This window comes from Dinghuibacter sp., assembly GCF_035492835.1.
Classification (GTDB): domain Bacteria; phylum Bacteroidota; class Bacteroidia; order Chitinophagales; family Chitinophagaceae; genus Dinghuibacter.
In genome coordinates this window covers 1-50,912 of the sequence record NZ_DATJIY010000081.1, presented here as the reverse complement: position 1 = coordinate 50,912, position 50,912 = coordinate 1, and the positions used below count along the sequence as shown (strand labels likewise).

Here is a 50,912-nt window from a genome sequence, read left to right as displayed (position 1 = left end):
ACTGGACCCCGGTACCGCCGGAGGAACTGACGGTCAGGCTGTTGTTGAATACCGTGCCCGTCGAGTACCAGCTCACATAAATGCCGTTGTTGGTGGTCGGGTTGTTGTTGAAGGTGACGGGTCCGTTAAACACGTTGCCGGTGCTGTTCCAGGCTATATCGAGGTTGTTCCCGCCGTTGTTGTTGAAGGTGGCCGCGGCGTTGTACTGGTCGGGGTTGCCGTTGCCGAGGTATAGGACGCCCGCGCCGTTGTTGGTGACCGTCAGTGCGCCGTTGAAAACGTTGTTGCCGGCGCTGGCGTCATTGGTGGGGCCGGTTTTGGTCAGGCTCGTCACGCCCTGGAACGTCGTGTTTTTCAACGTGATCGCGGCCGAGGTCACGGTGACGGCGCAGTTCATGGTGACCGCACCGCCCCCAAAGACGGTGGTGGTGGCGCCGGCAACGACCAGCGTACCGTTCAGGGCGGAGCCGCCGGTAAAGCTGGCGTTCGTGCCGCCCGCCGTCAGGGTGTAGCCGCCCAGGTTGAGCGTGCCGCTCGTCAGCGTGATGTTGTTGATGCTGGTGTTAGCAGCCAGTATGCAGTTGTTGCCGCCCGTGACGATCGTCACGTTGTCTGCCGCGGCGGGCACGCCGCCGGGGGTCCAGTTGGCCGGGGTGTTCCAGGCAGTGGACACCGATCCGTTCCAGGTATAGGAAGTCTGGGCACGGACGGATTGTAAGAGACAGAAGTAAGCAGCGTAAAGAACCAGGGTTCTCACGGTATGGATTTGCGACCAAGATAGAGATTAAAAATCCCAATACGTTGTTAACAACGCTTAAGCAGGTTAAATACTCTTAGTATTTAACCATTTAGCTAGTGGATTACTATCCAGTCACCGATCGTGTACCCTGCACCGTTACCGGAAACCGAGCCTCGCCCGTTTTGCCAGCGGAGAACCGTTTTCTCAAACGCGCGTTTTTCATAGTCGAACGTATATCCGTCGTCCCCGAACAGCTCGCCGCGGGCTTCCCCGTCGCCAAATACATAACAGGTGACGTCGAACCGGAAGCCGCGGGGGATGTACGGCAGCGGCCGGGCCAGCGGCAGGACCGTTCCCGCCTTTACGAACAGCGGCAGCTCGTCCAACCCCGGACGGATAACGTATGTTCGTCCGCCTTCGTAGCGTTCGTGGGTATTGAAGTCGTACCAGGCGCCTTCCGGCAGGTACACCGATCGGACGGTATCCGCCGCCGTTAGCGGCGCGGCCAGGAGACCGGTCCCGATCAGGTACTCGTTGGATACGTCGAAGACGTTCTTGTCCGTGGGATAGTCCAGCACGAGCGCCCGGAACGGGGGTATGCCCTTGAAGTGGTAGTCCGCAAAGGCGTTATAGAGATAGGGGACCAGGCTCATCCTCAGGTCCAGGAGCTTGCGGATCACACCTTCCACGTAACGGGCGCTGTCCATCAGCTCGTTGCGGTTGTTCTTTTCTTTGTCGATCTGGAGCCACGGCGGGTGTTGCAAATACCAGGAGTTGAACAGCGTTTGCGCCGAAAGGACGGCGGTCTGGGTTCGCCGGAGCAGGTCGGTAACGGAGCGCGATTCGCGCACCTCGGGCGACCAAAGCATGCCCGCAAAACCCGAGTTCACCGTCAACCGGATGTACTCGTCATGATCATAGGTGTCGCTGTAAAGGGAAGCCGGATAGGAAGCCGCGAAGTCGCCGGAGGCGCGCGCGTCGAGATAGGTGCGCCGGTTCAACCGGTGGTAGATGTCGTAGATCGTTTTTTGGTAGAGCAGCCCGAACACCTGGTGCATTTGTTCGCCGGACAGCCCCGACGGGAAACGGCTCAGCTCCGGAAAGCTCCAGGTGGAGCCGCCCTCCCCCAGGTTCGAGTTGTCGCATTCGTCGAGCTTGAAACCGGAAATGCCGTGTTCCGCGAATGTCCGCCGGTGGTAATCGGCAAAGATCCGCCGGGCGGCCGAGTCCGCGAAGTCGGGCACCAGCCCGCCCCAAACGGGGTAGTCGCCCGCTTTATCCTTCAGGGCGTCGTATATCGGCGCCTTGGGGTTGGTGAAGGCGTGCTCCCACAGGTTGAGGTGAAACCCCAGCTTACCGAGACTGTCGATAAAAAGGTCGTGCGTCGGAAAACGCTGTTCGTCCCAGACATAGGAGCACGAATACGCGGCCGTCTGCCACCTGGGCTCGAGCCCCAATACGTCGCAGGGGATGTCATGGGCGCGGAAATACGCCGCCATCGTGTCCACCTGGCTTTGGTCGAAGTCGGCCTTGACGCGGTATTTCACCCCCAGCCCCCAGATCGCGGGCAGCGCGCCGCCTCCCGAGAACAGGATATACCGCCGCATGGCGGTCAGCATGTCCGGTCCGTCAAAGACAAAGAGATCGATGCCGCGGGCGCCGGGGATGTCGACCGTGACATAACCCGGTCTCGGGGCGCCGCAATAAAACGTCGTATACCGCGCCGTATTGATCAATATCCCGTATCCCTTGTTCGACAGGTAAAACGTCGTCGGCCCGTGCGTGTACCCCAGGTTGTTGAGCGGGTTGTCGTTGACGATGGGACGCTTCTTCAGCCCCCGCTGATCGAAGGACCCGAACTGCAACCCAAAACCATACAAATGCTCGGACGCGTCCAGCGGTATCTCGACTACCGTTCCCCGCGCATTGACGCGGATATGGATGTCCTTCAGGTCGAAGGGTGCCGAACCGACCGGCAGGTCGGCGGTCATGGGTTTGGCGGCGCAAAGCGAATAAGGGGTGAGCTTGTCGGGCGCGCCAAAAGAGACGTGCTGAATGCCGTTCTGGGCGAAGAGGCGCGGACAAAGGAGCAGCAGGAGGAAGAGCATGTCAGGGCTTTAATGCATTCTTGAGCTCCTTCAGGTATCCCTCCACCGTTATGGGCGCGCAGCCCATGCTTACAAAGCTCTTTATATCCGCCATCTGCCAGATCGCGCCGCCGTTCAAACCGGGATATTCCTTTTTGAAATCGCCCATCATGGCCCGGATGCTGTCCACGGGCTCGCTGCCGTGCGAGGCGCCGCAGGTGGAGAACGCCCCGCGGCAGAGGAAGATGGGGTATACCGGCGTCCCGAGCTGTTGCGCCCATGGACCGGGGGTATTGCCGGTGCCCCCGTCATAACACTGGAGATAGACGCCATCGACAAGACCGGGGGCGGAGCCGTCCAGTATGGCCTTCCAGTACGCCTCGTTGGTGAACGGGCAAAGGGTCATGTGCATCCCCAGCTGGCCGATCACCGTACCCAGGCGGATGATGGAGGGGCTGTCGTATACCGATTCGTCGTCGATACAAAGGGCATCGGCGCCGAGGTCTTCCTTAAAAACCTTGCAGATGTTATACAGGGTATCGGTCGTGGAGGAATCGGCCCAGTGCCGGATAAAATCGAAGGTGTTGGGGGGCTGGTGGTACCACCGGCCCTCCAGGAGGAATTCGACGCGGGCGCTCTTTTTGAGCATCGCGATCCGGCGCAACCACTCCCTGTCGCCCACATAGCGACCGTCATGGATGATCGGGGACCGGCTGTCGCCGGAATAGACGTCGCCGTTGGCGCGTATATAAAAGCTGGATAGAACGACGGTGGTGAAACCGGAGTTCGCGATTTGCGTGTAGGTGCTGTCGTCGCCGGGATAGGTTCCCCGCCCGAAGAGGATCAGGTGTGAGAGTAGAAAGATCAGGTGCATGCTACAAGGTAGCGAAAAACGGCTTTCGGCGAATGGGCGGCCGTTAATTGAAACTTTGCCGGAACGCCAGCGGCGACAAGCCGGTCTTTGCCTTGAACAAGCGGCTGAACGACTGCGGGTGCTCGAAGCCGAGCGCAAAGGAGATTTCGCTCACCGACAGCGACGTGGTCGCGATTTCCAGCTTGGCCTTTTCGATCATCCTGTCCAGGATATGCTGCTGGGTATTGCGTCCGGTCAGCACCTTCAGCAGGCTGGCCAGGTAGTTGGGCGACAGGTGGAGCTCGCCGGCGACGTACTGGACGCTGGGCAGCCCCCGTTCCAGCAAGGGACCGTCGAACCAGGCGTCAAGCACGGCTTCGAGCCGCGCCAGCACCTCGTGGTTCTCCTTTTTCCGTGTCAGGAACTGGCGGTGATAGAACCGGTCGGCATAGTTCAGCAATACCCCGATCAGCGAGACGATGATGTCCTGGCTGAAGTTATCCTGGTTGGCCAGGTACTCCTGTTGTATCTGGCGCATCACTCCTATGGTCGTCGTCTCCTCCTGTTCGGTCAGCCAAAGGGCTTCGTGGACCGAATAGCCGAAGTAGCCGTAGCGGCGTATCCCGCGCGCCAGCGGCGTGTTCCAAAAGAAGTCCGGGTGGACGTACAGCGCCCACCCGGACAAGGGGCCGGCATGGCGACCCGGCGGCGGGCCAAAGACCTGGCCGGGCGCCATAAAGAACATGACGCCCTCATGGAAGTCGTAGCTTTCCTGCCCGTATCGGAATCCAGCGCCCTGGCAATTCCGTTTGAGCGCGATGGAGTAAAAGTCGAGCACGACGCTGTCCGGGCGCTCCTCCGGGAGGGCGCCGAGCGTATCGAGCTCGATCACGCTGATCAGCGGGTGCGCCGGCCGGGGGAGACCCCGGAGGCGATGGAACTCGCTGATGCTGTCGATCCGGTATGGTTCGCTGCCAGGCATACTACAAGGTACTTATTGCCGATGATAGGCCGCTGCAAATTCCGGGGCGAATGCGGCGAGCTTGGTTTTTCCGAGCGTCGGGTGGTGCCGGTAATAGTCTTCGTACAGACCCTGGCGCGCGTACATCTCCACGTAACCCTCGGCTATATCCGGTTTCATGCCCGCCGCCAGCAGACCCTGGAGCATCTGGTCGTCGGAGATTTTTATCCACGTCAGGCCGGGTTTGCCGATGGCCGCGCCGAGGATGCGCGCGACCTCGTTGCACGAGAGCTCGTCGCTGGCGACATAGCGGAAAGAACGGTTCGCCACGGTCGGGTTGTCGATCTCCTCCGCGATGGCCGTGGCGATGTCGGCGGGCGCGACCCACGACGCCACGTCGTCACCGCCGTAGTTGGCGGCGATCATGCCCTGGCTTTTGATCAGGGGGATAAAGCCCAGGAGGTTGTAAAAGAAACCCGTCGGCCGCATAAAGGTCAGGTGTACGTCGTCCGGCAATTCCTTCAGGATGGTTTCGGCAATAAAGTGCAGCCGGAGCAGGCCGTTGCCCTTATCGGTGTGCGCGCCGATACTGCTGAGGTGGATGACCCGTTTGACGCCGGCGTCCGCCAGCGCCTGCCGGTAGGTGTTCATCAGGGCGCCCACGCGTTCATAGACGTCATAATCCTGGTTCCTGAAGTCACCGGGCGGTATCATGGTATACGCCAGGTCGGCGCCGGTGAAAACGCCTTTCAGGAATTCCGCGTCCTCCACCGAACCGATGGCGGCCCTGGCGCCCAGCGCTTCGATCTCCGCCACGCGGTCGGGTTTGCTGCTGACTACCGTGACTTCGTGTCCTTTTTTAACCAGGATCTCCGTAAGGGGTCGGCCGATGTGACCCAGGGAGCCCGTAACGACAATGGTCATATGTTTTACTGGTTTTATACCCGCAAAGCTCCATCGATTGCGCAAAATCGGGGTAACACTATCTCAGGGAGTCGTAACACAATCTATCTTTATGCCATGCGCCTGTCTCCTTTCCTATACCTCATCGTTTTGCTGCCCGCGGCTTCGCCCAGGGCGCAAACCCGCCCCAACATCGTTTTTATCTATAGCGACGACCTGGGCTATGGAGACGTCGGCTGCTATGGCGCGACGGCCGTCCGGACGCCCAACGTCGACCGGCTGGCGGCGGAAGGGCTGCGTTTTACCAACGGGCACAGCGAGGCGGCGACCTGTACGCCTTCCCGGTTTTCCTTTGTCACAGGTCTGTATTCCTGGCGGAAAAAAAATACGGGTATCGCCCGGGGGAACGCGGGGCTCATCATACCGGAGGGTACGACGACGGTGGCGTCCGTACTTACGCACGCCGGCTACCGGACGGGTATCGTGGGGAAGTGGCACCTGGGGCTGGGCGGCCCCGATGGACCCGACTGGAACGGTAACGTCGGGCCGGGGCCGCTGGAGCTCGGTTTTGCGTACAGCTATATCATCCCGGCCACGCTCGACCGCGTGCCGACCGTCTATGTCGACGGGAGGCGCGTCGCGGGGCTCGACCCGAAGGACCCGCTCTTCGTAAGCTACGACCACCCGGTCGGGGACGAGCCCACGGGAAAAGACTACCCGGAGCTGCTGCGGTATCCGGCTTCTCACGGTCACGATCAGACGATCGTCAACGGGATCGGGCGGATCGGTTATATGGCGGGCGGGCGCTCGGCGCGGTGGGTGGACGAGACCGTGGCCCAGGTGCTGGCGCGGAAGGCCGTCGACTTTATCGCGGCCTCCCGCGCCGGCGGGGAGCCGTTTTTCCTGTACTATGCGCTCACCGACATCCACGTACCGCACTGGCCGAACCGGGACTTTGTCAACACGAGCGGACTCGGGCTGCGGGGCGACGCCATCGTCCAGATGGACTGGTGCGTGGGACAGGTCCTCCACGCGCTGGACAGCCTGGGACTGGCGGACAACACCCTCGTCATCTTCAGCAGCGATAACGGGCCGGTGGTCGACGACGGCTATGCCGACGGATCGGTGGAACACCTCGGCGGACACCGGCCCGCGGGCGTGCTGCGGGGCGGTAAATACAGCCGTTTCGAAGGAGGTACGCGGGTGCCGTTTATCGTCCGCTGGCCCGGCCAGGTCAAGCCGGGGGTCTCCGATGCGTTGGTTTGCCAGATAGACTTCCTTCGGTCGTTCGCGCGGCTAACGGGGCAACCGCTGGGTGCGACCGACGGGCCGGACAGCTTCGACGTGCTGGATGCGCTGCTGGGGCGTTCTTCTACCGGGAGACCCTATTTGCCGGAGGATGCGGATGGGCCCAGCGTTTTACGTGGTCGCTGGAAATATATTCCCCCCTACCCCGGCGGGCCGTTGATCTCCTCCGTCCATATCGAGACGGGGAATTTGATGCAGCCGCAGTTGTACGATCTGTCGAACGACCTTGGCGAACGTCACAACGTGGCGGCGGAGCACCCGGAGGTGGTGCGGGAATTGGACGCGCTGCTGAGGGCCGTGACCGGCCCGGCACCGCCTGTTAAATGACGGTCCTTACGACGCTGGCGTGGGAAACCTTGCGATCATCTGGTCCAGGCCGATCTTGGCGAAGGCGGCGATCGTGCCAAAGTCGGCCGATTCTTCTATGGTCATTTCGGTACGGTCGTTTCCAAGAGCCCTGAATTTGACGATGGTTTGGACGTCTTTGGGAAAATCAGCCGGCAGGCCATATTGGGTCGGGTCGGCCGGGCTGCCGTCGGGATTGACCAGGTTCTGGATAAACTCAATGAGCTCGTGTGGTACGATGCGGGTGTACGTCCAGCTGGTAAAGTGCTCCATCCCCGCCATGAACTGCGCTGACTTCATACTGACCAGCGAGGTCCCGCCTTCGCGGAAGTCGATGCGCGCCAGCGGGCAGGTGAAGAAGTCCGGGCCCCACCACTGTTTTACGAGCTCGGCGTCCGTCCACAGGGCCCATACTTTTTCGACGGGGGCGTCGAAGGTCCGGGTGGCATCGATGTGTTTGACCATGGGATCAGGCGTTTAAAAGGGCCTCGATGTCGAATTTACGCATTTTCATAAAGGCCTGGGTGACGCGCGCGGCGCGGGCGGGATCGCTCATCAATTCCCCCAGTTGCGCGGGGACGACCTGCCAGGAAAGCCCGAACTTGTCTTTGCACCAGCCGCACATGCTTTCCGCGCCGCCGTCGGCGGTGAGCTTGTCCCAATAGTAGTCGATCTCTTTTTGATCTTTACAAGGGATCACAAAAGATATGGCTTCGTTGAAATGGAATTTCGGGCCGCCGTTCAGCCCCATAAAGAGCTGACCATTCAGTTCGAAATTCACGACCAGACCATTGTCGTTTTTGATCGTCGAATCCGGGAAAATGCCGCAGTAGAATTCCGCGGCGGCCCGTGCCTGGTTGTCGAACCAGAGACAGGGATAGAGGGGCTTCATCATGACTTATCGTTTTTGAGTAATTTATCCATGGCGGCCAGCCGGCCGTCCCACAACCTCCGGTAGGGGTCGAGCCAGTCGGATACTTCTTTCATCTTCCGGGGGTTGACTTGGTAATACACTTCCCGGCCCGTCTGGGTTTGTTTTAACAGCTCGCATTCGTGCAGTATCTGGAGGTGCTTGGAGATCGTTTGTCTCGAGCTGCCGAAGTTGTCGGCGATGGCGCCGGCGGTCATGGCCTGGAAAGCCACCAGGGCGAGGATGGCCCGGCGCGTGGGGTCGGCTATGGCCTGGAAGACGTCTCTGCGGAGGTTCATTTATGCAGCTATTTGACTGCGAATATACGAGCAGTTATTTGGCTGCGCAAATTTATTTTCGCGCGGGGCTCTGCGGCCGCCGCGGCATTGTCAAAAACCGCAACTCAAATATCAAATAGCGCCAGCCGGTGCGGGCGCGGCTTTTTAGATTTGATGACCATATGAATCACGAACTATCCGCGCAGGAAATCGCGCAATACAGGCAAGACGGTTTTATTATAAAGGAAAACTTCCTCACACCGGAAGAACTGTCGGCATGGCGCGACGCGGTGGAGAAAGCCGTGGCCAAGCGCAACGGTCACAAGATGCCGGACCGCAAGGAAGTGTACGGCAAGGGGGACGACGCCGACAAGGAGTATTATGACAACGTCTTTGACCAGCTGCTCAACCTCTGGCAGGACAACGAGGGCGTGCGGAATATCATGCTCGACGAGCGCCTCGGGAAAATGGCGGCGCAGCTGTCCGGCGCGGACGGCATCCGGATCTGGCACGACCAGGCGTTGATCAAAAAGCCCTGGTCCAACCCCACGTCGTGGCACCTGGACACGCCGTACTGGTCGTTCAGCGACCGGCGTGCGCTCTCGATCTGGGTGGCGCTCGACGACGCCACCTACGAGAACGGCTGTTTATTTTTTATCCCCGGCTCCTACCACCAGACTACCTTTGAGAACCCCGGTATCGGGAAGAACATGGGAGCGATCTTCAATACCTACCCGGCGTTCCGGCAGACGAAGTCCGTGGCCGCGCCGATGAAAGCGGGAAGCTGCTCGTTCCACAACGGGCTGACGATCCACGGGGCGAACCCGAACATGACCCCGGGATACCGCCGCGCCATGACGTGCGCGTATATGCCCGACGGCAATACCTATAACGGGATACAAAACATCCTGAGTGACGAGTATGTGGCGCGGTTGCAGGTGGGCGACCCGCTGAATGACGAGGCGCAAAATCCATTGATATATAGCCGATGAGGGTACATCTTGCTTGCTTATTGTTTTTTCTGGCGACCGGGGGAGTCGCGCAGCGCGTGCACACGGCGACGCTGGACCTGACATTGGCAACCGACCACCGAGCTGCGATTACGTCGCTGACAGTCAATGGCCAAAAGGTAATCGACAACCCCGAAGGCATAAGCACGAGCCTTACGGTGAACGGCGTAACCTACTCCTCCGCGCAGGCGAGCGCATCGCCATCGGTAAAACGGACCGCGGGCGCGCTGGTCGTAGACGGCATCGTCTACGGCCCGGTGCGCGAGCGCTGGGTCTTCACCACCGCGGGCGACGCCGTGCGGTGGACGATACAACGAACGCTATCCCACCCCGTTAGCGCGGAGCAGGAGGACGCGCCGCTTTTTCGCTTCGATCAAATGAGCACGTGGGACGGGGCGTACCAGGGGTATGGCGGCGTGGCCTGGTTTTATCTTTTCGAAGAAAAGAACTGCACCTACGGGGTGCATACCACTACGACGAATTTCTGGAACAGTCATACCAACGTGGGCCTGACGGTGGACGTCGACGCCGGGGGCAAAAAGGTGGCCATGCGCTATACGCGTACGGCCGACGATCATTTGGCATATGGTATCACGGTCTCCGCTAACGACGCCCTGCCGAGGCTGGACAGCGGCACGCACCGGCGGCGTTTTATACGCGGGAGCGACCGGGTTTGGGCGCCGATGACCGCCGAAACGGGAACGACGACGGTCACGCTAAGATATTATAACGTCGAAGACCGCTACGGCCGCGGAAAATTCCAGGGGATCGACGGCGCCCGCGTGAGCGCGGTGCTGAGCACGATCGCGCGGATGGGTGTCATCGACTCCCTCCACTTCGGGGGGAACAGCTGGCATACGCCCTACGGCCCGATCTGTCTCCACGAGCAGTACATAGGGCTGCTGGGGCTGGCGATCGACGATACGGATTACCTCAAGGGATATAAAAGCTGTCTCGACTTTTACCGCGACCACGCGATCAAACCCGACGGTCGCGTATACCCGCGCTGGGCGTACAGCGACGAGGACATGATGCCCGGCCAGGGCAACAAGGAAGGCTTTTATGAAGCGCAGTGGGGCTACCTGATCGACTCCAACCCCGACCTCGTCACCAACGTGTCCGACTGTTATAACCTGACCGGTGACAAGGCATGGGTCCGCCGTCACCAGCGGTCCAACGAAAAGGCGCTGGACTGGCTGCTGCACCGGGACGACAACGGCAACGGACTCGTAGAGGTGATGACCGACAGCGAAAAGCAAAAGCGGGGCAGCGACTGGATCGACATCGTGTGGGCGTCGTACGAGAACGCGTTTATCAACGCCAAGCTATACCACGCCCTGGTGGAATGGGCGCCTATCGAGGCCCGGCTGGGCGACGCCGGACACGCCGCGACCTACGCGGAGGCCGCTGCCAGGCTGAAGGCCAGCTTTAACAAACCGATCGGCCAGGGCGGTTTCTGGGACGAGGAAAACGGGTGCTACGTCCACTGGCTCGACAAGGACGGCAGCGCGCACGGGCGGAATATGGTAACGCCGGTGAATTTCATGGCGATCGCCTATGGGCTGTGCGACGAGCCTGCGCGGCAAAAACGGATACTCGACGGGATCGAGGCCGGTATGCGCAAGGAACAGCTTTTCTTCTGGCCGCTGGTGATGACCAGCTACGCGCCCGGGGAAGCAAAGAGGTCCCAATACCCCTTCCCTTCCTACGAAAACGGCGACATCTTCCTTTCCTGGGGATCGATCGCCCTACAGGCCTATGCGGCGTACGACCCCGCCCTGGCGGTACGGTACGTCCGGAACGTCCTGGAGCAGTATGGCAAGGACGGGCTGGCCTATCAACGGTATGGCCGGGCGCGCCAGGAAGGCGAGGGTGACGACATCCTGTCGGGCAACAGCCTTACGGTGGTGGGGTTGTATCAATCGATCTATGGCATCCAGCCGGTGTACAACCGGCTGTACCTGGAACCGCACATAACGGGAGAATTGTCTGGGACGTCGCTCCTCTACCGCTTCCGCGGAGACAAGCTGACGATCGACCTGGATACCGGGCGCTACGCCATCACCGATCGGGGGCGGCAAATCAGCAGTCAACGACCATTTGGTTTTTACTATAGCCATGGCAAACTGTGTTTCTTCGAAGGGAACGCGGACAAACCGTCGCTCGAGGCTACGACCGGCGGCGCCATAACGATGGCCATTGGCCGATGGGATGCGCAAGCGAAAGAATGGACCTCCTCGGCGCCAGCGGCGTTTAGCGTGACCGGGCTACAAGCGGAAAGGACATACGAGGTGACGATGGATGGAAAGAACCGCAAAATGACCACAGACGCAAAGGGCGTCCTTCACCTCGAAGGCTTAGCCAAAAACTATACCGTTGCAGATCAGATACTGTAGCCCCTGGTGGGGACACGAGCACGTGCCGATGAAAGACTTCCTGCGGACCATCGCGGCAGCGGGGTATGACGGCATCGACACGTGGATACCTCCGCACGCGGAAGACCAAAAAGCGCTCCGCGACGCGGACATCACCTTGGTGCTGCACCAGCACGAAGCCAGCGATCCCGCGGATTACCGGCGGCGGCTGGAAACATGCGCGTCCTGGCGACCGCTGCTGATCAATTCGCATACGGGCAGGGATTGGTTCACGCTGGAGCAGCAGCTGGCCCTGATCGACATCGCCCAGGAGGTCGCCGACAAGACGGGCACTCCCATCGTACATGAGACCCATCGGGGCCGCATGGGGTATTCGCCGCAAACGGCGGCCATCCTGTTCGACCAGCGGCCGAACCTAAGGATCACCGCCGACTTTTCGCACTGGACCTGCGTCACCGAAAGCCTGCTCGACAATTTCGGCGACACCCTCGCCGTCGCGTGCCGGCGCGCCCGCCACATCCACGCGCGGGTGGGCTTTGAACAAGGTCCGCAGGTCAGGGACCCGGCCGACCCGGCGTTCGACTACGCCGTCCGGAAATTCCTGGGCTGGTGGGACGCCATCGTGGAGCACAACCTTTTTATCGGCACGCCGGTCCTGACGATGACCACCGAGTTCGGCCCCCCACCCTATATGCCCTGTAACGACGATCAATTCCGACAAAACCGCTACATGCTCGAACTGCTTAAAACCCGCTACGGACAAGAAATATCAAAAAGCGCAACAGATATATCACATACTTAATTTTCATATAAAGGATTCCTAATTCTCGCATGAAAGCGCAGGACAGTTCTGCTAATTCGATTAACTACCTTCATTCTATTCCTTACATCAAAAATTGATTGCTATGCCAAAAACGTCATGGCTTTTCCTGCCGCCCGGCAGGAGAGTACTGCTTTTGCTATGCCTTATCCTTATCACCACTTCCGGATGGGCCCAACGGGCCATCAGTATCAAAGGCTCTGTCACCAACGAAAAAAACGCCCCGCTGGCGGGCGTATCCATCAACATCAAGGGAACGACCAAGGGAACGACCACCGATAACGCGGGTAAGTTCGCGTTATCCGCCCCGGAAGGGTCGGTGTTGTCCGTGACCTTCGTGGGCTACCGCGGACAGGAGATCGCCGTCACCGGTGAAAAACAAATCACGGTCCAGCTGATCCCGAACACCTCCGACCTCGGCGAGGTCCTGGTGGTCAGCTATGGTACGCAGAAAAAACGGGACATCACCGGCGCCGTCAGCCAGCTCAACGCCGACGAGGTAAAGGACATGCCCGTCACCAACATCGGCCAGAAGATGCAGGACAAGTTCGCCGGCGTACAGATCAACCAGAACGACGGCACGCCCGGGGTGGACATGACCATCCGTATCCGCGGCGCGGCGTCGATCAACGCGGGGAACGGGCCCCTCATCGTCATAGACGGCTTCCCCACCGAAAGCGGTCTCAGCACGCTGGCGCCCGATGACATCGAATCCATCACCGTCCTCAAGGACGCGGCCGCCGGCGCGCTCTATGGCTCGCGCGCCGCCAACGGGGTGATCCTGGTAACGACCAAACAAGCCAGGAACGGCCAGAAGAGCATCCAGTTCAGCGCCTACTACGGCACCCAGAAGGTGGCCAAGCACGGGCGTCCGGACCTGATGAACGCCCAGCAGTTCGCCGAGTTTAAAAAGGAATACTACGAGGACGCGGCCACGTACGAAGGCTATACCGGCGGCGTCCCGGCGCAATACCAGGACCCCACCCAATATGGCCCCGGCTCGGGCACCAACTGGTTCGACGTGCTCCTGCGCAACGCCCCGACCCAGAACTACGACATGACGATCACCAACGGCACCCACGACATCAAGTCGGTGTGGAACGTCGACTATACCCGCCAGGACGGCGTCATGATCAACAACTGGTTCCAGCGCTTCAACGCCAGCTCCAACAACATCTACAACGTCACGGACCGGCTCACGATCGCGGGTAACCTCGGTATCACCTACAAAAAGAGCAACATCACCCCTAATCTCGGCGACGGGCGCAACGTCATCCAGGTCGCCTACCTGACCGATCCCACGTTGAACTACCGGAACGCGGACGGCACCTACCCCGTCGGTTTCGCCTCCCCCGGGATGTTCAACGAGACAAACCCCTACCTGACCCTGATGGAGACCCAGAACCCGAACAACGACTTCACGCTGCTGGCTAACGGCTACGCGCAGTACCGGATCATCGACGGGTTGAGCTTCAAGACCTCGATCAACATCAACAACGATTACGACCTCAACCGGTACTTCGCGCCCTCCACCATCCTGGGCGGTGTCACACCGGCGGCGTCGGCCTCGGGTAGCTACAACACCAGCACCTTCCTGTCCTGGCTTTGGGAGAACAGCCTGACGTATAAGAAATCCTTCGGCCAGCACAACATCGAGGCCTTTGCCGGGTATTCCGCGCAGAAGGTCCACTACGAGAACAGCGGTATCAACGGCGGTCAATTCCCCGATGATAACATTTCCTGGCTCAACGTGGCCGCCACCCGGATCGGGAACGTCGGCGCGAGCGACTTTTCGCTCTTGTCGTACGAGGGCCGCGTGAACTACGACTTCGAGCACCGCTACCTGCTCTCGCTCAACTTCCGGAGCGACGGTTCCTCGCGCTTTGGCACGGAGCGGAAGTACGGGAACTTCCCGTCGGTGTCAGCGGGCTGGGTCGTGTCCGATGAAAGCTTCATGAAGAACATGAAGAACATCAGCTTCCTGAAGCTGCGCGGCAGCTACGGTTCGCTCGGGAACGACAACATCGGGAACTATACCTACCTGGCGGGCGTACAGCAAACCAACTACGTCTATAACAATACGCTGGCGGCGGGCTCGTCGCTCAACGGCATCGGCAACAACCAGCTGACCTGGGAAACCACGACGGGGTATGACCTCGGGGTGGACCTCAGCCTCTTCAAGGGCCGCCTGTCCGTGACCTACGACTACTACTGGAAGAAAACGGACGGTCTGCTCTATGCCATCAACATCCCGGTACAGTCCGGCTTCAGCTCGATCAACGCCAACGTCGGCCGGTTCGACTTCTGGGGTCACGAGATCTCGGTCGAATCCAAGAACATGGTGGGTAAATTCACCTGGAGCACCCAGGCTAACATCTCCATCGACCGGAACATCGTCAAGCAGCTCGGTACGAGCAACGCGCCTATCGGCGGCTACCAGGACTACTGGGACGACAACCGCACCGCGGTGGGTCACCCGATCGGGCTTTTCTACGGCTATATCAACACGGGCGTCTATATGACCCAGCAGGAGTTCAACACCGAACCACACGACGCCACCGCCATGGTCGGCACCGCGCGCTTCAAGGACATCAGCGGCCCCAATGGCAAACCCGACGGGATCATCGACGAGAACGACCGTACCTGGATCGGCAACCCCAACCCCAAGTTCACCTACGGCATGACCAATACCCTGGGTTATAAGAACTTTGACTTTACGCTGGCGATCGGCGGCTCCGTCGGGAACGACATCGCGGACGACGCCTTCCAGTCCACCGAAAACCTCGACGGCGTGTTCAACGTCCGCCGCGGCGTCGCGGGCCGGTGGCGGTCCGAGACCGACCCCGGCCAGGGCATCTACCCCCGCACGCGCTCGGGCACCACGGCCGACTTCCGGAACTTCACGACCCGCCAGGTGTTCAGCGGGACCTACCTGTCCGCGCGGAACATCACGCTCGGCTACACCTTCAACGTCCGCTCCAGCAAGATCGTCCGCAGCGCCCGTCTCTACGTGAGCGCGCAGAACGCCTTCCTGCTGACGAAGTACGAGGGCATGAACCCCGAAATCAGCATGTACGGGCTCAACGGCCTGAACCAGGGCCGCGACTTCACCCAATTCCCGATCGCAAAAATCTACACTGCCGGCGTGAACGTCGGGTTTTAAAACGATGGCTATGAAAAGATATATCCTTATAGCGTTGCTCTTTACGTCTTGCAGCAAGGGCTTCCTGAACCTGAATCCGCCTACTTCCCTCACGTCCGCGTCCTATTACAAAAACGCGACCGAGTTCGAGCAGGCGCTCAACGGCGCGTATACGCCGCTCCGCACGATCGTCTATACCGGCATCTACCAGGACGAGATGCGGTCCGACAATACGTTTTTTACGATCTACCAGGCCAACCGCGGTCTCGTTTGCCGGGAAGACTACCCGGAATTCCTGGACGACCCCACCACCAGCGCCATCCCGAATTCGCCGGGGGACCGTTTTACCGGGGACTATAGCGGGATCTCGATGATCAATACCATCCTGGGGCAGCTCAAGGGCAACTCCGCCATCAGCCAGGGCGCGACGGACACGATCACCGGGCAGGCGCTGTTCCTGCGGGCGTTTTATTATAACGACCTCGTGACCCACTTTGGCGGCGTGCCCCTGCAGCTGACCGAGATCACGGGTACCGATGGCGCCTTCCTCCCCCGGAGCAGTGTGGACTCGGTTTATGGTCAGATCGTCGCCGACCTGACCGCCGCCATCCCGCTGTTGCCGGTGGTGACGAGCTTCCCGCAATCCGGCGCCGCCAGCCAGGGTGCGGCCAAGATGCTCCTGGCCTATGTCGACATGACCATGCCTACCAAGAACTACGCGGACGCGGAGCAGCAGCTGACCGACATCACGCACATGAATTATGCGTTATTGCCGAACTACGCCTCCGTTTTCGATCCCAACAACAAGAACAACCAGGAATCGATCTTCGAAGTGCAGTATATGTCGGACCTGGTGAGCGGCCAGCAAAGCGACTTCGCCTGGCAGTTCATGCCCAAGTGCACCAACCCGCAGTTCCTGATGGGGTACAACGGCGGATCGATGAACATCTTCAGCGGCTGGAACGTACCCACCCAGGAAATGGTGTCGTCCTATGAAGCCGGCGACACCCGGCTCGACGCCTCCATCGCCGTCGTGGAGGGCACGATCAGCGGCGTGGAAGACTTCACCGCCACCGCGCTGAAAAGCGTGGTCGGGTACACGCCCAACCCGAATGTCGACTACCGGTACATGATCAAGAAATACTTCCACCCGCCGTACATCGCCGGTTTCAACACCCCGGACGACTTCCCGGTCTACCGGTACTCCGGGTGCCTGCTATTGCTCGCGGAATGCCTGGTGGACGAAGGCAAGGCCGCCCAGGCGCTCCCCTACCTGAACCAGGTCCGCGCCCGCGCCGGTCTGACAGCGCTGACCACGGCAACCATCGACAACATCGCCACCGAAAAACGGCACGAGGAAGCCTTCGAAAACCACCGCTGGCTCGACCTCGTCCGTATCAACGAGTTTATCCCCGTGTGCACCGCCAAGGGCGTGGCGCTCAAAGCCCTCTACGGCTGGCTGCTGCCGCAGAGCTTTACCGTGACGCAGGACCGGGCCATCTACCCGATCCCGACCCGCGAGATGCAGATCAATACGAACCTGGTGCAGAACCCGGGGTATTAAGATTCTTCAGCAGTTGGTTCTCTTGGGGCCTCCCGGTTTGGGGGGCCCCTTTTTTGGGGGCGTCCGCCGCGGGGGAGCCCGATGCGGGGAGCCCCTTTTGTTGGAATAAACGCTACATTAGGTTTATGGAAAGACGCACCTTCTTACGGGCAGGGCTGCTGCCCTTCATGGCTTCATCATTCCTTCGCCCGGCGGCGAGCCCAGCGAAGTCCCTTCCGGAAGGGCGGGAATTCTTTTACCGCCCCGAGGGCGCCTGGGCCGCGGACTTCATCCCCTTGTATACCGACGGCCGCTTCGAGCTCTTCTACCTCCATGACTGGCGCGATGGCGCGGGGCACGGCGAAGGCGTGCCCTGGTACCGCATTTCCACCACCGACTTCGTGCACTTTACCGAACACGGGCAGATGCTGGCGCGGGGCACGGCGGCGGAGCAGGACCTATACGTCTTCACCGGGTCGGCGATCAGGGCGGAGGGGCGGTTCCATATTTTCTATACCGGGCACAACTATCACCTGGCGGAGCAGGGCAAGCCCGCGCAGGGCATCATGCACGCGACCAGCGACGACCTCACCCACTGGCAAAAACATCCGTCGGAAACCTTTTTCGCGCCGGCCGACCGGTACGAGAAGGACGACTGGCGCGACGCCTTTGTTTTCTTTGATCCATCGTCGGCCAGATATTTTATGCTGGTGGCCGCGCGGAACAAAAACGGCATACCCCGCCGGCGCGGCCTCACCGCGTGCTGCAGCTCGACGGACCTCACGCATTGGACGGTCGAAGAGCCGCTCTACGACCCCGGGCTTTACTTTACCCACGAATGCCCCGACCTGTTCCAATGGGGCGATTGGTGGTACCTCGTTTTCTCCGAATTCACCGACAAGGTCAGGACGCGTTACCGGATGAGCCGGTCCTGGAAAGGCCCCTGGCTCATCCCCGAACACGACGACTTCGACGGTCACGCTTTCTACGCCGCGAAAACGGCAGCCGACGGTCACCGGCGCTTCCTCTTCGGCTGGAACCCCACGAGGGATGGTTCAAAGGACACCGGCGGCTGGCAATGGGGCGGCAATCTCGTCGTACACGAGTTGTGGCAGCAACCGGGCGGGGAGCTGGGCGTCCGGATGCCGGCGTCGGTTTTTGACGCCTTTTCTACCGGCGGGCCTGCGTCCTTTGCTACGGGCGCGGGTTCCTGGAAGGCCGATGGCTCCGACGTCACCCTGAAAGGCCGTGGTTCGTACGCCGTGGCGTCGGCAGGCACGCTGCCCTCGCCGTGTCTGATAACGGCCACGCTGACACCGCCATCGGCGGGTCAGGGCGACTTTGGTTTGTGGTTCTACGGGGATATGGCCTTTGACCAGGCCTACTATATCCGCTTCGAGCCGTCCCGCGGCCGCATGGTGTTCGACAAATGGCCGAGGGAACGGTCGGAGGTGCCGCAGATGGCGGAGCTCGAGCGGGTTTTACCATTCCCGCCGGGCGACAGCATGCACATACGATGTATTATCGATGGCACCCTTGGCGTGATGTATGTGAATGATACGGTGGCCATGAACTTCAGGGCGTATGACTTCAGCCGGCGTGGATGGGGGTTTTTCGCGGGGGATGCGGATGTGCGAATTACCGATGTGGAGGTCAGGGTCCGTCCATAACGCTCCGTTGTCTCCGCTTTAAAGCTCCCCATCCCACTCCGGGACTTCAGCCAGCCGGGCGCTCAGCCCCTCCGGCAGGAACGGCCTCCCGCCGGTGGCCTTCACGCAGGTGCCGGAGAAGACGGCCTTGACGACGACCTTGTTGTTGAGGAGGATGGTCTGGCGGAAGTGGAGCACGGCCTTGTTGGTCTTGTCACGCAGGGGGTCGCAGGTGACCTGGAAGACGTCACCGCTCTTCAGGGAACGGATGAATTTTAAACGATATTCCGATAGTACCATATTGACACCGGCGCGGGCCTCGGCTTCGAAGTCAAAGCCGAGGGCTTCGCGGATAAAGTCATGACGGCACCATTCCAGGTAGAACGGGTAGTAAAGGCCGTCCATGATGTTCTGGACGTCGATGTGCTCGTCTTTGACGGTATAGGTCTTGGTGTATGCCATGGGGCGGCAAGATACGACTAAGGCAATGTAATCCGTACGGTGCGCGGGTCGGTCTTGGTGCCGGCGACCACCTCGAATTTTATGCCGTTGATGTCGAGGACGCCCTGGGGCGCTTCGCCGATCATCAGCTCCCCGAGGCTGAGGTAGCGGCTTTCGTAGTCCCGCAGCCAGGCCAGGCCGAGGTCGTGGCGGATGCGCTGGAGGTGGATGAAACCCTCGGCGATCCAGACCTTGTCCGATTGTTTGTAGATGTAGGCTTTGTAGTCCTCGTATTCAGGCAGGTCGCCGAACACGCCTTCCATGATGTCCTGCATGGCCACGATCCCCAGGAACTCGTTCGGGGCGCCGACGACGATGCCGAAATCGACCCTGCTCTCCTTGAAGATCGTGAAGATGTCCTTCGCAGCCATGTCGGACGGTATCAGGCAGTTGGGTTTCAGATTGTCCAGCCAGTGGTCGGTGGAATTCAGGAACAAGTCCTTGGTCCGGACAGCCCCGACTATGCGGCCGGTATCGTCGCCTTTATAGACCGGGAAATAAGAGTACGGCCGCCGCCGGATCGTCTCGAACACCTTTTCCCACGGCCACGCGTCGGACAGGGAAACCACGATCCGCGCCGGCTTCATGATGCTCCGGGCCTTGAGGTCGTCAAAGGCAAAGACGTTCTCGTGCAGCCAGTACTCCTGCTTGCCCAAAACACCTTGTTTGTAGGCCGCCCCCAGCATGCCTTTCAGGTCCTTCTCGGTGATCTTCCGGTTGTCGGCGGTCTTGATCGAAAAGAGCGACAGGATGTACCGGGTACCTACCGTCAACAGCTTTATAAAGGGGTATATTATTTTGGAAAAAACGAGCAGCGACGGCGCAATCGCCAATGACATCGTCATCGGCATCTGGAGGGCCAGGGACTTGGGCACCAGCTCGCCCAGCACGATGGTCAGGTAGGTGATGGCGCCGATGCCGATCACGAGGGCCGACGCATGCGACCAGAAGGGCCCCATCCCCCAGTGCGCAAACCAGTGCTGGAGCTGGGTCGCGACCAGGCCGCCCCCATAGATACCCTCCAGGAGGCCGACCAGCGTGGTACCCACCTGGACCGCGCTCAGGAACTCCTCCGGGTCCTTGATGAGCTGCAGGACGTCGAAGGCGGTCTTGTTGTTCTTGCTTTGCTCGCCGATCAAGGCTGTGTTGCTCACGGAGATGAGGGCGACTTCCGCGAGGGAGAAGTATCCGTTGAGGATGATCAGCAGGAGGATGATGACGAAGGCCATTTACGAATGTACGAATTTCCCCGTGGGGCGCGGCACGGCGCGGCGCGCGGGGCGGCGCGACTCGTGGGGCGCGGCACGGCGCGGCGCGGCTTGTGGGGCGCGGCGCGCGGGGCGGCCGGGTGATATTCGGGTCGGTTTTGGCACTTGTTAAAAAAAACGCATGAACTTCCACGCACTCTATGCCGGCTTCAACGCCCGCGACATCGACGCCGTACTGGCCTGTTTGCATCCCAACGTGCGGTGGCCCAATGGCTGGGAGGGCGGCACGATCGACGGCCGGGACGCGGTCCGGGCGTACTGGACCCGGCAATGGCTGGCGATCGATCCGACGGTTACGCCCGAAAGGATCGAAGAGCTACCCGACGGCAGGGTACGGGTCACGGTGCGGCAGCACATAAAGGACCTGGAGGGGCGGACGCTGGCCGACGACGTGGTGACCCACCTCTATACCGTACGGGACGGTTTGGTAACCGAAATGGAGATTGCGCCATAGCAAAAATGGCGTTACCTTTCCATTCCCTTAAAACCTCCTGATATGAAGACACTGATCCTCTGCAGCCTGCTGGCGCTCACGCACATCGCCCACGCCCAAAACGACAGCCTCCTGACAGCCGTGCCCCAGTCGCAGGAAGGCTTTACCGCGAGCGAACCCGCGGTCATCCGCACCGTCGGCTGGCTGGAGACGACACCCATCAACGATCGCTGGCGGGCGAAGGCCAAGCTGCTGTTGTCCTGGTCCACCTATTCGCCTGCGGTGACCGTAGCCATGGACGACCGTACGACCACCTTTACCCACAAGAACCCCGACCTCGGCGCGGCCTTTATCGGTGGATGGATCCGCTATAGCGTCGAGCACGGGTATACCAAGGACCAGGTCGAGTGCACGGTTGCCGGTATCCAATCCGCGGAAAAGGTCTACGCCGCCAACGGTAGGACCCTGCGCAAGGACAAGGACTTCGAGCAGCTGGCCGCGATGGATGGCGCGTCGCTGGAGAAATGGGTGAAGACGCAGCTGGGGGTGCGGTAAGCCGCTCATCCATAACATAGTAGCATCCGCCGCGGAAAAAAATTATATTAGTGGATGCACAGACGTTCCTTCCTCAAAACCGGGTCGCTGGCGGGGCTTGCCCTGGCCGCGTGCCAGACGCCGGCGCCGGCGCCCATCACTCCAACGCCCGCCGCGGACCAAACCGGCGCGGGTAGCTTCGATCTTGCCGAAGCCACGATCGATCAACTCCAGCAAAAGATGCAGCAGGGCACGGCGACGGCGCGTTCGCTGGCGGAGGCCTACCTGAAGCGCATCGATCAACACGACAAAAAGGGAGCCGGGCTCAACGCGGTGATCGAGCTCAACCCGGACGCGCTGGCGATCGCGGACGACCTCGATAAGGAAAGAAAAGCGGGGAAGGTCCGCGGTCCGCTCCACGGGATCCCGATGCTGATCAAGGACAACATCGATACGGGGGACAAGATGATGACGACCGCGGGGGCTCTCGCGCTGACAGGCAATGTGGCCGCGCAGGATGCGTTCATCGTGGGTAAGCTGCGGGCCGCGGGCGCGGTCTTGCTCGGTAAGACCAACCTGAGCGAGTGGGCGAATTTCCGGTCGGAAAGGTCCACCAGCGGGTGGAGCAGCCGGGGCGGCCAAACGCATTGCCCCTACATCCTGGAAAGGAATCCTTCCGGTTCGAGCGCGGGTACGGGGTCTGCCGTTGCGGCCAACTTCTGCGCGATCGGGATCGGGACCGAAACCAACGGCTCGATCGTTTCGCCTTCTTCCGTCAACGGGCTCGTGGGTTTAAAACCCACGGTGGGTCTTTGGAGCCGGAGCGGGATCATCCCAATCTCGGCCACCCAGGACACCGCCGGCCCGATGGCGCGGACGGTCAGGGACGCGGCCATCCTGCTGGGCGCGCTGGCGGGGACCGATCCCAAGGACCCCGTCACGGCCCCGGGCAAGGGCCATGCGGATTACACGCCCTTCCTGACCGGCAGCGGGTTGAAGGGGAAGCGGATCGGCATCGAAAAATCGATGCTCCACGGGCACGAAGGCGTGGTAGCGCTGTACAACAAGGCGATCGGGGTGCTCAAGCAGCAAGGCGCCGATGTGGTGGAGGTCGACCTTTTCAAAGCCCTCGATCATATAGGGCACGCCGAGTTCCTCGTTTTGCAATACGAATTCAAGGATGGGGTAAACAAATACCTGGCGGGGTCGCCGAAGTCCCCGGTGAAAACCCTGGCCGACGTGATCGCCTTTAACAAGGCGCACACGGATAAGGCCATGCCGTACTTCCAGCAGGAGACCCTCGAGTCTTCCAACAAGCTCGGCGGGTTGGACAGCCCGGAGTACAAGGAGGCGCTGGCCAAGGTGCTCAGCGCCCGCAAGGCCATCGACGACCTGATGCACGCCCAAAAACTCGACGCGCTCAGCGCGGTGACCAACGGTCCCGCCTGTCTGATCGACCTGATCACGGGCGACTACGACACGGGTTTCTCCTTCTCGGGCCCGGCCGCCATGGCGGGCTATCCGCACGTTACAATGCCGATGGGCGCGGTGATGGGCCTGCCCATCGGTTTCTCTTTCGTGGCAGGGGCGTACCAGGAGCCGGTGATACTGGACATGGCCTATACGTTCGAGCAGGCGATCGGCAAGCGGCCGGCGCCGGCGTTTAGCTAGCGCAGCCGTCGCGGCCGGAGGACGCGCGACCGCCGCTAAGCCAGTTGCGTCTTCCCTTTGTTTTGCAAGGCGTCGCGGAACCCCTCGAGTGGGAACGTCGCGGCCACGGGCATGGAAAAACTGTCCGCTCCGATGATCTGTATGAGCTCGCCGGCGATGGTTTGTCTTTCCGAAGGGGTTTTGCCGTCCATGTAGGCGCGCACGCCAAAACCGGAAATCTCCACAAACTTGTATACGATCGCGGTGTTGGGCACCTGGAGCGGTTCGGGGCTGGCAGAACCGTAGACGATGAACCGGCCGCGGGGCGCCAGACAACCGAGGAGCGCGCTGCCTATGGGGCCGCCGACGGAATCGAGGACGGCGGCAAGACCGGCGCCGCCGGTGAGGTCCATGATCCGGGCCGCGGCGCCATCGGTGTCGTGGCGCGTCAGGGACACCGTCCGGATGCCGCGCAACGCCGCCAGCTGCGCCGTGATGTGCGATACCGCGGAATTACCCGCGCTCAGCCCCAGCCAGCTCCCGGCCGGCACGGCGGCGCGCTCGAGCAAACCCCATGCGGTAAAGGGATTGAGGGCGAATTGTGCGGCCTTTTCGATCGGGAAATCGACCGGCAGTGTATACAATGCCGTCACCGGGACGACGACGTATTCGGCCCAGGTATTCTTATAAAAAAACGACACCAGCGTACCGTTCGGCAACGCCCCTTCTTCCACGACGCCCGCGGCCTCGAAGCCCGCGATCTGGGGGAACTCGGGTTGGAAGCGGTAGCCGCCCTTTATAAAAATCGTATCGGAGGGATTGATGGTGCGGCGCAGTACGCGCACGAGCACCTCCCCGGGGCCGGGGACCGGCTTTGGGAAGTCGCCGAGGGTCAGGACGTCCGCGGGCGCTCCCGTTTGGGTAAAATAGATGGCTTTCATGCATCAAAGGTCCGGCGGGACCGCGGACGCGCGGTTGCGCAAATCAAACAGATCCTTGCAAAAACGCGACAGCGCCTCGTGCGGCGCCAGCCCCGCGAACTGAAAGATGCGTACATTAGGGACGTGATGCAACGGTATAAAAACCTGCAGGGCAACTCGGGGGTGCGCGCGTTCGTGATCGGCGCGGACTACATAAAAGTCGGGTTTGCTACCGGCGAGACCTATGTGTATGACTACAGGCAGCCCGGGAAAGACGACGTCGAAAATATGAAGGCGCTTGCGCTGAAGGGGCGGGGATTGAGCACCTACATCAGCACGCACGTGCGGGAACGCTACGCCAAAAAGCTTTAATCCAAACCTTGGGGGGTCGCAAGTTACAATCCCAGCACGCGGTCCGCATTGGCGTGCGCGATGGACATCGACAACCAGGGCGACAGGGTATCCAGGAACCTGCGGCCTTCGGCAAACGTGCTGAACGGGTAGTCGACCGAAAATAACACGCGCTCCAGACCGAATGTATCGATGGCCGCCTGTAGCGGCGGCATCGTAAACAACCCGCTGGTGGTGACATACACCTGGTCGCGCAAGGTCTGGCTGATGGGGCGTTGCTGCGCGCCGACGGCGCCCACCTTGAACTTGTCGTCGCAGCGCGCCATCATCATCGGGAGCATTTCGCCCATGTGGCCGATGATCACGCGGAGGTCCGGGTACCGGTCGAAGGTACCGGATACGATCAACCGCAGTATATGGAGCGCGGTCTCGGCATGCCATCCCCAGCCGGACAACGAGAGTTGTACCCCCGCGCCCGCGGGGAGGTCCTGGTAATAGGCCTTGGCGACGGCGGCGGGGGGCGAACCCGGGTGGAGGTACAACGGCACGCCAAGAACGGCAGCCCTTTCCAGCACCGGCGCAAAGGACGGGTCGTCGAGGAACTTATCGGATGTCATCCCCTTGATCAACGCTCCTTTAAAGCCATACTCCCCGACCGTCCGGTCGAGCTCGTCGGCGGCCGCGGCGGGCATGGCCATGGGCAGGTGCGCAAAGGCCCCGAACCGGTCGGGCCGGGGTTGTATCCGCGCCGCCAGGACGTCGTTCACCGCCCGCGCCATGGCGACGCCATTGGAGCCGGGAAGCGTCTCCGCGCCGGGGCCCACGACGGACAACACGGAGAAGGTGATGCCCTGCTCATCCATCGCGGCCAGGCGGGGGCCATCGACGTCTTCGAGCAAGGGCGCAAGCTCAGGCATAAAGGGCTTGCCGCCCGGGATGAATTCACGAACGATGTGGGGAAAGCTGACGTGTTCTTCCAAGGTAACGATACGCATACCGCGAAGGTAGGTCAATCAGGTATTTTCCCCGGTACGATGTCGCCCGGAACACCGTATTTTAAGCCATGCGTAAAATACTCCTGGTCGTCCTGGGTGTGCTCGCGGGGCTGATACTCCTCGTCCTGGTACTGGCGACGGCGCCCTTTTCCTGGTATTGCCTGGGCAGCGGTCTGTTATGGTTGCTGCTGCGCTCCCAAAAGGCGCCGATGCCTCAGGCGGCGGCCGCGTACTTTTTTTGGATCATGGTGGCCTTTGGCTTCCTGGCCGTCGAGTACGCGGTCGTGGATTTCCTGATGGGCCGCCTGTCGGACGCCGCGTTGTACCGCTTCGAAAACCGGATCGACAGGATACACCGCGCCACCGAGGCCGTCAAGCCGTGGCAGCTATTGGTCGCTACGGTCGCGGCGGTACTGTTGTCATATGTGCTGCCACGGCTGCCGCTTTTTGCCTGGATGGGAAAAGCCAGAAGGGTCCTTTCGATCGCATCGCTGGTGGTCGGGGTGGTGAGCGCCTATTCGTTTTTTGCGCCCGGGCCGATCGGCAAAGTAGTTTTGGAGCAGCGCGCGGACCTTCGGAAAAAAGATGACGAAGCGCGCCGGCAAAGCGCCATCGCACACCGCGTCGAGCAAGAGGTCGCCGCTATGGACCCCGCGACGCGGGCGGCCTGTGGCGCTTTCCTGGAGGAGATCGCCAAAAAGGGGAAGGCCGGGGAAAAGGAACTGCTGGAGGGCCTGGCGGACGACCGCGACGTGGCCGGAGAACCCGTGGAGCGCCCCGAGGTCGCCCTGGGCGACCTCGAATCCCAGACGCGCAGCGATGAAGCCGGGCGTAACAAAGCGCTCGAGCAGGCCCGGGCGCTCTTCTCCGATGCCCTGCACACGGTCGCGCCGGACGCCGAAGGCGTTGTCGGGGGGGTGCTCGACGCCCTGGTCGAAAAGGCCGGCGAAGGTTTCGTCGACCGCCTTTTTGCCCTATGGCACAAACAGCAGCCTCAAGAGGCTGTCAGGACAGCCGACGAACTCATCGCGGTACACGAGCGGGAGAAGATCGAGGTCAAACGAACGGAAGAAGAGGAACAAAAAAGACTCCACGAAGAGGAGCGCGTCCCCGAACGCTAGCCGCGGGGGCTATTCCACCCTCAGGGCATCCACCGGTTTGGCCCAGGAGGCGCGGACGCCCTGGTACCCCACCGTCAGGACCGTCACCAGGAACGTACCCGCCGCGGCGGCCGCGAATATCCACCAGCTGACCGTGGTCCGGTAAGCGAAGTCGTGGAGCCAGCGGTTCATGGCGTACCACGCCAGCGGAGACGCCAGCAGCAAGGCCAGCAGCACCAGGCGCTGAAAGTCGGCCAGGAGCAACGCGACGATGTCGGGCACACGGGCCCCGAGAACGCGGCGGATCCCTATTTCCCTGGTGCGGCGGATGGCGATGAACGACGCCAGGCTGAATACGCCGATGGCGGATAAGAAGATCGCCAGCGCGGCAAAGAATCCTACCAGGCGGCCGAGGTTTTCCTGTGCTTTATACAGGGCGTCGATGTCTTCGTTGAGAAAGCTGTAGTCGAAGACCAGGTCGGAGAAGTGCCGGTCCCAGGTCTGGTGCAGCCATTGGAGAGTGGCGGGTACGCCGGCGGCGTCGATGCGCACGGCAAAAGTGGTAAAGCGGGGCACGTTGACGTCCAGGATCAGGGGTTGCATCGGCTGGTCGAGCTTGGCGAAGTTGAAGTCCCGGACGACGCCGATGACAAAGCCGCGTTTGCCATCGGTCTCGTTGCCCCGGATCATCGTCTTGCCGATGGCCTCCTGCGGCGTCCAGCCGAACTGGCGCACCGCGGACTCGTTGAGGATAAACGCCTGGCGGTTGTCCGTACCCGTGGCCTTGGAGAAGTCGCGGCCGGCGACGATCCTGAGCCCCATGGTCCGGGCGTAGTCGTAATCCACCGAGGCCCAGGACAGGAATATGTTTTCGTCGTCGCGGTGACCCTGTGGGACGACGAGGCCCAGCACGATCGGCTGCCCCGGCAGGACCGACGCCAGGGTCACCCCCCGGATGGCGGCGTGGTCCCTCAGGTCGTTTTCGAAGGCGTTCATCCGCGCGCGCAGGACCGAGTCCACGGTATTGCTGACGGGTGAAGACGCGCGGCCAAAGAGGGGCAGCACGACGAGCTGGTCCTTGTCAAAACCCAGCGGTTTGTTCCGGAGGTAGGTGATCTGGCGGTGGATCACGACCGCGCCGATGACGAGCGCGACCGCGATCGTGAACTGGGTTACGATCAGGCCTTTCTGGATGAGCTTGCCGCCGGGGCGGAGCTGGCCCTTGAGCAGGGCGGTCAGGCGGAAACGGGTGATAAAGAGCGCCGGGTACAAACCGGCCAGGAGCGCGGTAACCGCCAGGAGCCCGGCATTGATGGCGATCAAGGGCGGGCTTAATTGCAGAACCTCGCCCGTCAGGCGGTCGGCCAGCGGTAAGGCCGCGGCAGCGAGCCCCCAGGCGATGAGCCACGCCAGGGCGCAGAGGAGCACACCTTCCCCTAGGAACTGGGCGATCAGCTGTTTGCGGTCGGCGCCGGAGACCTTCCGGACCCCGATCTCGCCGAGACGTGTCAGCGATTGGGCGTTGGAGAGGTTGATGAAGTTGATGTTGGCGATGAGCAGGATCATCGCCGCGATGGCGGCAAAGATGTAGATATAGGCGATGCTGTTGGTGCTGGGGTTGCCGATGACGTCCGACGAATGGAGGTGGATGTCCTGTAGCGGGCGGAGGGAGACATAGTAGGACTTGGCGGCGTGGGGGTCGGCGTACTTGTTGAACAGGTTGCGCAGGGAGGGAGGACTTTCCCCAGGTTTTAAGAGCACGTACGTATCGGTGGCGTCGAAGAACCAGTTGGTGCGCAGGAAGTGCTCCACCGCGGGCCGTTCGACCCGGTAGACGTCGTCGAAGGGGATGAGGCAGTCGAACTGTTCGTCCGAATTCGGGGGCCATTGTTTAATCACGCCCGTGACCTTGAGCGGGAGGCGGTGCTCATAGACCAGCGTTTTGCCCAGGGCTTCTTCCCGCCCGAAATATTTTTTGGCCATGGCGTCCGTGATCACGATGCCCTGCGCGGCATCCCTTGGATCGCCCTCGATGAATTGAAAGGAGAATATCTTAAATATCGCGCTGTCGGCGAAATCCACCCTGGTCTCCGGGAACCTTTTCGTACCGGCTTCCATAACGCCACCGCGGTTGTATAGCCGAGCCACAGCTTCGACGCTTTTCAGGTCCTCGCTGATGATGGCCGGGGCCACGGGGATGGGCGCGTTGGCCATGGCCCGCCGGTCGGCATCCCCTTCCTTGTCGAAGTCGACGCGGTAGATGCGCCGGTAGTTCTCATGGAAGGTATTATACCGTAGCTGGTTGTCGATGTACACGACGATCAGCATACAGCAAGCCATGCCGATCGACAAACCGGCCAGCTTGATGAGGGTGGCGACCTTGTGCTTGAGCAATTGGCGCCAGGTGATGCGGAAATAGTGGCGAAGCATCTGACAAGATAGTCATTTCCACCCCGCGTCGCCCACGGCTCATAACCGTACGGGACCGTGTATCAAAAACGGACGGCCCATGCTTTTTAGACATTGATTTTCACACATTTACTCATCGGCACGCCATTGGCGGCGGGGGGGTATGCTCCGCAATTACTGTAAGATCGCCTTGCGCAACCTGTCGCGTAACCGCTTCCAGGCGGCCATCAACATCACCGGGCTGGCGCTCGGGATCGCCGTTGCGCTGTTGATCGGGTTATGGATACTGGACGAAGTCAGTTTCGACCGCTACCATACCAACCACCGCCGGATCGCGGAGGTGCTGCTGACCCAGACCGACAAGCACCACGCCTACACCGGACCGACGGTGGCCACGCCGCATGGGGTGGCGTTGCACCAGAACTATGGCGAGCTTTTCGAACGGGTGGGGATGATCTCCTATCCCTGGGACGCCATCCTGACCGTCGGCGACAAGCACCTGCAGGCGTCCACCGTCTGCGCCGAGCACGAGATCCCGGAAATGTTCACCTTCCGGATGATCCGCGGCTCCGCCGCTTCCATCGCCGACCCCTATACCCTCATCATCGCCCAATCGATGGCCAAAGCTTTGTTTGGGAATGCCGACCCGATGGGCAGGAATATCGTTTTCAACGGCCGCACGGCGGTGCGCGTGGGGGGCGTTTTTGATGATCCCCCGCGGAATACGACCTTTAGTAACCTGAAGGTCCTGATCTCCTGGAAGATCCCGGACAACGGGCTGCAAAACGTCACCGCGTGGAACGACCACGGCATCCAGCTCTTTGTCCAGCTCCGGCCGGGCGTCACCTTTGCGCAGGCGGAGGCGCGGATCAAGGGTGTGCCCACGCCCTTTGTACAGGACGTAAAAGAGGAATCCTACCTGCAACCGCTCGATAAGCTCCATTTCTGCAACGAGATCATCGACGGCGATCCACAGGACAAGGCGCTGACGATGGTTTGGATAGTGGGTCTGATCGGTTGCTTTATCCTGCTCCTGGCTTGTATCAACTTCATGAACCTCTCCACCGCCCGCAGCGAACGCCGGGCGCGGGAGGTGGGCATCCGCAAGACGGTGGGGACCACGCGGTCCCAGCTCGTGGCCCAGTTCCTGGTGGAGTCGGTCCTGGTCACCGCGATCGCCGCGGCGTTGTCGCTCGGGCTCGCCCAATTGGCGTTGCCGTCGTTCAACGACCTGGCGGACAAAGACGTCGCCCTACCGCTGACGCAGCCCTCGTTTTGGCTGGCCTGGCTGGCCGTTACGCTCCTGGTAGGGCTGGTCGCCGGAAGCTATCCCGCCTTCTATCTGAGCGGTTTCAAACCGATCCGCGTCCTGAAGGGCGTGTTTGCCGCGGGCAAGGGCGCCGCCCGCCCGCGGGAGGTGCTGGTAGTCTTCCAGTTCGCCGTGACGCTGGTGCTCGTCATCGCGACGATCATCGCCTTCCGCCAGATCGGACACGCCAAGGACCGTCCCCTAGGGTACAACCAGTCGGGGCTCGTCACCGTAAACATCAACACCCAGGACCTGGACAAACACTATGACGCGCTGCGGACCGATTTGTTGAAGACCGGGCTCTTTGAGAACATCGCGCGCGCGTCCCAGTCCACCAGCCAGTTCGGGAACAACAATTCGGTGGAATGGCCGGGCATGGACCCCAGCCAGCTGTCGATTTACTTCCGGAACGTCAACGTCAGCCGGGAATTCGGGACCACCATCGGCTGGCGCATTCTTTCCGGGCGGGACTTCTCCAACGCCTTTGCCGGCGACTCCTCGGCGGTCATCCTCAACCGTACGGCTGCGCGGATCATCGGCAACCAGCACCCGGTCGGCATGGTCGTGAAATTCTTTGGCAAGCCGTACACGGTGATCGGGATAGCCGAAGACATGCTCACCAACGAGCCCTTCTCCCCCATCGAACCCGCCATATTCCTGGGCGATGGATACAAGGGCATCATCACCCTGCGCATAAAGACCGGCGTGCCCATCCACCAGGCGGTCGATGCCATGAGCAAGGCCTTCCGGTTGTATAATCCGGCCAGTCCGTTTATCTATACGTTCAACGACGATGCCTTTGCCAGGAAATTCACGGCGGAGGAACGGGTGGAAAAGCTCGCCGGCGTCTTCGCGCTCCTGGCGATCGTGATCTCCTGCCTGGGGTTGTTTGGCCTGGCCTCGTTTATGGCGGAGCAGCGCACCAAGGAGATCGGGGTCCGCAAGGTCCTCGGCGCGGGTCTTTTTTCGCTCTGGGGACTACTCTCCAAAGATTTTGCGCGGCTCGCGGCCATCGCCCTGGCGATCGCCATCCCCGCGTCGTGGTGGCTCATGCACGGCTGGTTGCAACAGTATCCCTACCGGACCGCTTTGTCCTGGTGGATTTTCGCGGCGGCCGGGTCGGGTATGGTACTGCTGGCGCTCGCGACGGTGAGCTATCAGTGCTTGCATGCGGCATTAAGGAATCCGATAGACAGTCTACGCTCAGAATAATTATTTGTCATGTTGAGAAACTACATCAAGATCGCCTTCCGCAACCTGGGCCGCAACCGGTTCCAGACCGCCATCAACGTCGCCGGGCTGGCGCTCGGTATGACCATCTCGCTGCTCATCGCGCTTTGGCTGATGGACGAGCTCTCGTTCAACCACTACCACAAGAACCACCGCCGGATCGCGGAGGTGCTGGATGCAACGACAAGCCCGCAGGGGTCGTACGTCGGGCAAACGATATCGTCGCCCCTGGGTGTGGCGCTCCGGCAGAATTACAGCGACCTGTTCGAACGGGTGGCGCTGATCTCCACTCCCTGGGACATCGTCCTGGGGGTCGGTGAGAAGAACCTGAGCGGTTCGTGCATATGGGCGGAGCCCGAGTTGCCGGAGATGTTCACGTTCGACATGGTACACGGGAAGGCCAGCTCACTGGGGGACCCTTCCACCCTGCTCATCGACGAGTCCACGTCGCTGGCGCTATTTGGCAACACCGACCCGGTGGGGAAAAGCATCCGTCTCAACAACGATAAGTCCATGCGCGTGGGCGGCGTCTACAAGGACCTCCCGCGCAACACCCATTTCAACGGGCTGAAGGTGATGCTGCCGTGGAGCAACCAGGACAACTGGATGAAAAACATCACCGACTGGAACGACCACGACAACCAGCTTTTTGTGCAGCTCCGGCCGGGCGTTGCCGTGGAACAGGCGGAAGCCCGTATCAAGAGCGTACCGACCCCGCACGTAACCGACGTAAAAGAGGAAGCCTATCTCCAACCGCTGGACAAGCTCCACTTCGTCTCCGAGATCATCGACGGACAACCGCAGGACAAGGCGCAGAAGATGGTGTGGGTGCTCGGTCTGATCGGCGTCTTTATCCTCCTGCTGGCGTGTATCAATTTCATGAACCTGTCCACGGCCCGGAGCGAGCGCCGTGCCCGCGAGGTCGGTATCCGCAAGACGGTGGGCACCACCCGGCAGCAGCTGATCGTACAGTTCCTGGTGGAGTCGGTCATGGTGACGGCGATCGCCGCGGTGCTGGCTATCGGGTTGGCCCAGCTGTCGCTGCCGTGGTTCAACGACCTGTCGGGTAAGGAGGTGCGCCTGCCGCTTACCAGCCCGTTGTTTTGGTCGGCTTTGTTGGGTACCTTGGTAGTCGTGGGCGTCATCGCGGGCAGCTACCCGGCCTTCTACCTGAGCAGCTTCAAGCCCATCCGCGTCCTGAAGGGCGTGATAAAGGCCGGTAAGGGCGCTTCCCGGCCGCGGGAATTCCTCGTGGTGTTCCAGTTCGCCATTACGCTGATGCTGGTGATCGCGACCATCGTCGCCTTCCGCCAGATCGAATATGCCAAGGGCCAACCGCTCGGGTACAACCAAAGGGGTCTTGTCTCCGTCCGCATCAACACCCAGGACCTGGGCAAACACTACGACGCGTTACGCACCGACCTGATGAAAACGGGGCTGATCGAAAACATGACGCAATCGTCCCAGACTACGCTCGACTTCTGGCAGAACAACGGCCTCATCTGGGACGGCATGGACCCCGGCATGAAGTCCTACAGCTTCCGGGACATCAACGTCGACGACGACTACGGGGCCACCATCGGCTGGCATATCGTGCAGGGCCGGGATTTCTCCCGTGCCTTCCCCAGCGATTCGGCCGCCGTCATCCTCAACCAGTCGGCCGCCAAGGCCATCGGCGTCAAGCACATCCTCGGCACCGTGGTCAAATACTTCGGGGCGTCCTTCACCGTGGTCGGCGTGGTACAGGACATCGCCGAACGCAACCCCTTCGAGCCCCCGGGAGCGCAGGCCTTTTTCGGATCGGGCTGGAAGAGCGTCATCACCCTGCGGATCAAACCAGGCGCCCCCGTGCACCAGGCGATCGACGCGATGGGCGTGGCGCTCCATCGCTACAACCCGGGCAGCCCCTTTATCTACACGTTCAACGACGACGAATACGGTAAAAAATTCATCGCCGAGGAACGGGCCGGTAAGCTGGCCGGCATCTTTGCCGTCCTGGCCATCGTCATCTCGTGCCTGGGACTGTTTGGTCTCGCCTCCTTTATGGCGGAGCAGCGGACCAAGGAGATCGGGGTGCGCAAGGTGCTCGGGGCGGGGCTTTTCTCCCTCTGGGGCTTGCTGTCGAAAGACTTCGTTCGGCTCGCGGGTATCTCGCTGGTGATTTCCATTCCGCTGGCGTGGTGGTCCCTGCACAGCTGGTTGCAACAATATTCCATCCGGACGAACCTGGCGTGGTGGATATTTGCGGTTCCGGGGGCGGGCATGGTTTTGCTGGCGCTGGCTACCGTGAGCTATCAGTGCTTGCGGGCGGCGATGAGGAACCCGGTCGAGAGCCTGCGGTCGGAGTGACCTTCTTAGAAGGACTCCTTTTGCACCTTTTTGTGGGCGTCGGGTATACCCATCACGGAGGCGCTGGCATACCACCTGAGGTATTCCGGCTCCAGCTCGTGCGCCTGGACCGCGGGGTCGCTTTCTACCCAGGCTTTGGCCTCGTCGATCTTTGACGTCGCCAGGATGAAGATGCCTTCGTACTGATGGTCGTTTTTGCCCAGCGGACCCGCCAGCACCAGCTTGCCCTCGTCGGCCAGGCGTTTGATGTTGTTCAGGTGGGCCATCTGGAGGCTATCCTCGTGGGCCTTGGTTCCCTTGAGGGCGGGGCCCGTGCGAAGCATCACCAGGGTGTAGAGGCGCATGCCATAGGCGTCGGCCTTCCATTGTTTGGCCAGGGTCGAATCGTAGGTTTGGGCGGTGGCCGCGGTGATCGCGGTTGTCGCCGCCAGGAGTAAGCAGAGCCGTATCATAAGCTGATTTTAGTCTTGCGGGTGCGCGGCGGTCTTTCGTCTGCGCTGATGCCATGCGTCGATCCAGACGAAGGCGGAGAGGATCGCGATAAAGATGAAGCTGCTTAGATAGGGGTCCAGGTGCAGGTCGGGGATGGAGACCTGGGGGACGTCGAATTGCAGGCCGGGGGTGGGTTTCTCGACGGAGGGCGCGAGCTTCAGGAGGACCAGGACGTAGGCGAACGTCGCGCCCAACAGGCTCAGCAGGGCGATGGTAATACCGCGGATGACCCTCTTGTTGACGTAGGTCGGCGTCGCGGGCGCGACCGACTGACCGGCCACGGCTTCCATTACGTTCTTGGTAAAACGGAGGGAAGGCTCCTCGATGTCGGCGCCCTGCAGGACGGCGTGTATCGAAAGCAGCTCCGCGTATTGCTCCCGGAGCGCCGGGTCCGACGCCAGGAGGGCTTCGATCTCCTCCCGTTCGGCGGGGGTGGCCCGGCCATCGATGTAATCCCACAAACGATCTTCCATATCTAAAAAGCTTTTATGTCTTCCGCGAAATGCCGCGCCATCACTTCCTTTAACCGCCCCCGGGCGCGGTGCAGCCGCACCTTTACGGTGTTCGGCTCCAAACCCATGATCCGGCCGATTTCCTCCAGGCTTTGTTCCCCCTGGTAGAACAGCGTCACCACCTGCGCGTCCTCCGGGCCCAGCAGCCGGATGGCGCGGTTGACGGACTCGCGGCGGTTCCGGGTCTCCAGGGTTTTATCCTCGGCGTGCGGCTCATTCAGGCCCTCCAGCGGCGCGCTGGCCGGTTTGCGCGTCCGGAGGCGGCTGATGCAGCACGTCCTGACGATCGTATAGAGCCAGGTGCTGAACCGCGCGTCGCCCCGGAAATCGGCCAGGCTGCGGTACGCCTTTACAAAGACGTCCTGCGCCACCTCTTCGGCGTCTTCCCGGTTCCCCAACTGCCGGAGCGTCAGGGTAAAAACATAGGCCCGGTACCGCTCCACCAGGAGGGCAAACAGGGACTGTTCCCCTTGTATGATCCTTCGGATCAGCTCGGCATCGGTTGGCATCTGGTCCTGTGAGACGAGGGGTCCTTCGCCCAGGTTACAGTGTAAAATTATTTTTTTTTGTGTAACCTCGGTCTTCCCCACCGCGTCTCAATCCCAAACGAATCTGTATGCAAACCGAAAATTTGGTAGTTTTTTGGCTGATCCTCAGCACACTAGGTGCTTTTACCATGATCTTTGGCCTCCGCTATACCATCAACCGCGAGAATATGGCCATGATTGAAAAGGGGATGGACCCCCGGATCAAGCACGCCCGGCCGCGGCCCGCTCCGTTCAGGAACCTCAAGTGGGGATTGCTGCTGGTCGGCGCCGGTCTGGGGTTGTTCCTCGCTTATCTGTTGGACAATTTCGTGCTTTTCCGGGTCGGTCACTATGAGGACGTCGTCCGGCACGAGGCCAATGGGGCGAACGTGCCCATCTATTTTGCGCTGATCGCCATCGGCGGTGGGCTTGGGCTTATTTCGTCGTATAGGATCGAGAAAAAGGAGTTGCTGGATAAGGAGAAGTAGGGTTTCCTGCGGGGTGGCTGCGCGGGCACGCGGCCGGACACTACAACGTTGTCGTAAATCCCAGGCGGGCGGATGCGGCGAATGGATACCTTTGAAATCATGAAGTATCTGATTGTCTTGCTACTCCCGTTGACCGCGGCCGCGCAAACCGACAGGGCCTATTGGCTGAAGACCATGGATAGGCTCGCGCGGCCGGTCATCTACCATCTTTCCAATGACAATCTCCGGGCAGCCATGCCCGTGGGTCTTTCCCCCAAAATCGATAACGCGACGCTCCGGCGGCAGGACGCCTACCTCGAGGCGTTTGGGCGTTTGATGAGCGGGATCGCGCCGTGGATGAACCTCGAAGGCGGGAGCGCGGAGGAGGTGGCGCTGCGAAAGCAGTACAGGGAATGGAGCCTGAAGGCCATCGCCAACGCGGTAAACCCGAAAGCAAAGGACTATATGGCCTGGACGGCCGGCGGCCAGCCGCTCGTGGATGCGTCTTACCTGGCCCTGGCCTTCCTCCGCTGTCCCTGGTTGTGGGACCACCTCGATACCACCGCGCGCCGGCAGGTCGCGGATGCCTTCCTGCTGACGCGGTCGATCCTGCCGGCGTATAACAACTGGCTGCTGTTCCAGGGGATGATCGAGGCTTTCTTTTGCCACTATGGCCTGCCGTGGGACAAGGTGCGGGTCGACTACGCCATCCGTCAGATGCAGCAATGGTACGTGGGCGACGGGGTGTACTCCGACGGCGCCGAATACCGCTGGGACTATTACAACAGCTATGTCATCCACCCCTACCTCACCGAGATCGTGACGGTCATCGGTGAGCATGCCAATACGTACCAACGCATGTTGCCCCAGATCCGCGAGCGCGACGAACGGTACGCCGAAATCCAGGAGCGGCTGATCGGGACCGATGGCTCCTACCCGGCCACGGGCCGTTCGATCGTCTACCGCTGCGGCGCCTTTCAGCACCTGGCGGATATGGCGCTCCGCAAGGCGCTCCCGGCATCGCTGACGCCGGCCCAGGTCCGCGGGGCGCTGACCGCGGTGATCCACCGGACCCTCGATGCGCCCGGTACCTTTTCCCCTGACGGCTGGCTCCAGATGGGGCTTGCCGGTAACCAGCCCGACCTGGCCGACTGGTATATTACCACCGGCAGCGGTTATCTTTGCGCGAATGTTTTCCTGCCCCTGGGGCTGCCCGATAGCGATCCCTTCTGGGCGGACGCCCCCGCCCCGTGGACCGCGGTGAAGGTCTGGAGCGGACAGGCGGTAACACCCGATCATGCCATCGATTAAGAATATGCTTCGAACAATCGTACTGCTCGCGCTTTCGCTCCCGGCGGCAGCCCAGCTCCGTCCCGATCCCTCGCTGTTGCGGACCATCGATACCAACCTGCGGTTGGCGGTTGTCCAGTACCGTTATCTGGCGGCGCATACGCCGTCCGGCGTACTGCCGCGCAGCTTCGATTCCGCCGCCGGCTCGGTAACGACCAGTGGATCGGGCTGGTGGACCAGCGGGTTCTTCCCGGCGACGTTGCTGGAGCTGTATGGTGTATCAAAAGACACGGCGCTCTATAACGAAGCCTTTCGGCGGATGCGCCTGTTGGAGCGCGAACAATACAACAAGACCACGCACGATCTCGGCTTTATGATGTACTGTCCTTTCGGGGAGGCCTGGCGCCTGACGGGCTCCGCCGCCGACGCGGACATACTCATGAACAGCGCCCGGTCGCTCAGCACCCGTTTTCGCCGCGCGGCCGGCGTCATCCGTTCCTGGGATCACGCTCCCTGGCAGTATCCCGTCATCATCGACAACATGATGAACCTGGAATTGCTGATGTGGGCGTCCCGCCACAGCGGCGACACGTCGTTCCGGCACATCGCGGTTACCCACGCGTTTACGACGATGCGCAACCACTACCGGCCGGACTACAGCTCGTACCACGTCGTCGACTACGACACCGTCACCGGCGCCGTCCTCAAACGCCAGACCGCGCAAGGGTACGCGGACAGCTCCGACTGGGCCCGCGGGCAGGCGTGGGGACTATATGGTTTTACGGCGATGTACCGCTGGACGCACGACCGGCGATTCCTCTCGCAGGCGACCCATATCGCAGACTTCATCCTGGCGCACATACCCGCGGACAGGGTGCCCTACTGGGACTACAGCGACCCGCGTATACCGGATACGTACCGGGACGCGTCCGCGGCCGCGGTCATGGCGTCGGCGCTGATCGAGCTGGCGGGTTATGTGCCGCCCGCCGAGGGCCGGCGTTACCTGGCGGCGGCGACCGCCGCGTTGCGCACACTGTCCTCGCCGTCTTATCGCTCGGCGTATGGCGCCAACGGCGGGTTCCTGCTCATGCACAGCGTCGGGAACATCCCGGCAAAGACCGAGATCGACGTGCCGCTGTCGTATGCGGATTATTACTTCGTGGAGGCGATGTTGCGCTACCGCGCATTGGGCGGATCAAACCGGTTTTAGAAATCCTGTAACTGCACATGCGCGCAGTCCGCCACTCGGTAGGGCGTCTTCGCGGAGTCCCCATGAATGACGACACGGTTGCGCAGAAAGGTGAGCCCGTCGACGCTGTGGGCGGAGAGCAGCCGGCCGTCGGGGGTGTCGAAATCGTTGTCCTCGATTCGGATGTTCCGGTGGACATAAGCGCCCGGCGCCGTCTTGCGGTTTTCGGGCGCGATGGCGATGACGTAGTCTCCGGGCGCGCAGCCGACAAAACGGTTGTGCCGGATGGTGACGTCGCGGACCGGGCCGGACTCATACCAGCTCAGGGCATCGTCGGCGATCAGGATCGCGTGCATACCGGTGTGATAAAAGGTGTTGTCCTCGATGAGGATTTTGCGGCGGGTAGTCACGAGTATGCCCCGGGTATCGGTACGCTCGAACCGGCTCCGCCGGACGGTTACCGCGGGCGTCCAGGTGATGTTTTCGACGCAATCGCCGGCGTGCACGGCGGCGGGCGGCGAAGCTGTAAGCCGGAGCCCGAATACGCGGGGGCTTTGGCGAATGACGCTTCGGACCACCGCGTAACCGGCGTAGCGTAACGTGTACGGGTCGACGTAGGCGATGCTGTCGCCGGGGAAAAAGGGCTGGAAGCCCCACGTCTGGGGGTGCATAAAACGGACGCTCAATACGTCGCCGGCCACGGCCGTTATGCGCAGGTGGGTGCCGTGGACGTTTACCGGGTCGTCGTGCGAGCCCGAGGTCAGACAACTGTCCAGGAGGATGCGCCCCCGGCAACCGGAAAAATGGAAACAATCCGCGAAGGCGCTGATGACCCGCCCGGAGCCGGGGCGCGGCGCGATGCGGACGCCGCGGAAATCGAGGTTCTCCGAGAACTGCGATACGATGCCCAGGCCATGCATATAGTACATGTCCACGTCCTCCAACGCGACGTCGCGGCTTTCGTCGATAAAGGCGCCGGCATTGTCGCGATAGGGATCGCGGATGGTCAGGATGTCGCCGGGATGCACGTCATGGAACGCGTAACCGGCTTGGGGGCTGGCGCGGAAGCGGACCATGGAGGGCCCCATGGCCGTCGCGCGGCTGCGCAAAAAAGGCCCGAACGACGCGTAACGAAGGTATTCGGTTGCTGGATCGAACGCAACGGCGTGGAAGCTCCGCGCTTCCCATCCCTCACCATACAAATGGATGCGGCCGGTGTCGTCGATCCAGAACCGGTCATCGGGATGGACCCACGCGTCGACGCTGTCCGGTGAGACCGAGCGGATCGTCATTTCGGTCATCGTGGGGCGCTCATAGTCGACCTGGATGTCCCGCAGACGGATGTCCCGGCAATGGAGAAACGCGAACGAGACCATCTTGCCATGCAGTACCAACAGCGTATGGCGACCTTCGATGGTTAGGTGGCGGGCGCCTTCCACGCAGAGGGCGATGGATTTTACTTTGGACAGGGTATCGTCTTCCGTGTCGTTGGAGATGTACAGCTCCTTTTGATCGGCGCCGGAGGGCCAGCAGTCGATCCGGCCGCCGGGCAGCTCCAGCACGCGGGCGCCCGTCCGGAGGCAGGTCCGGACCGCTGTCCGCAAGGCCGGGCTTGCGTTCTCGAAGGCGGGCGGGGGGACCATGACGACCGCATCCTGTGGCCACGGCAGGCGAAGACGGTATTGGGGAACGACGCGGATCTTGTCTATTTGCCCTTTGCAGTCGAGCCGCAACGGACCTCCGCCGAGAAATTTGTCTACGCCCAGCAGCCAGGGAGCGCCGTTGTACAGGTTGTCGGCGATGACGCTGTCGTGGCGCAGGACGCGGCATTGGTCGCCGTGGTAGGTGATGGATACCATGGCATCGCCCAGGTCGCGCGACAGTGAGCCGGGCAGGGAGATGGAGCCCTCCGCGCTGCCCGGCTCGTAGCGAAGGGTGACCGGGACCCGGCGGGAGAGGCGCGTATACGCATACGAGCGGGGGGATGTATCGCCGGGGCTATACACCGACATCGCGAAGCGCGGGTTGTCCCATTGCCGGAGCTCGATGCTGTCGCCTGTGCAGGTAAGGTCGCCGTCGGCGAGCACGAGCGAGCGATCGAGCCGCCACGCGCGCAACGCGTCCTGGCGCGACAGGAAGACCAGGGTCACGCGCCGGCCGTCCGTGCCGCGGAGCAGTACCGGGGACCGGGCGCGAATCACGGAGTCGCCGATCGCCACGACGGGGTCCACGCCGGGCAGCCGCTCGAAGAACAACGTCAGCGCCGAAGCGTCTTCGATACGCGCCAGCGGCTGGGCGGTGACATACCGCAAGGTAATCCCGCCGGCATGGAGGTTGAAGGGCAATATGGGCGCCGTCTGTCCCTTCATCAAAAAGGACGGGAAGGCGACGGTCTCCCCCGGCAACCGCAGCGTAAGGCGCACCCGTTTGTCGGGCATGTGTACCCGCACCTGGGTGTTGCACAGGAAGACATATCCCGAACCGTCCTTTTCGCGGACGATGTACCGGAGGCCGGCCGTGTCGTAGGGGTCACGTACCGGCCGCTCCGGCGGGACCACCGGCATGGCGGCCAGCGAAGAGCCGAAGTCGTCCAGGAACAGGTGTATCGTCTTGAGGTAGCGGTATGACGGGCGGGTATATCCGAACTCGCCGATGGGCGCCTGGAAGTCGTAGCTTTCCGGCAGCCCGGGCTCTTTCAGACCCGGCGTCTGGGTGCCCCCCCGGAACATATAGTACCCCACCATATTCATGCCGCGGCCAACCTGGTTCTGGAGGTGCGCCTCGACAACGGCGGGGTCCACCGTGAAGCGGTTGGCGTAGGTCATCTGGCTGCCGCAGCCCTGTTCGCAAAGACCGCGGGGATACTTGTCGAAATCGTAAAAAAGCTTACCGACGGCATCGGTCATGATCCACTGGTCGTTGCCGTACAGGAAGTCCATGGTGGCGCGCCCGCCGGCGGGCTCCCATCCCCGGTAGGGATAGGAGCCTTGCAGCGGGATGACCTCGGCCTGGTTGTCGTCGAACACCGTATTGGCGGTGACCGACCAGAATACCGGCCGGATATGGGCGTCCAGGGCCAGTTGTTTAAGGGTCGCGATATGACCGGGTTGACCGCTGGCGTACTCGTTCTCCAGCTGGACGCCGATCACCGGGCCGCCGTCCCCAAAGAACAGGCCGCGGGTCTGCCGGCCGATCTGGTCGAACAAGCCCTTTGCCTGCCGCAAATAAGCGGTATCATTGGTGCGCTTGCCTTGCATAGCCTGTATCCACGGGGGAAAGCCGCCGTTCAGCTGTTCGCCGTGGCTCCATGGCCCCATCCGCAGCCATACATACAAACCGGCGCGGCGACAGCATTCAATGAACCGGCGCAGGTCCCGGTTGCCCGTCCAGTCCCAATGGCCGGGCGCGGTTTCGTGCTCGTTCCAGAAGACGTAGGTCGCCACGACGGACAAGCCGGCGCTCTTCATGAGCCGGAGGGATTGTTCCCAGGCGGCCGGCGGCACCCGGTTGTAGTGCATCTCACCCATCAGGGGGTACCAGGGGACGCCGTCCTTTTCAAAATAGCGGTTGTTTACGGAGAGCGTTTCGCCATTGGGTCGCGTGCCCCGCATGGGCAACGGCGTGGGCGCGGCCGCCGGGGCGACCTGCCGGAGGTCGATCGTGACGGCTGTCTCCTGGGCGCCGGCGGCGAGCGCCAGGCATCCCAGGAGGCCGGTTAAAAGCATTTTCATGATCAATGCAGGGGCGCCGTTACGACCACCCAGGTGGCCGTGCTGCCGTCGGCGGCGACGATTTTGTAGGTGGCGGGTTTGCTGTAGTCTCCCGGGTCGCCGAGCTTCGGCGCCTCATCGACGGAATAGATGACAGCCGCGTCGGGGATGTTGGCATACCCCCATATGTGGGTCAACGTTACGTTGGGCACCTGGCTGGCCGGCAGGTTGCTCGGGTACGACGGGCTGGTATAGACGGTGTCGTTGGAGATGACTACGGTGTTGCCCAGCTGGACGACGTTGACGGTGACGCTGGTATCCGCCTGGGGCGTGCCCGGCAGGATGTACGTGGTGTCCAGCCAGCGGTATTCGTAATTGAAGCTGGTCATGGCGTCCAGGGAAGAGTTGCCTGCCTTGGGCAAACCCGCCTTTAGACAGCCGCCGAGGGCGAGGCACGAGGCGATCGCCAGGCAGGAGAGGAGATATGGGCGAAGAGCTTTCATCATTATTCGTTTAAAGGTTTTAATTCCAACCCGGGTTTTGCGTCAGCAACGGGTTGGCCTGTATCTGGGCGTAGGGCACGGGGAAGAAATACCGTTTCGGGGTGAAGAGCAGCGGCAGGTTGTTGAGCTCGTTCTTGGAGAACAGCGTGTAGCCGCGGCCGTCGATCGTGATGGCGACGCCATGGATGGGGCCGTTTAGCTCAGGAATGACATAGCCGCTGTTTTCATAGCCCGTTTTCAAGCCGCCCATCGTCTGCACGCCCCAGCGCAGCAGCGACCAGTAGCGGTCCCCGTTCTCGAGGATCATCTCGACGTTGCGCTCGCGTTTGTACGCGGTCCACAGGTCCGTTCCGGTCGCGGTAATGGTGTTGGTAAATCCGCCGTGCGCCTGGTAGGTCTTGGTGATGTAGGCCCGGGCGGTGGCCTCGTCGCCGAGGAGGATCGAGGCCTCGGCATAGTTCAGGTAGGCCTCTCCCAGGCGCAGGACGCTGTAGCAGAAGTTCACCGGGTCGCTGTACCAGAGCTTGTTGTCCTGGTAGATGTATTTACGGAAGATATAGGCGGTGGAGGTGCCTTCCGACAGGCAGCCGCCCGCGATGGGGGAATTGACGTTGGACACGTTCCCGCTGGTCCGGGTATAGATCGTGTTGCCGTAGTAGCGGGTACTGTCGTAGGCGATGGACGCATAGAAGCGCAGGTCGCGATGCTGGTACATCATCGTGTTGGCGTTGCCGCCGGTCTTCGCATACGTCGTCTGGTCCCAGGTCTTTTCGGCTCCGTCCGCGTCGGTGACCAGGTAGTCGTCGACGAGGTCCTGCGTGGGGGAGAAATTCTGCCAGCCTTCAAAGGTCTCCGCCAGCGGGAACAGGGCGGCGGCGGTTGGCGTGAGCTTACCGCCCGTCTCGGCAGAGTTGGGGACGAGTGATTGCATCGGCGTATTCTGGTACGAGGTGTTGGTCGACAGCTTGTCGAACACCATGATGTTCTCCGCGGAGGTGACCGCCGTGCTGTATTCGTTGAACAGGTTGGTGTAGCTGTCGAGGCTGTACTGGCCTTCGGCGAAGAGCTTGTTGCCCGCCTGGATCACCTGCTGGTAGTAACTGTCGTCGTTCAGGAAGGCGCCCGCCTGCAAGGCCACGCGCATCTTGAGCGCATAGGCCGCCCCGGTCGTCGCGCGCCCCCGGTCGTTGGTGGTGGGCAGCAGGGCAGCGGCGGAGTCGAGGTCGGACAGGATGAAGTCGTAGGTATCCTTGAGCGAAGACCGGGCGATGGCGAAGTTGCTGTCGGGGCTCAGGACGTTCCGGACGAGCTGGACGCCCCCGAAACGTTCCGCTTCGAGGAAGTAAATCGCGCTCCGGAGGAAATAGGCTTCCCCCGTCAGCGTGTTCTTCTCGATAGCCGTGAAGGACGTCGTCCGGAGGTTCAGGAGGGCCAGGTTGACGGCGCGGATGTTGGCGAAGTTGTCCCAGCCCTCGTCGGTGTACTTGTCGATCTGCCCGGTCTTCTCGCTTTCGAAGGAGCCGCCCCATGGTTCGTTCAACATGTCCTTGGTGAGGATGTCGTCGCTCCAGCGGGTCATAAAACTGCCGACGACGTTGGCGTAGCAGTTGAATATATACCCTTCGGCCAGGCTGTAGCTGCCCCAGACGTCGCTGGCGGTATAGGTATCCAGCGGTTTGGTGTCCATTACTTTGTTGCACGAGCCAAGGGCCAGCGCCAACAGCGGTATATAGAGATATATGCGTTTCATGAGCGGTGATTTTAGAAACCGACCCGTACCCCAAGGGAATAGGTCTTGTTTACGGGATAAAAGAAATTGTTGGCGTCGGCGAGCTCCGGGTCAAAATACTTTTTGCAGGGCGAGAACGTCAGCAGGTTGGTACCCGACACGAAGGCCGACAGCTCCTTGAATACGCCCGATTGCCGGATCGCCGGGATGCGCCGCAGGTCATAACCCAGCGACAGGCTCTTCAGCCGGAAATACTGGGTGTTGACCAGCCAGTAGCTGCTGTTCACATAGTTGTTCCCGTTGTTGAGCGCGGAGCTCCCTGCCCGGGGAAAAGCCGACTGGGTGTTGTATTGGTTCCAGTAGTCGAGCTGGAAGGCGAAATTGTACCGCTGGGTGCCGCCTTGCGCCTGGACGTATTGGCCCAGGTAGACGTCCTTTACGCCGGTGCCCTGGAAGAGCCCGTCCAGCGAGATACCCTTATAGCTGATGCCGAAGGTGATCCCGTACTGGAACAAGGGCGTGGACGATTTACCCAGGTTGCGATAGTCCTGCGCGTTGATCTGTCCGTCGCCGTTGGCGTCGAGGTACTGGACGTCTCCCAGCGTCAGGGCGGTGGAGGATATCCGGACCGGGTTGTTGAGGATCGACTGGTAGTTCTGGTACAATCCCATCGCATAGTACATGGCCCCATAATAAGACTGCGTGTATCCCTGTGCCCGTGTATACGGGTTCGTCAGGGTCACGCTGTCCTCATTGGAACGTTCCCACAGGTAGTTGAAGTAGGTGCAGTTAAAACCGAGATAGTACTTGATGGACCGGCCGATGTCGCCCTTATAGGTCAGGTTGAGGTCGATCCCCGCCTTGCGGGTGGCGGCGTTGGTCAGCACCTGCGGCAGACCCTGGCCGAGCGGATCGGTGTAGCTGAACTTGGGGCTGCCGAGGATGTTGGTCGTCCGGGTGAAGAAGTAGTTGAACTCGCCGGTCAGGTGGTGCTTGAGCGTGCTGAAGTCAAAACCCCAGTCGTAGGAACGCGTGGCATACCAGGTGATGTTCTGGTTGTCGAGCGTGAGGGCGCCTTCGCTGTACCCGTTCTCGAGGTTGCCGTTCGCCACGAAGACCTGGGTGTTGACGTTGTATTGCGGTATATAGGCGTATTTGGTGCCGCCCACCGAGCCCGTTGTCCCGATGGATCCCCGCAGCTTGAAGAAGTCGAAGATGTGCGTCAGGTAGCTTTGCACGTAAAAACGCTCCTTGGAAACGGCCCAGCCCAGGCTGACGGAGGGGAACAAACCGAAACGCTTGCCGGGCGGGAAATAATCCGAGCCGTCGTACCGGCCGGCCAGCTCTACGATATACCTGGAGTCATAGTCGTATTTCACGCGGCCTACGTATCCCACGTTGCCCCATTCGGTCGCCGAGCCGTTGTTTACCTGGGTGGACGCGTCACCGGCTGAAAGCAGGTCGATGGCGGTGGAGGGGAAGTTCCCGCGATACGCGCTGAACCACGAGTTGCTTCCCGCGCGGGTCACGGAAGCCGCCGTGGCCTGCAGGTTGTGCTTGCCAAAGCTGTGGCTGTAGTCCGCGTGGAATTCGACGTCATACGACCGCGTATTGCTCTCCTCTTGTGTCAGGGTGGGCGCCGGCGTGGGGTAGATGGTACCGTCGGCGTTGTATTGGGTGGCCAGCACGTTAAATATCTTGGAGGGGTTATAGGCGAGGTTGTAGTCGCCGATGGCCGTCAGCTTCAGCCCTTTTATCCAGGGCACGCTCCAGGCGAAGGTGAGTGTTCCGTCGTTATAGAATATCTCGTTCCTGCTGTATCCCGGCGAATATATCTCCGCCAGCGGGTCGTCCACGAAGCCGGCGAAGCTCCCGTCCTTGTTATAAGGCGGCTGCAGGGGGCTCTGGGCGACGATGTGGCTGAATATCGAGGCGGCGCCGGTCGGTGGTTGTGTTTGGTAGGAGAAATAGCCGTTGAGGCCAAGGGTCACGTCCAGGCCGATCTTGTCGAAAGACGAAACGATGTTGCTGCGGTAGGAAAAACGGTCCAGCTTTTCGCTGTTGTTGACATAGTTGCTGCCCTGGTTGAAGTAGCCGAGGCCGATATAGTACCGCGTCTGGGCGTTCCCCCCGGTAACGTCCACGTCATGCCGCTGCTGGAGCGCGTACTTCCGGAAGGTCGAGTGATACCAGTCGGTGTTCGGGTATTCGGCCGGGTCGAGGTTGTGCTGGATGGTGTCCAGTACGGCAGCGGAATAGACCGAATAGTTGCCATTGCCCAGGGCCTTGCTGACCGCGTTGGAGACCAGGGCCTTCTGGTACGAGTCCAGCAGCTTCGGAAAGAGGCTGGGCGTATTCCAGGCCATGTTGTTGGAATATGTGAGCTGCATTTTTCCCGCTTTGCCCTGCTTGGTCGTGACCAGCACGATACCCGCGGAAGCCTGGGCGCCGTAGACCGCGGTGGCCGCGGCGTCCTTCAGGAAGCTGATGTTGTCGATGTCGTTCATGTTGAGCGCGACGAAGGCGGTCTGGTCGCGGATAATGCCATCGATTACATACAGGGGCGCGGTTTGACCGATCAGCGGCTCTCCGCCCCGGATGGTCATGGAGGGGACCGAGCCGGGTTCGCCCCCGGCGGCATTGATCATCACGCCCGACACCCGGCCCTGTAGGGCGGATTGGATGTCCGTATACGGATCGTTCTTAAAGTCATCGGTCGTGATGGTGGAAACGGCGCTGGTGATCTTCTGGCGGGTATCCTTGCCATAGCCCACCACGATAATGTCTTCGGCCGCCTGTGTGGCGGATTTCAGGACGACGACCATGTTGTCCCTGGCGCGCGCCTCGGTGGTTTCCATGCCGACGTAGGAAATGACGAGCCGGACGGTGGAGTCGCCTAAGCTCAAGCTGAATTCGCCCTTTTCATTCGTGGCGACGCCCACCTGCGTACCCTTGATCAGGACGCTGGCGCCCGCGACGGGGCTCCCCTTGTCGTCGAGGACGCGGCCATGGATGTCCCGGAGCGGATGTGGCGCCGGCGGCGCGGGGGCGCCGGGCGGGGCCGCGGGTTTTATCAGGACATTGTTGTTCACGATCTCGTAGGTGAACGGTTGGCCCTTGAAACAAAGCTCGAGCACCTCACTGACCGAGGCGTCCCGGACATGGACGGTGACCGGCTTCAGCCCTTTGAGCCAGCCCTCGTTGTAAATGACCGAGACGCCGGTTTGCCGGGATATCTCGGTAAAAACCCTGGAAACGGGCGCGTCCGTCAGGGAAATGGACACTTTTTGGGCGAGCCCGGCCGCGGACGCCTGGAGGCAGAGCGCTAACAAATAAACCGAAGTCAGTTGCATAACAAGCGCAGTTTTGGTGGCAAGGGCACGCCCCGGGGAAGGGGCTTCCCTTTTTGGATGCAATCGCATAATTTTGTTTGGTTTTGGTTTAATGAACGTTGAGCCAATAGTCCAGCCGGAGACGCGTGAGACCGTTTCCGGCTTTCTTTTTTACCATAGGTGTCGATCGCAGGTGGCTAGGGTAGTACAATCAATTTTCGTCCGTCGATCTTGTAGTGATATATGTCATTTCCTTCCAGTAATTCCGTGAGCTGGCGGAGGCTGCTGTTGCGGCTGATCCGTCCGCCGTATTTCCCCGAGAAGTCGGTCACCCCGTAAACGATGTCGATGTCATACCACCGCGAGACTTCCCGCATCAGCGTTTTCAGGTCGGTATCGTCGAACATGAAATAGCCGGTTTTCCAGGCGATCGCCTTGTCTACGTCCGCATGGGCGTCGACCGAGATCGGCGACCCGGGCCGTACGATAGCCTGCTCCCCCGGCGCCAGTAACCGGTCCCTGCCGTCACGCGAGACGGAAACGGCCCCCTGTACGAGCGTGGTACGCAAGGCCTCTTCGTCGCTGTACGCCATCACGTCGAAGGAAGTGCCCAGCACGGATATATGCGTACCGTTCGCTTCCACGACAAAGGGATGCCGCTGATCGCGGGCGACGTCGAAGAACGCTTCACCGGTCAGCGTCACCTTCCGCTCCCCGCCGACGAAAGCCGTCGGGAAGGTGATGGAGGACGCGGCGTTCAACCAGACCCGCGAGCCATCCGGCAGGTCAAACTGGTATTGACCGCCCCTGGGCGTGGCAACCTTGTTGAGGAAAACGGCGTCCGTGGTGCCCTCGTAGACGAGGTGGCCGTTCCGGTTCACGATTCGAACGCTGCCCTGCTGGGCGATCGGACCGTTCCCGGTGCTATCGAGCACAACTTGCCGTCCGCCCGCCAGCGTCAGGATGGCTTTGTTGGTCCCCGGTGGTATGTCGGGGGCATGGAAGACGATGGCCGGCGGTGCGCTGGCGTGTCCCCTGCGGTCGCGCACCAGCCACGCACCCGCGCCGACCAGGAGTATGACCGCCGCGGCGGCGGCCCAGCGAAGGGGATGGATGGAAGCTTTGCGCGCGGGTTCCGGGGTCCGGATGACCTCGGTCAATCCCAACTGGTCGAAAACGATCGACATCGACCGTTGCGTGTCATACCGTTCCAGGAGCTCCCGCAACGCCGCCGCGATCGCCCTGCGGTCCAATGTAGCGTCCAGGATGCGCTCGCGCCCGGGCTCCGCCCGTACCCAGGCGTCGACCGCCTGTCGTTCTTCGTCCGTCAGGGACTGGCCGTCGGCCTGCCGGAACAAAAGACGGCCTATATATATGGCGCGGGAAATGGAATCGTCGGTCTGCATGTTCGGGTGATTACCGGTAGAACACCGCGATCGCGTTTTTGACCCACGCTTTTTTTAAAAAAAATAAAGTAACGTCTGACCGCCCAGGCGGCGCCTCAACAGCTGGAGGGATTTGTATTTCTGGTTACGGACCGTCTTTTCGGAAATATCCATCTTTTGGGCGATCTGCCCGATCGATAGCCCCTGTTCGAAACTGAGCAGGAAAACTTCGCGCATCTTGGCGGGCATTCCGGCCACCTGGACGTATATGGCCGCCAGGTGTTCCAGGCCGGCGATGTCGTCCTCTTCCTGTGCCGCCGCGGCCACTTTATGACGTTGCTCTTCCCGCATCCTGCTCCTTAAAACGTTGAGGCACCCGTTCCGGGTGACGGTATATAAAAAGCCTTTCAGCTCCGGGGCCGTCGGGTAGGTGCCCCTGTTCTTCCAGACCTTGATAAAGGTCTCCTGGACCACGTCCTCCGCGAGGGTGGTATCCCCCAGGTATTTCTCCGCGTACCGGCATAAGATAGGGAAGTAGGCGACAAAAAGCGCCCGGAAGGCCTCGGGGTCTCCCTGGGAGATGAGCCGCGCCAATTCCTCTTCATCGGATGTCAGCCTGGTGGACAAGGGATCGTCAGTTCACCGGCAATTTAAGTAACTTCAATCCAATGAGCCCCTTAAAATTCCGTATGGCCGGGATGTACGCTACAGTGCGCCCTACTCCACCATATTGACCAACACCCCTATCCCGTCGATCCGGATCGAAATCTTGTCGTGCCGCTGGAGAGTGAACGAATTGTCGGGGACGATACACGTGCCCGTCATGAGGTAGGCGCCGTGCGGGAAGGCGCACTCGCGGTAGAGGAACTCCACGAGCTCTTCGTGCTTGCGCTTCATCTTGTCGATGGTGATGCGGCCTTCGAAGACGCGTTCGCGCGCCCGCCCGATCGACATATAGATTTCGGTGGTGGGTGCGATGGGGCCGGGGGTGACGAGGATGCCGGGGCCGAGACCAGCGCAGCGTTCGTAGACCTTGGCCTGTGGCAGGTAGAGCGGGTTTTCGCCCTCGATGCTCCGGCTGCTCATGTCGTTACCGATGGTATAGCCGATTATTTTACCGCTGCTGGATATGACCAGGACGAGTTCCGGTTCGGGCACGTTCCAGGTGCTGTCCTTGCGGATACGGACGAAGTTCCCGTGACCGCTGACGCGCTGGGCCGTCGCCTTGAAGAAGAGCTCGGGGCGCTCGGCGTCGTATACTTTATCATAGAAAACGGACCCCCCGCTGTCCTTGCTCTCCTCCATCCGCGCGGCCTTGCTGCGGAGATAGGTGACGCCCGCGGCCCATACTTCCTGTGAACCGATGGGCGCGACGATGGGCTGCCCCTCCATCCACCTGGTGGAGCCGACGGCGGTCAGGTCCTTGATTTCATTTATCAGCGAAGCATAGAGCTCGTCCCGGTTGATATAGCGGTCCCAGTCTTTTTCTTTGGAAACATAGCAAGCTCCTTCGTGTTCCAGGAGAATGGCGTCGGCGGTCTTAAAAATGCGCATGGGGTTACTGTTGATTGGTTATGAAATGTAGCTCCGCGGTCGCGAGCAGATAGGCCCCGATGCCCTTGGGGTGGTCGCGGAGACGGTCCGCGGCTAGCCGGTACCGTGGGTCGCCGGTGGCCTGCCAAAGAAAGAGGAGGCTCCGGCCCGTCTTGATGTTGTCCAGGCTGAAGTCCTCCTCTTTATAGCTGCGGATGCTGCCATCCGTTCCGATGTATGGATCGATGGTATGCCGGATGTAGTGGACATA

General features: G+C 61.2%; 41 protein-coding genes. 17 read left to right on the top strand and 24 right to left on the bottom strand.

The genetic code is table 11. From position 1 onward, the window contains the following. From VL547_RS07970 to VL547_RS07950, 5 genes are all read right to left on the bottom strand, one after another. The coding region (locus tag VL547_RS07970; protein WP_325577057.1) for a hypothetical protein at positions 1-757 on the bottom strand (757 nt) is incomplete at its 3' end. Between the two features lie 95 nt (positions 758-852). Then, positions 853-2,847, bottom strand: a complete 1,995-nt coding sequence (locus VL547_RS07965) for a TIM-barrel domain-containing protein (protein ID WP_325577055.1) — start codon at positions 2,845-2,847, stop codon at positions 853-855. A 1-nt stretch (position 2,848) separates the two neighbouring features. After that, positions 2,849-3,700: a hypothetical protein gene (locus VL547_RS07960; RefSeq protein ID WP_325577053.1), complete on the bottom strand. Its 852-nt coding sequence runs from the start codon at positions 3,698-3,700 to the stop codon at positions 2,849-2,851. Between the two features lie 43 nt (positions 3,701-3,743). Next, complete coding sequence (locus VL547_RS07955; RefSeq protein WP_325577051.1) at positions 3,744-4,661, bottom strand: helix-turn-helix transcriptional regulator; 918 nt, start codon at positions 4,659-4,661, stop codon at positions 3,744-3,746. 12 nt (positions 4,662-4,673) lie between these two features. Beyond that, on the bottom strand, positions 4,674-5,564 hold the full coding sequence (locus VL547_RS07950) for an NmrA family NAD(P)-binding protein (RefSeq protein ID WP_325577049.1): 891 nt from the start codon (positions 5,562-5,564) through the stop codon (positions 4,674-4,676). 96 nt (positions 5,565-5,660) lie between these two features. Between VL547_RS07950 and VL547_RS07945 the strand changes: the two genes are divergently transcribed. After that, complete coding sequence (locus VL547_RS07945; protein WP_325577047.1) at positions 5,661-7,178, top strand: arylsulfatase; 1,518 nt, start codon at positions 5,661-5,663, stop codon at positions 7,176-7,178. A 6-nt stretch (positions 7,179-7,184) separates the two neighbouring features. Here VL547_RS07945 and VL547_RS07940 read toward each other — a convergent pair whose 3' ends face one another. The 3 genes from VL547_RS07940 to VL547_RS07930 are packed head-to-tail and all read right to left on the bottom strand — an operon-like array spanning position 7,185 to position 8,405. Next, complete coding sequence (locus tag VL547_RS07940; protein WP_325577045.1) at positions 7,185-7,661, bottom strand: SRPBCC domain-containing protein; 477 nt, start codon at positions 7,659-7,661, stop codon at positions 7,185-7,187. A gap of 4 nt (positions 7,662-7,665) precedes the next feature. Next, complete coding sequence (locus VL547_RS07935; protein ID WP_325577043.1) at positions 7,666-8,091, bottom strand: VOC family protein; 426 nt, start codon at positions 8,089-8,091, stop codon at positions 7,666-7,668. Next, on the bottom strand, positions 8,088-8,405 hold the full coding sequence (locus VL547_RS07930; RefSeq protein ID WP_325577041.1) for a metalloregulator ArsR/SmtB family transcription factor: 318 nt from the start codon (positions 8,403-8,405) through the stop codon (positions 8,088-8,090). The genes VL547_RS07935 and VL547_RS07930 overlap by 4 nt, the downstream gene beginning before the upstream one ends. A gap of 161 nt (positions 8,406-8,566) precedes the next feature. On the opposite strand from VL547_RS07930, the gene VL547_RS07925 reads away from it, so the two are divergent. From VL547_RS07925 to VL547_RS07900, 6 genes are all read left to right on the top strand, one after another. Next, positions 8,567-9,376: a phytanoyl-CoA dioxygenase family protein gene (locus VL547_RS07925; RefSeq protein WP_325577039.1), complete on the top strand. Its 810-nt coding sequence runs from the start codon at positions 8,567-8,569 to the stop codon at positions 9,374-9,376. Next, positions 9,373-11,790 (top strand): hypothetical protein, encoded by a 2,418-nt coding sequence (locus tag VL547_RS07920; protein ID WP_325577037.1) that lies wholly within the window; start codon positions 9,373-9,375, stop codon positions 11,788-11,790. The genes VL547_RS07925 and VL547_RS07920 overlap by 4 nt, the downstream gene beginning before the upstream one ends. After that, the gene (locus VL547_RS07915; protein ID WP_325577036.1) at positions 11,771-12,571 is read left to right on the top strand and encodes a hypothetical protein; all 801 of its coding nucleotides are present in this window, start codon (positions 11,771-11,773) and stop codon (positions 12,569-12,571) included. Before VL547_RS07920 ends, VL547_RS07915 begins: the two co-directional genes overlap by 20 nt. A 103-nt stretch (positions 12,572-12,674) precedes the next feature. Further along, complete coding sequence (locus VL547_RS07910) at positions 12,675-15,752, top strand: TonB-dependent receptor (RefSeq protein ID WP_325577034.1); 3,078 nt, start codon at positions 12,675-12,677, stop codon at positions 15,750-15,752. A 10-nt stretch (positions 15,753-15,762) separates the two neighbouring features. Beyond that, positions 15,763-17,295 carry a RagB/SusD family nutrient uptake outer membrane protein gene (locus VL547_RS07905; protein ID WP_325577032.1) on the top strand — a complete coding sequence of 511 codons (1,533 nt, stop codon included), beginning with the start codon at positions 15,763-15,765 and terminating at the stop codon, positions 17,293-17,295. 125 nt (positions 17,296-17,420) lie between these two features. Next, positions 17,421-18,944, top strand: coding sequence for a family 43 glycosylhydrolase (locus VL547_RS07900; protein ID WP_325577030.1), 1,524 nt, complete (start codon positions 17,421-17,423; stop codon positions 18,942-18,944). A gap of 18 nt (positions 18,945-18,962) precedes the next feature. Here VL547_RS07900 and VL547_RS07895 read toward each other — a convergent pair whose 3' ends face one another. Together VL547_RS07895 and VL547_RS07890 are read right to left on the bottom strand one after the other, a co-directional pair. Further along, positions 18,963-19,385 (bottom strand): acyl-CoA thioesterase, encoded by a 423-nt coding sequence (locus VL547_RS07895; protein WP_325577028.1) that lies wholly within the window; start codon positions 19,383-19,385, stop codon positions 18,963-18,965. 17 nt (positions 19,386-19,402) lie between these two features. Beyond that, the gene (locus VL547_RS07890; protein WP_325577026.1) at positions 19,403-20,653 is read right to left on the bottom strand and encodes a hemolysin family protein; all 1,251 of its coding nucleotides are present in this window, start codon (positions 20,651-20,653) and stop codon (positions 19,403-19,405) included. Between the two features lie 160 nt (positions 20,654-20,813). Between VL547_RS07890 and VL547_RS07885 the strand changes: the two genes are divergently transcribed. The 3 genes from VL547_RS07885 to VL547_RS07875 are packed head-to-tail and all read left to right on the top strand — an operon-like array spanning position 20,814 to position 23,330. After that, positions 20,814-21,146, top strand: a complete 333-nt coding sequence (locus VL547_RS07885; RefSeq protein ID WP_325577024.1) for a nuclear transport factor 2 family protein — start codon at positions 20,814-20,816, stop codon at positions 21,144-21,146. A 42-nt stretch (positions 21,147-21,188) separates the two neighbouring features. After that, positions 21,189-21,680 carry a hypothetical protein gene (locus VL547_RS07880; protein ID WP_325577022.1) on the top strand — a complete coding sequence of 164 codons (492 nt, stop codon included), beginning with the start codon at positions 21,189-21,191 and terminating at the stop codon, positions 21,678-21,680. A gap of 54 nt (positions 21,681-21,734) precedes the next feature. Then, the gene (locus VL547_RS07875) at positions 21,735-23,330 is read left to right on the top strand and encodes an amidase (RefSeq protein ID WP_325577020.1); all 1,596 of its coding nucleotides are present in this window, start codon (positions 21,735-21,737) and stop codon (positions 23,328-23,330) included. 35 nt (positions 23,331-23,365) lie between these two features. On the opposite strand, the gene VL547_RS07870 is transcribed toward VL547_RS07875, so the two are convergent. After that, positions 23,366-24,250, bottom strand: a complete 885-nt coding sequence (locus VL547_RS07870; RefSeq protein ID WP_325577018.1) for a zinc-dependent alcohol dehydrogenase family protein — start codon at positions 24,248-24,250, stop codon at positions 23,366-23,368. Positions 24,251-24,376: 126 nt separating this feature from the next. Here VL547_RS07870 and VL547_RS07865 point away from each other — a divergent pair, with 126 nt between their 5' ends. After that, positions 24,377-24,601 (top strand): hypothetical protein, encoded by a 225-nt coding sequence (locus tag VL547_RS07865; protein ID WP_325577016.1) that lies wholly within the window; start codon positions 24,377-24,379, stop codon positions 24,599-24,601. Between the two features lie 23 nt (positions 24,602-24,624). On the opposite strand, the gene VL547_RS07860 is transcribed toward VL547_RS07865, so the two are convergent. Further along, positions 24,625-25,575, bottom strand: a complete 951-nt coding sequence (locus VL547_RS07860; RefSeq protein WP_325577014.1) for an amidohydrolase family protein — start codon at positions 25,573-25,575, stop codon at positions 24,625-24,627. Positions 25,576-25,643: 68 nt separating this feature from the next. Between VL547_RS07860 and VL547_RS07855 the strand changes: the two genes are divergently transcribed. Beyond that, the gene (locus tag VL547_RS07855) at positions 25,644-26,696 is read left to right on the top strand and encodes a hypothetical protein (protein ID WP_325577011.1); all 1,053 of its coding nucleotides are present in this window, start codon (positions 25,644-25,646) and stop codon (positions 26,694-26,696) included. Between the two features lie 9 nt (positions 26,697-26,705). Here the strand turns inward: VL547_RS07855 and VL547_RS07850 are convergent, their stop codons facing one another. Continuing rightward, on the bottom strand, positions 26,706-29,105 hold the full coding sequence (locus VL547_RS07850) for an ABC transporter permease (protein ID WP_325577009.1): 2,400 nt from the start codon (positions 29,103-29,105) through the stop codon (positions 26,706-26,708). 142 nt (positions 29,106-29,247) lie between these two features. On the opposite strand from VL547_RS07850, the gene VL547_RS07845 reads away from it, so the two are divergent. Together VL547_RS07845 and VL547_RS07840 are read left to right on the top strand one after the other, a co-directional pair. Next, on the top strand, positions 29,248-31,605 hold the full coding sequence (locus tag VL547_RS07845; protein ID WP_325577007.1) for an ABC transporter permease: 2,358 nt from the start codon (positions 29,248-29,250) through the stop codon (positions 31,603-31,605). A 9-nt stretch (positions 31,606-31,614) separates the two neighbouring features. Continuing rightward, on the top strand, positions 31,615-33,972 hold the full coding sequence (locus VL547_RS07840; protein WP_325577005.1) for an ABC transporter permease: 2,358 nt from the start codon (positions 31,615-31,617) through the stop codon (positions 33,970-33,972). A gap of 5 nt (positions 33,973-33,977) precedes the next feature. Here VL547_RS07840 and VL547_RS07835 read toward each other — a convergent pair whose 3' ends face one another. The 3 genes from VL547_RS07835 to VL547_RS07825 are packed head-to-tail and all read right to left on the bottom strand — an operon-like array spanning position 33,978 to position 35,485. Continuing rightward, positions 33,978-34,424, bottom strand: coding sequence for a YciI family protein (locus VL547_RS07835; protein WP_325577003.1), 447 nt, complete (start codon positions 34,422-34,424; stop codon positions 33,978-33,980). Positions 34,425-34,433: 9 nt separating this feature from the next. Next, positions 34,434-34,937, bottom strand: coding sequence for a hypothetical protein (locus VL547_RS07830; protein WP_325577001.1), 504 nt, complete (start codon positions 34,935-34,937; stop codon positions 34,434-34,436). A 2-nt stretch (positions 34,938-34,939) separates the two neighbouring features. Further along, positions 34,940-35,485 carry an RNA polymerase sigma factor gene (locus VL547_RS07825; RefSeq protein WP_325576999.1) on the bottom strand — a complete coding sequence of 182 codons (546 nt, stop codon included), beginning with the start codon at positions 35,483-35,485 and terminating at the stop codon, positions 34,940-34,942. Positions 35,486-35,592: 107 nt separating this feature from the next. On the opposite strand from VL547_RS07825, the gene VL547_RS07820 reads away from it, so the two are divergent. The 3 genes from VL547_RS07820 to VL547_RS07810 all read left to right on the top strand — a co-directional run bounded on the left by VL547_RS07820 (position 35,593) and on the right by VL547_RS07810 (position 38,470). Beyond that, a complete protein-coding gene (locus VL547_RS07820) occupies positions 35,593-35,991 on the top strand; it encodes a DUF6249 domain-containing protein (RefSeq protein ID WP_325576997.1) in 399 nt (132 codons plus the stop codon). 99 nt (positions 35,992-36,090) lie between these two features. Next, the gene (locus VL547_RS07815) at positions 36,091-37,281 is read left to right on the top strand and encodes a DUF2264 domain-containing protein (RefSeq protein WP_325576995.1); all 1,191 of its coding nucleotides are present in this window, start codon (positions 36,091-36,093) and stop codon (positions 37,279-37,281) included. Between the two features lie 4 nt (positions 37,282-37,285). Next, positions 37,286-38,470 carry a glucuronyl hydrolase gene (locus tag VL547_RS07810; RefSeq protein ID WP_325576993.1) on the top strand — a complete coding sequence of 395 codons (1,185 nt, stop codon included), beginning with the start codon at positions 37,286-37,288 and terminating at the stop codon, positions 38,468-38,470. Here VL547_RS07810 and VL547_RS07805 read toward each other — a convergent pair. From VL547_RS07805 to VL547_RS07770, 8 genes are all read right to left on the bottom strand, one after another. Beyond that, positions 38,467-42,180 carry a beta-galactosidase gene (locus VL547_RS07805; RefSeq protein WP_325576991.1) on the bottom strand — a complete coding sequence of 1,238 codons (3,714 nt, stop codon included), beginning with the start codon at positions 42,178-42,180 and terminating at the stop codon, positions 38,467-38,469. The genes VL547_RS07810 and VL547_RS07805 overlap by 4 nt on opposite strands. A gap of 2 nt (positions 42,181-42,182) precedes the next feature. Then, entirely contained in the window at positions 42,183-42,665 is a 483-nt protein-coding gene (locus VL547_RS07800; RefSeq protein WP_325576989.1) for a DUF5018-related domain-containing protein, read from the bottom strand. 16 nt (positions 42,666-42,681) lie between these two features. Continuing rightward, positions 42,682-44,412: a RagB/SusD family nutrient uptake outer membrane protein gene (locus tag VL547_RS07795; protein WP_325576987.1), complete on the bottom strand. Its 1,731-nt coding sequence runs from the start codon at positions 44,410-44,412 to the stop codon at positions 42,682-42,684. An 11-nt stretch (positions 44,413-44,423) separates the two neighbouring features. Further along, on the bottom strand, positions 44,424-47,744 hold the full coding sequence (locus tag VL547_RS07790) for a SusC/RagA family TonB-linked outer membrane protein (protein WP_325576985.1): 3,321 nt from the start codon (positions 47,742-47,744) through the stop codon (positions 44,424-44,426). 176 nt (positions 47,745-47,920) lie between these two features. Next, positions 47,921-49,129, bottom strand: coding sequence for a FecR family protein (locus tag VL547_RS07785; RefSeq protein ID WP_325576983.1), 1,209 nt, complete (start codon positions 49,127-49,129; stop codon positions 47,921-47,923). Between the two features lie 54 nt (positions 49,130-49,183). Further along, entirely contained in the window at positions 49,184-49,735 is a 552-nt protein-coding gene (locus tag VL547_RS07780; protein ID WP_325576981.1) for an RNA polymerase sigma-70 factor, read from the bottom strand. A 90-nt stretch (positions 49,736-49,825) separates the two neighbouring features. Further along, positions 49,826-50,662 (bottom strand): fumarylacetoacetate hydrolase family protein, encoded by an 837-nt coding sequence (locus VL547_RS07775; RefSeq protein WP_325576979.1) that lies wholly within the window; start codon positions 50,660-50,662, stop codon positions 49,826-49,828. A 4-nt stretch (positions 50,663-50,666) separates the two neighbouring features. Beyond that, on the bottom strand, positions 50,667-50,912 hold a 246-nt coding region (locus VL547_RS07770; protein ID WP_325576977.1), incomplete at its 5' end, for a hypothetical protein.

What these genes read in the sequence shown, in the direction of transcription:
- VL547_RS07840 (WP_325577005.1), top strand. Translation starts at nt 31,615, where the DNA reads ATGTTGAGAAACTACATCAAGATCGCCTTCCGCAACCTGGGCCGCAAC.
- VL547_RS07955 (WP_325577051.1), bottom strand. Translation starts at nt 4,661, where the DNA reads ATGCCTGGCAGCGAACCATACCGGATCGACAGCATCAGCGAGTTCCAT.
- VL547_RS07920 (WP_325577037.1), top strand. Translation starts at nt 9,373, where the DNA reads ATGAGGGTACATCTTGCTTGCTTATTGTTTTTTCTGGCGACCGGGGGA.
- VL547_RS07860 (WP_325577014.1), bottom strand. Translation starts at nt 25,575, where the DNA reads ATGCGTATCGTTACCTTGGAAGAACACGTCAGCTTTCCCCACATCGTT.
- VL547_RS07790 (WP_325576985.1), bottom strand. Translation starts at nt 47,744, where the DNA reads ATGCAACTGACTTCGGTTTATTTGTTAGCGCTCTGCCTCCAGGCGTCC.
- VL547_RS07810 (WP_325576993.1), top strand. Translation starts at nt 37,286, where the DNA reads ATGCTTCGAACAATCGTACTGCTCGCGCTTTCGCTCCCGGCGGCAGCC.
- VL547_RS07865 (WP_325577016.1), top strand. Translation starts at nt 24,377, where the DNA reads ATGCAACGGTATAAAAACCTGCAGGGCAACTCGGGGGTGCGCGCGTTC.
- VL547_RS07950 (WP_325577049.1), bottom strand. Translation starts at nt 5,564, where the DNA reads ATGACCATTGTCGTTACGGGCTCCCTGGGTCACATCGGCCGACCCCTT.
- VL547_RS07960 (WP_325577053.1), bottom strand. Translation starts at nt 3,700, where the DNA reads ATGCACCTGATCTTTCTACTCTCACACCTGATCCTCTTCGGGCGGGGA.
- VL547_RS07815 (WP_325576995.1), top strand. Translation starts at nt 36,091, where the DNA reads ATGAAGTATCTGATTGTCTTGCTACTCCCGTTGACCGCGGCCGCGCAA.
- VL547_RS07925 (WP_325577039.1), top strand. Translation starts at nt 8,567, where the DNA reads ATGAATCACGAACTATCCGCGCAGGAAATCGCGCAATACAGGCAAGAC.
- VL547_RS07890 (WP_325577026.1), bottom strand. Translation starts at nt 20,653, where the DNA reads ATGGCCTTCGTCATCATCCTCCTGCTGATCATCCTCAACGGATACTTC.
- VL547_RS07895 (WP_325577028.1), bottom strand. Translation starts at nt 19,385, where the DNA reads ATGGCATACACCAAGACCTATACCGTCAAAGACGAGCACATCGACGTC.
- VL547_RS07875 (WP_325577020.1), top strand. Translation starts at nt 21,735, where the DNA reads ATGCACAGACGTTCCTTCCTCAAAACCGGGTCGCTGGCGGGGCTTGCC.
- VL547_RS07900 (WP_325577030.1), top strand. Translation starts at nt 17,421, where the DNA reads ATGGAAAGACGCACCTTCTTACGGGCAGGGCTGCTGCCCTTCATGGCT.
- VL547_RS07775 (WP_325576979.1), bottom strand. Translation starts at nt 50,662, where the DNA reads ATGCGCATTTTTAAGACCGCCGACGCCATTCTCCTGGAACACGAAGGA.
- VL547_RS07795 (WP_325576987.1), bottom strand. Translation starts at nt 44,412, where the DNA reads ATGAAACGCATATATCTCTATATACCGCTGTTGGCGCTGGCCCTTGGC.
- VL547_RS07935 (WP_325577043.1), bottom strand. Translation starts at nt 8,091, where the DNA reads ATGATGAAGCCCCTCTATCCCTGTCTCTGGTTCGACAACCAGGCACGG.
- VL547_RS07855 (WP_325577011.1), top strand. Translation starts at nt 25,644, where the DNA reads ATGCGTAAAATACTCCTGGTCGTCCTGGGTGTGCTCGCGGGGCTGATA.
- VL547_RS07850 (WP_325577009.1), bottom strand. Translation starts at nt 29,105, where the DNA reads ATGCTTCGCCACTATTTCCGCATCACCTGGCGCCAATTGCTCAAGCAC.
- VL547_RS07805 (WP_325576991.1), bottom strand. Translation starts at nt 42,180, where the DNA reads ATGAAAATGCTTTTAACCGGCCTCCTGGGATGCCTGGCGCTCGCCGCC.
- VL547_RS07880 (WP_325577022.1), top strand. Translation starts at nt 21,189, where the DNA reads ATGAAGACACTGATCCTCTGCAGCCTGCTGGCGCTCACGCACATCGCC.
- VL547_RS07965 (WP_325577055.1), bottom strand. Translation starts at nt 2,847, where the DNA reads ATGCTCTTCCTCCTGCTGCTCCTTTGTCCGCGCCTCTTCGCCCAGAAC.
- VL547_RS07785 (WP_325576983.1), bottom strand. Translation starts at nt 49,129, where the DNA reads ATGCAGACCGACGATTCCATTTCCCGCGCCATATATATAGGCCGTCTT.
- VL547_RS07940 (WP_325577045.1), bottom strand. Translation starts at nt 7,661, where the DNA reads ATGGTCAAACACATCGATGCCACCCGGACCTTCGACGCCCCCGTCGAA.
- VL547_RS07820 (WP_325576997.1), top strand. Translation starts at nt 35,593, where the DNA reads ATGCAAACCGAAAATTTGGTAGTTTTTTGGCTGATCCTCAGCACACTA.
- VL547_RS07825 (WP_325576999.1), bottom strand. Translation starts at nt 35,485, where the DNA reads ATGCCAACCGATGCCGAGCTGATCCGAAGGATCATACAAGGGGAACAG.
- VL547_RS07905 (WP_325577032.1), top strand. Translation starts at nt 15,763, where the DNA reads ATGAAAAGATATATCCTTATAGCGTTGCTCTTTACGTCTTGCAGCAAG.
- VL547_RS07910 (WP_325577034.1), top strand. Translation starts at nt 12,675, where the DNA reads ATGCCAAAAACGTCATGGCTTTTCCTGCCGCCCGGCAGGAGAGTACTG.
- VL547_RS07870 (WP_325577018.1), bottom strand. Translation starts at nt 24,250, where the DNA reads ATGAAAGCCATCTATTTTACCCAAACGGGAGCGCCCGCGGACGTCCTG.
- VL547_RS07885 (WP_325577024.1), top strand. Translation starts at nt 20,814, where the DNA reads ATGAACTTCCACGCACTCTATGCCGGCTTCAACGCCCGCGACATCGAC.
- VL547_RS07830 (WP_325577001.1), bottom strand. Translation starts at nt 34,937, where the DNA reads ATGGAAGATCGTTTGTGGGATTACATCGATGGCCGGGCCACCCCCGCC.
- VL547_RS07945 (WP_325577047.1), top strand. Translation starts at nt 5,661, where the DNA reads ATGCGCCTGTCTCCTTTCCTATACCTCATCGTTTTGCTGCCCGCGGCT.
- VL547_RS07845 (WP_325577007.1), top strand. Translation starts at nt 29,248, where the DNA reads ATGCTCCGCAATTACTGTAAGATCGCCTTGCGCAACCTGTCGCGTAAC.
- VL547_RS07930 (WP_325577041.1), bottom strand. Translation starts at nt 8,405, where the DNA reads ATGAACCTCCGCAGAGACGTCTTCCAGGCCATAGCCGACCCCACGCGC.
- VL547_RS07800 (WP_325576989.1), bottom strand. Translation starts at nt 42,665, where the DNA reads ATGATGAAAGCTCTTCGCCCATATCTCCTCTCCTGCCTGGCGATCGCC.
- VL547_RS07835 (WP_325577003.1), bottom strand. Translation starts at nt 34,424, where the DNA reads ATGATACGGCTCTGCTTACTCCTGGCGGCGACAACCGCGATCACCGCG.